General features: G+C 57.5%; 59 protein-coding genes and 7 tRNA genes (1 of these 66 cut by a window edge). 16 read left to right on the top strand and 50 right to left on the bottom strand.

Annotated elements, in window-relative coordinates:
- Positions 1-536 carry the 3' portion of a lipid-A-disaccharide synthase gene (gene lpxB, locus ACUNV4_RS04545; RefSeq protein ID WP_430877302.1) on the top strand. Its footprint begins 622 nt before the window's first position, so the window shows 536 of its 1158 coding nt (coding positions 623-1158); its start codon lies beyond the left edge, outside the window; its stop codon occupies positions 534-536.
- Between the two features lie 117 nt (positions 537-653).
- Here lpxB and lpxA read toward each other — a convergent pair whose 3' ends face one another.
- From lpxA to rpsB, 13 genes are all read right to left on the bottom strand, one after another.
- Positions 654-1424, bottom strand: a complete 771-nt coding sequence (gene lpxA / locus ACUNV4_RS04540; RefSeq protein WP_430877301.1) for an acyl-ACP--UDP-N-acetylglucosamine O-acyltransferase — start codon at positions 1422-1424, stop codon at positions 654-656.
- Positions 1421-1864: a 3-hydroxyacyl-ACP dehydratase FabZ gene (gene fabZ / locus ACUNV4_RS04535; protein ID WP_430877300.1), complete on the bottom strand. Its 444-nt coding sequence runs from the start codon at positions 1862-1864 to the stop codon at positions 1421-1423. The genes lpxA and fabZ overlap by 4 nt, the downstream gene beginning before the upstream one ends.
- A 28-nt stretch (positions 1865-1892) precedes the next feature.
- Positions 1893-2906, bottom strand: a complete 1014-nt coding sequence (gene lpxD, locus ACUNV4_RS04530; RefSeq protein WP_430877299.1) for a UDP-3-O-(3-hydroxymyristoyl)glucosamine N-acyltransferase — start codon at positions 2904-2906, stop codon at positions 1893-1895.
- A gap of 21 nt (positions 2907-2927) precedes the next feature.
- Positions 2928-3512 (bottom strand): OmpH family outer membrane protein, encoded by a 585-nt coding sequence (locus ACUNV4_RS04525; protein ID WP_430877298.1) that lies wholly within the window; start codon positions 3510-3512, stop codon positions 2928-2930.
- Positions 3513-3559: 47 nt separating this feature from the next.
- Positions 3560-5893, bottom strand: a complete 2334-nt coding sequence (gene bamA, locus ACUNV4_RS04520; RefSeq protein ID WP_430877297.1) for an outer membrane protein assembly factor BamA — start codon at positions 5891-5893, stop codon at positions 3560-3562.
- Positions 5890-7260 carry an RIP metalloprotease RseP gene (gene rseP / locus ACUNV4_RS04515; RefSeq protein ID WP_430877296.1) on the bottom strand — a complete coding sequence of 457 codons (1371 nt, stop codon included), beginning with the start codon at positions 7258-7260 and terminating at the stop codon, positions 5890-5892. The genes bamA and rseP overlap by 4 nt, the downstream gene beginning before the upstream one ends.
- Before the next feature lie 33 nt (positions 7261-7293).
- A complete protein-coding gene (gene ispC, locus ACUNV4_RS04510; protein ID WP_430877408.1) occupies positions 7294-8478 on the bottom strand; it encodes a 1-deoxy-D-xylulose-5-phosphate reductoisomerase in 1185 nt (394 codons plus the stop codon).
- Positions 8469-9284: a phosphatidate cytidylyltransferase gene (locus ACUNV4_RS04505; protein WP_430877295.1), complete on the bottom strand. Its 816-nt coding sequence runs from the start codon at positions 9282-9284 to the stop codon at positions 8469-8471. The genes ispC and ACUNV4_RS04505 overlap by 10 nt, the downstream gene beginning before the upstream one ends.
- Entirely contained in the window at positions 9277-10017 is a 741-nt protein-coding gene (gene uppS, locus ACUNV4_RS04500) for a polyprenyl diphosphate synthase (RefSeq protein ID WP_430877294.1), read from the bottom strand. Before uppS ends, ACUNV4_RS04505 begins: the two co-directional genes overlap by 8 nt.
- A gap of 76 nt (positions 10018-10093) precedes the next feature.
- Positions 10094-10651, bottom strand: coding sequence for a ribosome recycling factor (frr, locus tag ACUNV4_RS04495; RefSeq protein WP_430877293.1), 558 nt, complete (start codon positions 10649-10651; stop codon positions 10094-10096).
- Between the two features lie 12 nt (positions 10652-10663).
- Entirely contained in the window at positions 10664-11392 is a 729-nt protein-coding gene (gene pyrH, locus ACUNV4_RS04490) for a UMP kinase (RefSeq protein WP_430877292.1), read from the bottom strand.
- Positions 11393-11612: 220 nt separating this feature from the next.
- Entirely contained in the window at positions 11613-12482 is an 870-nt protein-coding gene (tsf, locus tag ACUNV4_RS04485) for a translation elongation factor Ts (protein ID WP_430877291.1), read from the bottom strand.
- A gap of 154 nt (positions 12483-12636) precedes the next feature.
- Positions 12637-13470 (bottom strand): 30S ribosomal protein S2, encoded by an 834-nt coding sequence (rpsB, locus tag ACUNV4_RS04480; protein WP_430877290.1) that lies wholly within the window; start codon positions 13468-13470, stop codon positions 12637-12639.
- Between the two features lie 207 nt (positions 13471-13677).
- On the opposite strand from rpsB, the gene map reads away from it, so the two are divergent.
- The 4 genes from map to ACUNV4_RS04460 all read left to right on the top strand — a co-directional run bounded on the left by map (position 13678) and on the right by ACUNV4_RS04460 (position 19233).
- Complete coding sequence (gene map / locus ACUNV4_RS04475) at positions 13678-14445, top strand: type I methionyl aminopeptidase (protein WP_430877289.1); 768 nt, start codon at positions 13678-13680, stop codon at positions 14443-14445.
- 106 nt (positions 14446-14551) lie between these two features.
- Positions 14552-17251 carry a [protein-PII] uridylyltransferase gene (glnD, locus tag ACUNV4_RS04470; protein WP_430877288.1) on the top strand — a complete coding sequence of 900 codons (2700 nt, stop codon included), beginning with the start codon at positions 14552-14554 and terminating at the stop codon, positions 17249-17251.
- A 38-nt stretch (positions 17252-17289) separates the two neighbouring features.
- Positions 17290-18429, top strand: coding sequence for a succinyl-diaminopimelate desuccinylase (dapE, locus tag ACUNV4_RS04465; RefSeq protein ID WP_430877287.1), 1140 nt, complete (start codon positions 17290-17292; stop codon positions 18427-18429).
- Positions 18430-18447: 18 nt separating this feature from the next.
- Positions 18448-19233 carry an enoyl-ACP reductase FabI gene (locus tag ACUNV4_RS04460; protein ID WP_430877286.1) on the top strand — a complete coding sequence of 262 codons (786 nt, stop codon included), beginning with the start codon at positions 18448-18450 and terminating at the stop codon, positions 19231-19233.
- Between the two features lie 253 nt (positions 19234-19486).
- On the opposite strand, the gene mscL is transcribed toward ACUNV4_RS04460, so the two are convergent.
- Positions 19487-19876, bottom strand: a complete 390-nt coding sequence (gene mscL / locus ACUNV4_RS04455) for a large-conductance mechanosensitive channel protein MscL (RefSeq protein ID WP_430877285.1) — start codon at positions 19874-19876, stop codon at positions 19487-19489.
- Between the two features lie 213 nt (positions 19877-20089).
- On the opposite strand from mscL, the gene ACUNV4_RS04450 reads away from it, so the two are divergent.
- Positions 20090-20425 (top strand): DUF2470 domain-containing protein, encoded by a 336-nt coding sequence (locus ACUNV4_RS04450; RefSeq protein WP_430877284.1) that lies wholly within the window; start codon positions 20090-20092, stop codon positions 20423-20425.
- A gap of 73 nt (positions 20426-20498) precedes the next feature.
- Here ACUNV4_RS04450 and ACUNV4_RS04445 read toward each other — a convergent pair whose 3' ends face one another.
- The 22 genes from ACUNV4_RS04445 to ACUNV4_RS04340 all read right to left on the bottom strand — a co-directional run bounded on the left by ACUNV4_RS04445 (position 20499) and on the right by ACUNV4_RS04340 (position 38134).
- Positions 20499-22430, bottom strand: a complete 1932-nt coding sequence (locus ACUNV4_RS04445) for a SurA N-terminal domain-containing protein (RefSeq protein WP_430877283.1) — start codon at positions 22428-22430, stop codon at positions 20499-20501.
- Positions 22431-22605: 175 nt separating this feature from the next.
- Positions 22606-22682, bottom strand: a tRNA-Asp gene (locus ACUNV4_RS04440).
- Between the two features lie 5 nt (positions 22683-22687).
- A tRNA-Val gene (locus ACUNV4_RS04435) sits at positions 22688-22763 on the bottom strand.
- A gap of 7 nt (positions 22764-22770) precedes the next feature.
- Entirely contained in the window at positions 22771-23043 is a 273-nt protein-coding gene (locus ACUNV4_RS04430) for an HU family DNA-binding protein (protein ID WP_430877282.1), read from the bottom strand.
- 322 nt (positions 23044-23365) lie between these two features.
- A complete protein-coding gene (gene lon, locus ACUNV4_RS04425) occupies positions 23366-25849 on the bottom strand; it encodes an endopeptidase La (protein WP_430877281.1) in 2484 nt (827 codons plus the stop codon).
- Between the two features lie 306 nt (positions 25850-26155).
- Positions 26156-27451, bottom strand: a complete 1296-nt coding sequence (clpX, locus tag ACUNV4_RS04420; protein ID WP_430877280.1) for an ATP-dependent Clp protease ATP-binding subunit ClpX — start codon at positions 27449-27451, stop codon at positions 26156-26158.
- 151 nt (positions 27452-27602) lie between these two features.
- Positions 27603-28220: an ATP-dependent Clp endopeptidase proteolytic subunit ClpP gene (gene clpP / locus ACUNV4_RS04415; RefSeq protein WP_430877407.1), complete on the bottom strand. Its 618-nt coding sequence runs from the start codon at positions 28218-28220 to the stop codon at positions 27603-27605.
- 101 nt (positions 28221-28321) lie between these two features.
- Complete coding sequence (tig, locus tag ACUNV4_RS04410; protein ID WP_430877279.1) at positions 28322-29656, bottom strand: trigger factor; 1335 nt, start codon at positions 29654-29656, stop codon at positions 28322-28324.
- A 100-nt stretch (positions 29657-29756) separates the two neighbouring features.
- Positions 29757-29840, bottom strand: a tRNA-Leu gene (locus ACUNV4_RS04405).
- 80 nt (positions 29841-29920) lie between these two features.
- A tRNA-His gene (locus ACUNV4_RS04400) sits at positions 29921-29996 on the bottom strand.
- A 68-nt stretch (positions 29997-30064) separates the two neighbouring features.
- Positions 30065-30141 (bottom strand) — tRNA-Arg (locus ACUNV4_RS04395).
- A gap of 40 nt (positions 30142-30181) precedes the next feature.
- Positions 30182-30258: transfer RNA gene (locus ACUNV4_RS04390), tRNA-Pro, on the bottom strand.
- Positions 30259-30423: 165 nt separating this feature from the next.
- A complete protein-coding gene (gene iscX / locus ACUNV4_RS04385) occupies positions 30424-30618 on the bottom strand; it encodes a Fe-S cluster assembly protein IscX (RefSeq protein ID WP_430877278.1) in 195 nt (64 codons plus the stop codon).
- On the bottom strand, positions 30618-30959 hold the full coding sequence (gene fdx, locus ACUNV4_RS04380; RefSeq protein WP_430877277.1) for an ISC system 2Fe-2S type ferredoxin: 342 nt from the start codon (positions 30957-30959) through the stop codon (positions 30618-30620). Before fdx ends, iscX begins: the two co-directional genes overlap by 1 nt.
- Positions 30960-31030: 71 nt before the next feature.
- Positions 31031-32950, bottom strand: coding sequence for a Fe-S protein assembly chaperone HscA (gene hscA / locus ACUNV4_RS04375; RefSeq protein WP_430877276.1), 1920 nt, complete (start codon positions 32948-32950; stop codon positions 31031-31033).
- 33 nt (positions 32951-32983) lie between these two features.
- Positions 32984-33517, bottom strand: coding sequence for a Fe-S protein assembly co-chaperone HscB (hscB, locus tag ACUNV4_RS04370; protein ID WP_430877275.1), 534 nt, complete (start codon positions 33515-33517; stop codon positions 32984-32986).
- 134 nt (positions 33518-33651) lie between these two features.
- Entirely contained in the window at positions 33652-33975 is a 324-nt protein-coding gene (gene iscA, locus ACUNV4_RS04365) for an iron-sulfur cluster assembly protein IscA (protein ID WP_430877274.1), read from the bottom strand.
- A 107-nt stretch (positions 33976-34082) separates the two neighbouring features.
- Positions 34083-34493 (bottom strand): Fe-S cluster assembly scaffold IscU, encoded by a 411-nt coding sequence (gene iscU, locus ACUNV4_RS04360; protein WP_430877273.1) that lies wholly within the window; start codon positions 34491-34493, stop codon positions 34083-34085.
- 115 nt (positions 34494-34608) lie between these two features.
- Positions 34609-35832: an IscS subfamily cysteine desulfurase gene (locus tag ACUNV4_RS04355; protein WP_430877272.1), complete on the bottom strand. Its 1224-nt coding sequence runs from the start codon at positions 35830-35832 to the stop codon at positions 34609-34611.
- A gap of 138 nt (positions 35833-35970) precedes the next feature.
- Positions 35971-36429, bottom strand: a complete 459-nt coding sequence (iscR, locus tag ACUNV4_RS04350; RefSeq protein ID WP_430877271.1) for a Fe-S cluster assembly transcriptional regulator IscR — start codon at positions 36427-36429, stop codon at positions 35971-35973.
- 113 nt (positions 36430-36542) lie between these two features.
- Complete coding sequence (cysE, locus tag ACUNV4_RS04345) at positions 36543-37241, bottom strand: serine O-acetyltransferase (RefSeq protein ID WP_430877270.1); 699 nt, start codon at positions 37239-37241, stop codon at positions 36543-36545.
- A 98-nt stretch (positions 37242-37339) separates the two neighbouring features.
- Positions 37340-38134, bottom strand: coding sequence for an RNA methyltransferase (locus ACUNV4_RS04340; RefSeq protein ID WP_430877269.1), 795 nt, complete (start codon positions 38132-38134; stop codon positions 37340-37342).
- Positions 38135-38229: 95 nt separating this feature from the next.
- Between ACUNV4_RS04340 and ACUNV4_RS04335 the strand changes: the two genes are divergently transcribed.
- Together ACUNV4_RS04335 and ACUNV4_RS04330 are read left to right on the top strand one after the other, a co-directional pair.
- Entirely contained in the window at positions 38230-39045 is an 816-nt protein-coding gene (locus tag ACUNV4_RS04335; RefSeq protein ID WP_430877268.1) for an inositol monophosphatase family protein, read from the top strand.
- Positions 39046-39165: 120 nt separating this feature from the next.
- Positions 39166-40128, top strand: a complete 963-nt coding sequence (locus tag ACUNV4_RS04330) for a 1-acyl-sn-glycerol-3-phosphate acyltransferase (protein WP_430877267.1) — start codon at positions 39166-39168, stop codon at positions 40126-40128.
- Here the strand turns inward: ACUNV4_RS04330 and secF are convergent.
- From secF to aroA, 13 genes are all read right to left on the bottom strand, one after another.
- Positions 40020-40961: a protein translocase subunit SecF gene (secF, locus tag ACUNV4_RS04325; protein ID WP_430877266.1), complete on the bottom strand. Its 942-nt coding sequence runs from the start codon at positions 40959-40961 to the stop codon at positions 40020-40022. The two genes, ACUNV4_RS04330 and secF, sit on opposite strands and share 109 nt — an antisense overlap.
- 105 nt (positions 40962-41066) lie before the next feature.
- Positions 41067-42884 carry a protein translocase subunit SecD gene (gene secD, locus ACUNV4_RS04320; RefSeq protein WP_430877265.1) on the bottom strand — a complete coding sequence of 606 codons (1818 nt, stop codon included), beginning with the start codon at positions 42882-42884 and terminating at the stop codon, positions 41067-41069.
- Positions 42885-42920: 36 nt separating this feature from the next.
- The gene (gene yajC / locus ACUNV4_RS04315; RefSeq protein WP_430877264.1) at positions 42921-43247 is read right to left on the bottom strand and encodes a preprotein translocase subunit YajC; all 327 of its coding nucleotides are present in this window, start codon (positions 43245-43247) and stop codon (positions 42921-42923) included.
- Between the two features lie 87 nt (positions 43248-43334).
- The gene (gene tgt / locus ACUNV4_RS04310) at positions 43335-44450 is read right to left on the bottom strand and encodes a tRNA guanosine(34) transglycosylase Tgt (RefSeq protein ID WP_430877263.1); all 1116 of its coding nucleotides are present in this window, start codon (positions 44448-44450) and stop codon (positions 43335-43337) included.
- Complete coding sequence (gene queA, locus ACUNV4_RS04305) at positions 44447-45730, bottom strand: tRNA preQ1(34) S-adenosylmethionine ribosyltransferase-isomerase QueA (RefSeq protein ID WP_430877262.1); 1284 nt, start codon at positions 45728-45730, stop codon at positions 44447-44449. Before queA ends, tgt begins: the two co-directional genes overlap by 4 nt.
- Before the next feature lie 51 nt (positions 45731-45781).
- Positions 45782-45868, bottom strand: a tRNA-Leu gene (locus ACUNV4_RS04300).
- Between the two features lie 98 nt (positions 45869-45966).
- A complete protein-coding gene (locus ACUNV4_RS04295) occupies positions 45967-46569 on the bottom strand; it encodes a phosphoribosyltransferase (RefSeq protein ID WP_430877261.1) in 603 nt (200 codons plus the stop codon).
- Complete coding sequence (pyrF, locus tag ACUNV4_RS04290; RefSeq protein WP_430877260.1) at positions 46566-47366, bottom strand: orotidine-5'-phosphate decarboxylase; 801 nt, start codon at positions 47364-47366, stop codon at positions 46566-46568. Before pyrF ends, ACUNV4_RS04295 begins: the two co-directional genes overlap by 4 nt.
- Complete coding sequence (locus ACUNV4_RS04285; protein WP_430877259.1) at positions 47363-48532, bottom strand: tetratricopeptide repeat protein; 1170 nt, start codon at positions 48530-48532, stop codon at positions 47363-47365. The genes pyrF and ACUNV4_RS04285 overlap by 4 nt, the downstream gene beginning before the upstream one ends.
- A 113-nt stretch (positions 48533-48645) precedes the next feature.
- Positions 48646-48978 (bottom strand): integration host factor subunit beta, encoded by a 333-nt coding sequence (locus ACUNV4_RS04280; protein WP_430877406.1) that lies wholly within the window; start codon positions 48976-48978, stop codon positions 48646-48648.
- Between the two features lie 196 nt (positions 48979-49174).
- Positions 49175-50854, bottom strand: a complete 1680-nt coding sequence (rpsA, locus tag ACUNV4_RS04275) for a 30S ribosomal protein S1 (protein WP_430877258.1) — start codon at positions 50852-50854, stop codon at positions 49175-49177.
- A 186-nt stretch (positions 50855-51040) separates the two neighbouring features.
- Positions 51041-51721, bottom strand: a complete 681-nt coding sequence (gene cmk, locus ACUNV4_RS04270; protein ID WP_430877257.1) for a (d)CMP kinase — start codon at positions 51719-51721, stop codon at positions 51041-51043.
- Between the two features lie 19 nt (positions 51722-51740).
- A complete protein-coding gene (gene aroA / locus ACUNV4_RS04265; RefSeq protein WP_430877256.1) occupies positions 51741-53090 on the bottom strand; it encodes a 3-phosphoshikimate 1-carboxyvinyltransferase in 1350 nt (449 codons plus the stop codon).
- A gap of 204 nt (positions 53091-53294) precedes the next feature.
- Here aroA and fur point away from each other — a divergent pair, with 204 nt between their 5' ends.
- The gene (gene fur / locus ACUNV4_RS04260; RefSeq protein WP_430877255.1) at positions 53295-53759 is read left to right on the top strand and encodes a ferric iron uptake transcriptional regulator; all 465 of its coding nucleotides are present in this window, start codon (positions 53295-53297) and stop codon (positions 53757-53759) included.
- A gap of 157 nt (positions 53760-53916) precedes the next feature.
- Positions 53917-54231: an antibiotic biosynthesis monooxygenase family protein gene (locus ACUNV4_RS04255; RefSeq protein ID WP_430877254.1), complete on the top strand. Its 315-nt coding sequence runs from the start codon at positions 53917-53919 to the stop codon at positions 54229-54231.
- Between the two features lie 269 nt (positions 54232-54500).
- Here the strand turns inward: ACUNV4_RS04255 and hemP are convergent, their stop codons facing one another.
- Positions 54501-54695 (bottom strand): hemin uptake protein HemP, encoded by a 195-nt coding sequence (gene hemP / locus ACUNV4_RS04250; RefSeq protein ID WP_430877253.1) that lies wholly within the window; start codon positions 54693-54695, stop codon positions 54501-54503.
- 202 nt (positions 54696-54897) lie between these two features.
- Between hemP and ACUNV4_RS04245 the strand changes: the two genes are divergently transcribed.
- The 6 genes from ACUNV4_RS04245 to ACUNV4_RS04220 all read left to right on the top strand — a co-directional run.
- Entirely contained in the window at positions 54898-55071 is a 174-nt protein-coding gene (locus ACUNV4_RS04245; protein WP_430877252.1) for a hypothetical protein, read from the top strand.
- Positions 55072-55275: 204 nt separating this feature from the next.
- The gene (gene bfr, locus ACUNV4_RS04240; RefSeq protein ID WP_430877251.1) at positions 55276-55761 is read left to right on the top strand and encodes a bacterioferritin; all 486 of its coding nucleotides are present in this window, start codon (positions 55276-55278) and stop codon (positions 55759-55761) included.
- A 57-nt stretch (positions 55762-55818) separates the two neighbouring features.
- Positions 55819-56538, top strand: coding sequence for a MotA/TolQ/ExbB proton channel family protein (locus ACUNV4_RS04235; protein WP_430877250.1), 720 nt, complete (start codon positions 55819-55821; stop codon positions 56536-56538).
- Positions 56525-56926 carry an ExbD/TolR family protein gene (locus ACUNV4_RS04230; RefSeq protein ID WP_430877249.1) on the top strand — a complete coding sequence of 134 codons (402 nt, stop codon included), beginning with the start codon at positions 56525-56527 and terminating at the stop codon, positions 56924-56926. Before ACUNV4_RS04235 ends, ACUNV4_RS04230 begins: the two co-directional genes overlap by 14 nt.
- Before the next feature lie 66 nt (positions 56927-56992).
- A complete protein-coding gene (locus ACUNV4_RS04225; RefSeq protein ID WP_430877248.1) occupies positions 56993-57412 on the top strand; it encodes an ExbD/TolR family protein in 420 nt (139 codons plus the stop codon).
- Positions 57413-57422: 10 nt separating this feature from the next.
- Positions 57423-57671, top strand: a 249-nt coding sequence (locus tag ACUNV4_RS04220; RefSeq protein WP_430877247.1) for a hypothetical protein, incomplete at its 3' end; no start/stop codon positions are given.

The following is a 57671-nucleotide window of genomic DNA, read 5'->3' as shown; positions in this document are numbered from 1 at the left end:
ATCTGCCCGCCATGCTGGCCACTGCCCGGCTGGTGGCGCAGCAGCGGCCGGAATGTCAGTTCATTCTGCCGGTTGCCCCCACTCTGGAACAGACCTTCATCAACGACAGCATTGGCGATCAGGCGCCGGATGGCCTGTGTGTGGTCAAGGGAGAGTCGCGCAATGTCATGCGCTCATCCGACGTGGCACTGGTGGCCTCGGGTACGGCAACTCTGGAGACGGCCTTGATGGGGACACCGATGGTGGTGATGTACATCATCAACCGGCTCAACTACGCCATCATGAAGCGCCTGATCAGCATTCCGGACATCTCTCTGGTCAATATCGTGGCCGGACGACGCATCGTGCCTGAATATGTGCAGGATGCCGCCACTCCCGAAGCCATGGCCGACGATGTCCTGTCACTACTGCAGGATGATGCGCGTCGTCAGACCATGTTGAACGACTTGCACACGCTGAAGATCAACATGGGCGACAGCGGTGCCTCCGAGCGAGTGGCCGAGCTGATCCTCAAGCTGGCCGTTCGTACGCCCTGACAATCGCTCGGAGCGAAGGCCCCGAAACCAGCCCCTTGCCCGCCAGGCGGTATTGCGTGGCCAGCTCGGGCGCGTCGACCGCGACCGGCACTCGGGCTTGCGCGCCGGGCAAATGCCCTACCTCACCACGCCTCTTTCGCTCTTTTCGATGAAAGCGATGAGTCTGGCCACTTCCGGAAATTCGGCGGCTTCGGCGGACAGCGCGGCAATGGCCTTGTCGCGTTCTCCATGGTTGCGCAGCAACAGCATGTAGGCACGGTGCAATGCACGAATGGTGGGCTCACTGAAGTCCCGCCGGCGCAGACCGTTCTTGTTGATGCCCTTGCCACTGGCGTAGTTGCCCACCGCCATGGTGAAAGGTGCCACATCCCGGTTTGCCACCGAGTTCAGGCCCACGAAGGCGTGTTCCCCGACTTCGCAGAACTGATGGACACAGGCAAAGCCCGCCAGAATGGCATGATCACCGACAGTGACATGACCGGCCAGGGAGGCACCATTGGCCATGACGATACGGTCTCCGATAATGCAATCATGAGCCACGTGAATGTAGGCCATGAACAGATTATGGTTACCGATGCGGGTGATGCCGCCGCCCCCGACCGTGCCACGGTTGATGGTCGTGAATTCTCGAATGGTATTGCTGTCACCAATCTGCAGCTCTGTCACCTCGCCATCGTATTTGAGATCCTGGGGATCATCACCCACGGAGGCAAACTGGAATATGCGATTGTTGGCACCGATTCGCGTCACACCACGAATGACGACATGCGGTCCGATCGTCGTACCGCTGCCGATACTGACATCCGCACCGATGATGGAATAGGCGCCGATTTCGCAATCATCAGCGATGCTGGCACCCGGATCTATGATGGCAGTGGGATGGATCACTCGTCGATCTCGTTCTTGGCGATGAGAATTTCGGCCGAGCAGGCCAGCTCACCATCGACATGTGCCGTGGCGTCGAACCGCGAAATACCCCGGCGACTCTTGGTGAGCGTTACCTCGAAGTCAAGCCGATCCCCCGGTATGACCTGTCGCTTGAAGCGCGCATTGTCAATGCCCACCAGCAGGTAAAGCGTCCTTTCACTGGGGTAGCCTCCCATGCTCTTGAAAGCCAGCAATGCCGATGCCTGGGCCAGTGCCTCGAGAATCAGAACGCCGGGAAAGATCGGAGATTGCGGAAAATGGCCGGTGAAGATCGGTTCGTTGAAGGTCACGTTCTTCAGTGCCTTGAGCGACTTGTTCTCCTCGAAGTCGGTTACCCGGTCAACCATCAGAAACGGGTAACGGTGTGGCAGGTACTTCAGGATCTCACGAATATCATCCACGGCAGTTGGCATCCCAGAATTGGCAGAGTCAGTCGGTTTCTTGTTGACGTTCCAGTCGGCGAATGCGCCGCACCAGTTGATCAAGTTTCCCTAGAGTAACAAAACTGCGACGCCACGCATGTTCTGGCTGCAAAGGCATGCCGGATCCATAACGCCCGGCGACATCGATCGAGCGCGACACCAGCGCAGCCGCATTGATGATGACCCCATCGGCAATGGCGATATGACCCACGATATTGCAGGCACCACCGATCTGGCAGTTGCGGCCGATGCGAGTGCTGCCGGCAATACCGGTACACCCGGCAATGGCGGTGTTCTCGCCGATATGCACGTTGTGGGCGATCTGTATCTGGTTGTCGAGTATCACACCATCGGCAATGATCGTGGGATCGATGGCACCGCAATCGATGGTGGTATTGGCACCAATGTGCACACGATTGCCGATACAAACTCCACCGGTCTGCTGGATCTGCAACCACCCGGCGGCGGTTGGCGCATAGCCGAATCCCTCGCTGCCAATGACCGTTCCGGACTGCACGCGACATGCCGTCCCCATCTCGACCTTGTCGTACAGAGTGACGTTAGGAAACAGACGGCAGCCCTTGCCGAGTTGAACCCGCGCTCCGATACTGCAATTCGCGCCGACGACCACGTCCTCGCCAATCGTGCTGTCAGCCCCGATCACGACCCCCGGGCCGATATGCGCCGACGCGGCAATCCGCGCACTCGGGTCGATACAGGCACTGGCATGCACCTGGGCCGCCACAGGCTTTTCGGGTGTCAGCAGCCAGGATGCCTGTGCATAACTGGCGTAGGGATTGTCACTGACCAGGCAATTTCCGGGTGCCAGAGAGCGCATCCCATCGGGTACGATGACAGCGCCAGCCTGCGAACCCTGCAATGCCGCCGCATAGCGCGGACTGACCACGAACGCCAACTCTCCCCTGCCGGCCCGGTCGATCGGTGCCAATGCGCTGATGGAACAATCGGGGTCGCCGTACAGCTTGACCTCCAGAGCCTCGGCCAAGTCTTGCAGTTTCATTGGGCTATGTCTGGCTGTGATTCAGTTGGCTGATTTCAGGCGGGCGTTTTCGCGTTCCAGAGACTCGAGAATCCGCTCGGTGACATCGATTCGCTTGTTGGCAAACAGCACGCCATCACTGATGATCAGATCGTAGTCCTGCCGCTTGCCGAAATCGGCAATGGCCTCCAGCACCAGAATACGCACGTTCTTGAATTCATTGTTCTTCTGGATATTGAGCTCTTCCCTGAAATCCTGCTCGCTGCGCTTCACCCGCCGTTCCAGCCCCCGGGTTTCCCTGTCCAGCTGGGCAATCTCGGCTTCGGTCAACTCCAGACTGGTATCGGCCATGCGGGCAGCGAGTTCGGCCAGCTGGGCGCGCTGGACTTCCAGCTCCTTCTGGCGAGGAGCAAACTCGGTTTCCAGACGACGCTCGGCTTCCAGCGCCTGGGGCGCACGATCGATCAGATACGGGATGTCAACGAAACCGATGCGAGAAAGTGCAACACCCTGCTCATCGGCATGAGCAGACGTCAGCGTGCCGGGCAGCCCCGCGCCTCCCATGCTCACCACTGCCAACAACATCAGCCAGACGGCCGTGAGCGGCTTGCTCTGCGAATCGTTCAACGGTTGACCCCTTGAGGTTGACCCTGATGAAAAGTCACGAATCATGGCTAGAAGATCGAGCCAATCGTGAACTGGAATCTCTGCTTCTCGTCCTGCTCCTGATCGTTATAGGGGTTGGCGAGACTGAATGTCAATGGTCCGACAGGTGACAGCCAGACGAAGGCGACCCCGTAAGAGCCTCTGAACTCATCGACATCGAATGCATCCCTGTCCGTGAACACATTACCGAAATCGGTGAACAGACTCAAACGGGTTGCACCCGGCTCCTCCACGAACGGTGGCGGAAAGATGACTTCCACGGTGCCCAGCGTACGGAAATCACCGCCGGATGCGTTGTCACGACTGTCCCGAGGACCCAGGCTACCGGTGTCGTAACCACGAAGAGTTCGCACGCCGCCGGCGAAATAGCGATCGAAGAACGGCAGAGTGTCATACTCATCGTAGCCATAGCCGGAGTCGACGCGCAGCGTGGTGGAGAAGGTGTAACGATCGGTGATGGCCTGATAGAACTCCAGTCCGTATCCGAGCTTGTAGTAGGTGTAGTCACTGCCGGGAACCGACGCTTCCAGAGAGAAACGCTGCACGGACCCATCGGTGGCGAAAACCGTCCGATTACGCGTGTCGTAGGTAAAGCCGAGGTTCAGATTGTAGGTATTGAAGGTATCGCCCTCTTCCTCGATGAAGTCCAGAATCTCGTCGGGCGTCTCACCGGTGGTTCCCAGTTCCGTGCGTTCATAGCCCACGCCGATGCGGAAGGTCGAGAATTCACTGATCGGCACACCGAAGCGCACGCTGGCACCCCGGGTGCTGGCCAGAAAGCGCGAGGTCGAGCTCTGGTTGCTGGTATCGGTCTCGCGAATGAAGGCACCCACCGTTCGACTGATGCCGTCATCGGTGAAGTAGGGATCCTGAAACGTCAGGGACAGCTGCCGTGTCGTGTCCGAGTTGTCAAAGGAGAACTGCAGACTTTCGCCGGTACCGAACAGATTGTCCTGCTGGAAGGCCAGGTTGACGGTTGCTCCGCCATCGCTACCGTAGCCCAGACCTGCACTGAAGGAGCCTGACTGGCCTTCCTGTACGGTGATCTCCAGATCCACCTGGTCATCGGTGCCGGGCACTCTGGGTGTGCGGATGCTCACGCTCTGCATGAAAGCCAGTCGCTGCAGACGGATTCTGGAGCGATTGACCAGCGCCGGCGAGAAACGACTGCCTTCCAATTGCCGCATTTCCCGACGCAGCACTTCATCCCGGGTCTTGTATTGACCGGTGAAGGTGATGCGCCGAACGTACACCCGCTTGCCCGGCACGATGACGAAGGTAAGGCCGACATCGCGCGACTCATCGTTGATATCGGGCAACACGCTGACATCGGCAAACGCATAGCCGTCCTGCCCCAGACGATCGTTGATGGCATTGCTGCTGCTGACGATGTCCTTGCGCGCAAAGATATCGCCCTCCTGTACCTGAATCAGCGAGCGCAGCTCTTCCATGGGAATGTCCACCTCGCCTTCGAGCTTGATGTCCCGCAGCGTGTAGCGCTCACCTTCACGGATATTGATCACGATGAAGATATCGCGCTTGTCCGGGGATATGGACACCTGCGTGGAGTCCACATCGAAGCGGATAAAGCCTCGATCCTGATAGAAGGAGCGCAGTGTCTCGATATCCGCTGCCAGCTTCACCTGGGAGTACTCATCGGCCGAGCTGAAGGGGTTGAGTTTCTTTTCACTCGATTGCAGCAGGTCCAGCAATGTCTCTTCATCGTAGGATTCGTTGCCGACGATGTTGATGTGCTCGATCCGCGCCACCGCGCCTTCCGTGATGGTGATGTCCAGAGCCACACGATTGCGCTCCAGCTCCTCGACCTCGATGTCGATCTCACTGCCGTAGTTGCCGCTGCTGAAGTACACACGACGCAGTTCGCGCTCGACGGTTTCCAGGATCGAACGGTTGTAGACCCGGCCCAGGGCGATATCGGCCTGTCGCAATGACTTGGTCAGCTCCTCGGTATCGATTTTCCGGTTGCCGTCGATATTGATGCTGCCGATGGCCGGACGCTCCACGACACGCACCACCAGGGTATTGCCACCGCGGCGCTTGACCACGATATCGCTGAACAGACCGGTCTCGTACAGAGCACGCAGCACCCGGGCACTATCGTCCCCGACCACGAAACGATCGCGGTTGCGAATCGGCAGATAGTTCAGGATGGTACCCAGATCGATCCGTTCATTGCCCTCGATGACGATATCGGCGACCACGAAACTCTCGCCAGCACTCTGGCTGGAAGTACGCGGTGCGGGTTCCTGCGCACGCACATTGATCGACGCCAATGCCAGCAGGATCAGAAGACTCAGGGAAGACAGCAGAAAACGACTCATTGGAACAGTCGCCATATATCGTTGTAGAAAGCCAGAAACATCAATGCGCCCAGTAAAGCGATGCCAACCTGCTGCCCCAGCAGCTGCGTCCTTTCCGACAGGGGTTTGCCGCGTATGGCTTCGGCTGCAAAATACAGTAGATGCCCACCATCGAGCATGGGTATGGGCAGCAGATTGAGCACCGCCAGACTGATGCTGATCAATGCAATGAAGTTGATGTAGTGATCGATACCTATGCTGGCCGACTGGCCCGCATACTGCGCGATGCTGATCGGTCCACTGATGTTATCCAGCGAAGCCTGTCCAAGCAACAGCTTGCCCATCATTCGCAGCGTCAACGCCGACATGTCCCAGGTACGCTCCAGCGCCTGACCGAATGCGTCCAGTGGTGGGTATTTGACCACGACCTGAGCCTTTCTGGCCAATGAAGCAGACTGGGTTTCCATGACACCGATGCGGCCAACCGTCTCTGTCCCGATCTCGAAAGGCTCCGGGGTCATGGTCAGCGACAGCCGCTCACCGTCGCGCAGCACCATCAGTTCCAGGGCAGTGCCCGCGCTGGGCCGGACATGCTCGACCAGCGAACGCCAGCTGGCCACCGTTTCGCCATCGACAGACAGAACGCGATCACCCGGCAGCAATCCGGCAGCCTCGGCAGCACCGCCGGCAATGACTTCCCCGATGATCGGGTCGACCTCGGGCCACCAGGTACGAAATCCCAGATTGGCAATGGCATCACCATCCGCCTGCAGCATATCGGCCTGCGACACCGGCAGGCTGCGCATGCTCTGCTCTCCACCGACACTTTCCACTTCGATCTGCAGCGGTTCGGACGCATTCAGGGACGACTCCAGCAGCGCAATGCGAGCATCCGCCCAGGTCGGAGTCGGCTGCCCGTTGACCGACACGATGCGATCCTCATACTGGAAACCGGCGCGCGCTGCCGCAGAATCTGCCTGCGGCTCTCCCACCAGCGGCGCCACACCACTGATACCGATCATCATCACGATCCAGTAGGCAACGATGGCCAGCAGAAAGTTGGCCAGAGGCCCGGCGACAACCACGGCACTGCGCGCCCACAGCGGCTGATGATTGAAGGCACGATGACGTTCGCCGGCCGAGACACTGCCCTCGCGCTCGTCCAGCATCTTGACATAGCCGCCCAGCGGGATGGCCGCCACCACGAACTCGGTGTCATCCACTTTCCCGGTTCGACGCCAGAGCGCCTTACCGAAGCCGATGGAAAACCGCAGCACCTTGATACCCACGCGCCGGGCTACCCAGAAGTGACCGTATTCATGAATGGAGATGAGGATCCCCAGCGCCACGAGGAATGCGAGCGCGCTGACGACTACGTTGCTGAACATGTAAAGATCATTGCCGAGAACTTGGATTGAAGGTCAGGCCGCCGCCTGAGCAATCAGACGTTGAGTCGTACCACGCGCGATGGAATCTGCCTCAATGATAGTGCTCAAATCGCTTGCGGGGGATATTTTTAAACACTCCAGTGTTTGCTCCACCAGCGCTGAAAGTTGTAAAAATGCAACATCGCCATTCAGGAACGCCGCCACCGCGACCTCGTTGGCAGCATTGAGAATGGCGGGTGCCGTACCGCCGGCCCGCTGGGCTTCGAAGGCCAGCCGCAGTAGTGGAAAACGCGTTGTATCAGGCTCCTCGAAATGCAAGCCAGACACCTTGAAGAGATCCAGGGCCTCGACTCCCGAATCGATTCTCTCTGGCCAGGCGAGAGCATGCGCGATCGGTGTACGCATGTCTGGCCGTCCCATCTGCGCAATGACCGAACCGTCGGCGTAGCTGACCATGGAATGAATGATGCTCTCCGGATGCACCACGACCTGCACGTCATCCACATCCACCGAGAACAACTGACAGGCTTCGATCACCTCCAGTCCCTTGTTCATCATGGTGGCGGAATCGATGGAAATCTTCGGCCCCATCGACCAGTTCGGATGCTTCAAGGCCTGTTGCGGGCTTACAACAGCGAGCTCTTCAAGCGTAAGATTTCGTAATGGTCCACCTGATGCCGTCAACAGGATTTTTTCGATTCCCGCCGTACTGACACCCGTTTCGGTCGCAGGCAGGCTCTGGAAAATGGCATTGTGCTCGCTGTCCACCGGCATGATGAGCGCGCCTGATTGCCGGGCAGCCTGCATCAGCAACTGCCCGCTCATTACCAGTGCTTCCTTGTTGGCCAGCAACAGGCGCTTGCCGGCCTCGGCGGCAGCCAGTGTCGACAGCAGACCTGCCGCACCGACAATCGCGGCCACCACGGTGTCCACGGCATCATCGGATGCCACTGCATTGAGCGCCTGTGCGCCGTGATGCACCTGCACGGCCAGCCCTTCCCCGCGACACAGCGTCTGCAACTCGGCAGCAGATTCTGCCGAGCCCAGCACCGCATGCACCGGGCGAAACCGACGGCACTGTTCGAACAGATCGTTGACGCTCGAATGTGCCGTCAGCGCATGCACCGAGTAGCGATCCGGATGACGGGCGATGACATCCAGGGTACTGGTCCCTATGGATCCGGTGGACCCCAGAACTGTGACCGCTCTCACAGCCAGACCCAGATGAAGGCGAAGACCGGCAAGGCTGCCACGACACCGTCGAGACGATCGAGAACGCCCCCGTGACCCGGCAGCAACTGACTGCTGTCCTTCAGCGCCGCAGCGCGCTTGATGCGACTTTCGTAGAGGTCGCCGAGAACCGAAATCATGGCCGCCAGCAGCGTTGCCACCAGCAATTTGAAACGGTTGCCATCGGCAAAGTCGGCCACCAGCATGACGATCAGCATCAGCACCACCGTCGCCGCCAGTCCGCCGTACACCCCTTCCCAGGTCTTGCCGGGGCTGATACTCGGGGCCAGTTTGCGGTGCCCGAAGCGGCGGCCGCTGAAATAGGCACCGATATCCATGGTCCAGACAATGCACAGGGCGTACAGCAGCAGCCAGCTGGAGCCCTGCGGCGCAAAACTGCGCAGATACTGGATGGCCACGGCGGCCACCACGAACACCAGCAGTCCGATGGCCAGCAGAATGCGGTCCATCGCCACGATGGGCGGCTGCCGTGGCGACAGATAGAACAGTGCCGGCACCGACAGCCAGAACAGCACACCGACCAGCATCAGCCACTGTATCCAGGCCTCACTGTATGGCAGATACAGTGCAATCAGCGACACCACGCCAACCAGAACGGCATAGGCTGTCTGCGCATCTTCATTGACGAGGCCACTCATCCTGCCCCACTCCCAGGCCCCTGCCGCCACCACGAACCCCAGGCCCAGAGCGAATACATCGACAGAAGTGAGAATCAGGCCGGCGCTGAAAACCAGCAAGAGAACGACAGCCGTCAATACGCGAGTCTTAAGCATTGGATCCAGTCACCTGTTCGCCTGTTTGCCCGAAGCGGCGTTGACGACCGGCATAGAACTCCAGCGCCGTTGCCAGTTCGGTTTCGGAAAAATCCGGCCAGAGTACATCCGTGAAGAACAGCTCGGTATAGGCCAGATGCCACAACAGGTAATTGCTGATGCGCTTCTCCCCACCTGTACGGATGAACAGGTCCGGCTCCGGAATGTCCGCCAGGGACACCTGCCCGGAGAACATGTCGATATCGATGGCATCGGGATCCAGCTGGCCATCACGCGCCTGCCGCGCCAGTGCTCTGGCCGCATTCACGATATCCCAGCGCCCACCGTAGTTCACTGCAATGGCCAGCTGCAAACCGGTATTGTCACGAGTCAGCTGCTCGGCATTGTCCATCTCTTCCTGCAACTTCTGCTGGAAGGCAGAGCGCTCACCGATGAAGCGAATCCGGACATTGTTGTCGCACAGTTTACCCACTTCGCTCTTCAGCGCTCGCAGGAACAGGTCCATCAGCAGACCGACCTCGGTCGGTGGCCGCTTCCAGTTTTCACTGGAGAAGGCGAACAGGGTCAGCGCTTCGATGCGCTGCCTGGCGCAGGCTTCAACGATGTCTCGTGTGGTTCGGAAGCCGGCCTGATGGCCGGATGCGCGCGGTCTCCCGCGCTGCCGCGCCCAGCGACCATTGCCATCCATGATGATGGCGACATGACGGGGACGGGGAGTTTCGGAAGCTGACACGGAAGAATCTCGATGCGGGACGTGGGCTGATGACCTCGCGTCACTGTCGAGGTCACGGGAAGACAGGAAGTGCCTGTCAGACTTCCATCAGATCCGCTTCCTTCTTGCTCAATACCGAATCGATTTCCTTGATGGCGGCGTCGGTCAGTTTCTGCACGGACTCTTCTCCCTTGCGCAGGTCATCCTTGGAAATCTCCTTCTCCTTTTCCAGCTCCTTCAGGTCGCTGTTGGCATCCCGCCGGATGTTGCGAATGGCTACCCGTGAGTTCTCTGCCTCGCCGCGCACCATCTTGACCATGTCACGACGTCGTTCCTCGGTCATCGGTGGAACAGGCACACGAATGACGGTACCAGCAGTGTTGGGGTTCAGGCCCAGGTCGGAATTGATGATGGCCTTTTCGACCGCAGGCACCATGGATTGCTCCCAGGGCGTGACTGTCAGCATGCGGGCATCCTCGATATTGACGTTGGCCACCTGACTCAACGGCGACTCGGCACCGTAGTAGTCGACCTTGACACTTTCCAGCAGACTGGGATGTGCCCGACCGGTACGCATGCGAGACAGTTCGTTCTCGAGCGCTTCGGCGGTCTTGCCCATGCGGATCTTGGCATCTTTGAGAATATCGTCAATCATGGCTGCACCCTGTTAATTCGTTTGCTTGACGGTGGTTCCGACATTCTCGCCCATGATGAGGCGCATCAGGTCACCGTTGTTGTTCATGTTGAAAACCTTGACCGGCAGATTGTTTTCACGACACATGACAATGGCCGTGGTATCCATGACGCCCAGTCGTTTCTGGACGGCCTCATCGAAACTCACCGTGTCGTATTTCACCGCATCGTCGTGTTTCATGGGGTCCTTGTCGTAGATTCCATCCACCTTGGTCCCCTTGATCATGACATCGGCACCGACTTCCACGGCTCGCAGACTGGCAGCGGAATCGGTCGTGAAGAAGGGGTTGCCGGTACCGGCGGCAAACAGCACGATACGCCCCTTCTCCAGGTGGCGTACGGCACGTCGGCGGATGTAATCCTCACACACCGCGTTGATGGGCAGCGCCGACATGACGCGACAGTAGGCACCCTGGTTCTCCAGCGCATCCTGCATGGACAGGCAGTTGATGACCGTTGCCAGCATTCCCATGTGGTCGCCGGTCACCCGGTCCATTCCGGCTTCAGCCAGACCGGCACCGCGGAAGATATTGCCACCGCCGATGACCATGGCCACCTCGACGCCAACGTCGCTGATGGCTTTCACTTCACCGGCCAGACGCCGGATGTAGACCGGATCGATCCCGTAGTCCAAGTCCCCCATCAGCGCTTCACCGCTGAGTTTCAACAGGACTCTATCAAAGGCAGGACGTGCAGTTTCCATGCGAGGAGGACTCTTCTTTTTTTGCACCGGACCGACGCGGGTCCGGACACGTTGATACAAAAAAGCCGGGACAGGCCCGGCGTCGTCGCTACGATTCTAATGCGTAAGGATCATAGCGCACAAAATAATTCCCGGAATTCACTGACCGTTACCATTCACGGTCCGGAATACGAGCCGATCCGGCTGGGCGCAAACCCGCCGGACCGGCACACGGAACGAATTACTCGCCGCGAACCTGTGCCATGACTTCTTCGGCAAAGTTCTCTTCCTTCTTCTCGATGCCCTCGCCCACTTCCAGACGATGGAAGCTGACAACCGATGCGCCTTTTTCCTTGAGCAGCTGAGCAACAGTCTGATCAGGGTTCTTGACGAAAGGCTGACCGACCAGTGTGATCTCCGCCAGGTATTTGCGAATACGGCCAGATACCATCTTTTCGATGATTTCGGCCGGCTTGCCGCTTTCCGCTGCCTCTGCAGAGAAAATGGCCTTTTCCTTTTCCAGCAGCTCGGCCGGAACACCGGACTCGTCCACACAGACTGGCTTGCTGGCTGCGATGTGCATGGCGATATCACGTGCCAGCTCGGCGTCACCGCCACTGACTTCGCAAACCACACCAATGCGGCCACCGTGAGAGTACTCACCGTACTGACCACCGGCACTCTTGCCGGCAGCACAACGACGAACCTGGATGTTCTCGCCAATCTTGGCAACCAGTGCCTTGCGGGCTTCTTCCACAGGCTGGCCATCGATGACCAGTGAATCAACGCTCTCGGGCTGCTGCTCGAGAACCGCGTTGACAACCTTGTCGGTAAAGGCGACGAAATCTTCTGCCTTGGCAGCGAAATCGGTCTGGCTGTTGATCTCGACCATGCCGAAACTGCTGCCATCGTCGCTCAGCTTGATGGCGACGGTGCCTTCAGCGGCTGTATTGCCTGACTTCTTGTCGGCCTTGGCCAGACCTGAAATCCGCATGGCTTCCACTGCAGCGTCCATATCGCCGCCAGCTTCCGTCAGTGCTTTCTTGCATTCCATCATGCCGGCGCCGGTGCGCTCACGCAGCTCCTTAACCATGCTTGCCGAAATGGCCATGTACATTCCCCTTAGAAATCTGTTGCCGGACAGCGTTGATCGGGTCCGGACTTGCTATTGAAAGTTGGCGGTGCAACCCGGCCGGACGGCCAGGTCACGAACCTACACATGTTTTATGAACGGCTCCTTACGGAGCCGTCAGTCAGCCGTTGCTTCAGGCTGCAGGAGCGGTGTCGTCACCAGCAGCAGCCGCTTCGGCAACGGGCGCTGCTTCAGGTGCTGCAGCCGCTTCCGGTGCTGCTTCGGCTTCTGGTGCAGCCTGCTGCGCATCAGCAGCAGCGGCTTCTTCGACATCCATCTGGCCAGAAGAACGCTTGCCGTCCTGAATGGCACTGGCCATGGCTTCCACGTACAGCTGAATGGCACGGATGGCGTCGTCATTGCCGGGAATGACGTAGTCGATGCCGTCAGGCGAGTTGTTGGTATCCACGACACCAATGACCGGAATGCCCAGCTTCCTGGCTTCGGTGATCGCAATGCGCTCATGACCGACGTCGATGACGAACAGGGCATCCGGCAGTCGTTCCATGTGCTTGATACCACCCATGCCACGATCCAGCTTTTCGTGTTCGCGGGTCAGGCCCAGTGCTTCCTTCTTGCTCAGTCGCTCGAAGCTGCCGTCTTCCTGCATGGATTCGAGTTCCAGCAGACGCTTGACGGACTGCTTGACTGTCTTGAAGTTGGTCATCATGCCGCCAGACCAGCGACGGTTGACGAAAGGCATGTTGCAGCTTTCTGCCGCTTCACGCACAGGATCGCGAGCCGCACGCTTGGTGCCGACAAACAGGATGCGACCATTCTTGGAGGCAATCTTGCCTGCATAATTGGTGGCTTCGATCAGGGCCGGCAGGCTCTTTTCGAGATTGAAGATGTGAATGTTGTTTCGCTCACCATAGATGTACGGAGCCATCTTGGGAGCCCAGTAACGAGTCTGGTGTCCGAAATGCACGCCTGCTTCAAGCATCTGGCGCATGGTTACTTCAGCCATGGGATATCCTCTGGTTGGGTTTGGCCTCCGCAAGTCAACCGCGACAGACCCCTCAGAATTGTCTGAAAAGGCACCCGGTCGGGTTTGGACGACTTGCGTGTGAAATCCGGACGCAGAAAATCCTGCTCCGGTCAGCCCGTCTTTATAACACGATCGGGGCCAGCGTTGTACACTATCGGCCCCGAATCAGTTACCGCGACCAAAACTATGTCCATCACCCTCAAAACGCCAGAGCAAATCGCCAAAATGCGAATCGCTGGACGTCTCGCGGCCGAGGTTCTGGACATGATCACGGAATATGTCGTACCGGGCGTCACGACAGACGAACTGAACACCCTGTGTCACAACCATATCGTCAATGTGCAGAAAGGCATTCCGGCAACACTGGGCTACAAGGGGTTCACAAAATCGATCTGCACCTCCATCAATCAGCAGATCTGCCATGGCATCCCCGGCGATCGGGTTCTGAAGAAAGGCGACATCGTCAATATCGACGTCACGGTCATCAAGGATGGCTGGTTCGGTGACACCAGTCGCATGTACTACGTCGGCGCCGTCCCGCCCCACGCCCGGCGCCTGAGCGAATGCGCCTACGAGAGCATGGTCCGCGGCATACGCGTGGTCCGACCCGGGGCCACTCTGGGCGATATCGGTCACGCCATTCAGGAATATGTGGAGGGTCAGCACTATTCGGTGGTGCAGGAATACTGCGGCCACGGGATCGGCTCCAGCTTCCATGAAGACCCCCAGGTGCTGCACTATGGAAAACCCGGAACCGGTGTCGAACTCAGACCCGGCATGACCTTCACCATCGAACCCATGGTCAATCAGGGCAAACGACACGCCAAGGTCCTTGCCGACGGCTGGACGGTCGTCACCCGGGACCGCTCCCTGTCGGCGCAGTGGGAACATACGGTGCTGGTCACCGAGGACGGCTTCGAACTGCTGACGCTCAGCGACGGGCAGACACTCTAGTGACCTGCCACCCCGGATGCGTGCTTGCCGGCGTTCCCTGCCCGTGCACTGGAGCCGCACACGCAGGCTTCCGGCCTGCGCTGCCCCAACCCGATAGCCGTCACCCATGATCGCACTGGCAGACACCCGACTTCCGGATTCCGCACCCTGGGTACAGATCGACCTGCCCACGGTCAGCTCCCGCATCATCAGCGACATCGACCGGCTGCTGACCGAAGGCGAGCACTCTCCGGGCACCCTGAGGCAGGCCCTGCAGACGGGCAGCGAGGCCATTCATCAGCAATTTCAGGAAGGCGCCAGAGCATCCTGCCTGCTGGCCCTGCGCACAGCCGTCATCGATCATATCCTGAAGCACCTGTGGCAACGCAAGGCAGACAGCCTGAACGGGCTGGCGCTGGTCGCCGTAGGTGGTTATGGTCGGGGCGAATTGCACCCCTGCTCGGATATCGACATTGCCATCCTGCTGCCCGAGCCCGGCAGCCAGAACGCCGACTCGACCCTCGACGCCGACCTGAGTGAATGGATCACGGCCTTGTGGGATCTGAATCTGGATATCGGTCACAGCGTGCGCACCGTTGCCGATTGCGAACGCGAAGCGGGCAATGACATCACCATCATCACCAATCTGATGGAAGCCCGATTGCTGTGCGGTAGCGAAACCCTGTTCCAGCAGATGCAGCAGATCATCCAGCCGATGCACATGTGGAATTCCGCCGAATTCTTCGCCGCCAAGGTCGCCGAACAGGACGACCGGCACCGCCGCTTTCAGACCAATGCCTATCGTCTGGAACCGAATATCAAGGAGAGCCAGGGCGGCTTGCGCGACTTCCAGACCATTGCCTGGGTCTGTCAGCGCCAGTTCGGCACGGCCGGATTGAGCGCCCTGGTCACGCACAACCTGCTCGAACCGCAGGAGTTGGTGTCCCTGCGTGAAGGACTGGAACTGCTGTGGCGCATCCGTTATCTGCTGCACCACGTTACCGGCCGCCGCGAGGATCGCCTGCTGTTCGACTACCAGAAGGATATCGCCCATGCCTTCGGCTATACCGATGACACGGACAATCGCTCCATCGAACAGCTGATGCAGCGCTTCTACCGCTCGGTCATGTCGTTGCAGCGGCTCAATGAAATCCTGTTGCAGGGCATCGGCGGCATCATCAGCGGCGTGACCGCGGCCTCGGAGATCCAGCCGATCAACTCGCGCTTCCAGTTGCGCAACGGCTTTCTGGAAGTCACCAATGATGATGTCTTCATGCATTATCCGCCAGCGCTGCTTGAACTGTTCCTGGTATTCAGCAACACGCCGGATGCCGTCAATGTGCGTTCCAACACGGTTCGACTCATCCGTGCCAATCTGCCACTGATCAACCATCGCTTCCGCAGCGATCCGGCGGTGCGCAATCTGTTTCTGCAGATCTTCTGCAATCCCCACAAACTCACGCGCACCGTCAGGCTGATGAATCGCTACGGTGTGATGGCAGCCTACCTGCCCGCTTTCGACCAGATCGTTGGCAGAATGCAATATGACCTCTTCCACATCTATACCGTGGATGAGCACACCATCGGCGTGATACGCAATCTGCGCAGAATGATGCTGCCGCAATTTGCCGACGAACTGCCACACGGCAGCAGCGTGGCCAGCAATATCACCAAGCCGCACATCCTGTATCTCTCAGGCCTGTTTCACGACATCGCCAAGGGACGCGGGGGCGATCACAGCATCCTGGGCGCCGAGGATGCCCGTGAATTTGGTCGCAACCACGGACTGCCCAAGGCCGATGTCGAGCTGCTCGACTGGACCGTCAGAAATCACCTGCTGATGTCCATGACGGCCCAACGCCGTGACATCGACGACCCCAACGAACAACTGGAGTTTGCCCGCAGCTGCGGCAGTATCGAGCGACTCAACCACCTGTACCTGCTGACCATTTCGGACATCCGTGCCACCAATCCCGAGCTGTGGAACTCCTTCAAGCAGAGTCTGCTGCAATCCCTGTATCGCCATGCCTTGCTGATTCTGCAGCGTGGTCTGGATAATCCGCTCGATGTCGAGGATGTCATCAACCGGCGCCAGGGGCACACCCGCACCCTGCTCGACGAATCGCTGGAGAACGACCCCCGTGTCGACAAGCTGTGGTCCACCCTGGGAGACGACTACTTTCGCCAGTACCAGGCAGTGGAAATCGCCCGACACACGGAAATCCTGCTGGCCAATGAAGACACCCCCGGCCCGCTGGTGTCGCTGCGCTATTCCGTCTCGCGCGGCTCGACCGAGATTCTCATCTACACACCCGATGACAAGGCGCTGTTTGCCCTGATCACGGCAGTCATGGAACGCCTGCAACTGAACATCCTGTCAGCCACCATCAACACGACGGCTGGTGGCTTCGCCCTCGACACCTTTCATGTACTCGATTCCAACCATATGCCGATCGAGGACATGAACCGCATCGACGAAATTCGCCAGACACTGACCTACGAACTGGGCGTGCCCAGGGACCTGCCCTCGCTCAGCGAACAACGCCCCGCCAGACGGCTGCGCTATTTTTCCATTTCCACCCAGGTGGAGTTCTCCAACGACGAAGCAGGCTTTACCGAAGTACACATCACTGCCGCTGACCGACCGGGCATTCTGTCGGGTATCGGCAAGGTGCTGCTGGGAGCTCATTTCAATGTACATGCCGCGCGCATTGCAACGCTGGGCGAGCGCATTGACGATGTCTTCCTGCTGTCCAATCAGGCAGGCCTGCCGCTGAGCGAGCGTGAACAGGAGACGGTTCGCGAGCTGCTCAAGCAGGAACTGTAGCGGCGCAGTCCGCCACCCTCAAACAAGGAAACCCTCGAGTGACAACCACGTACAGCGATACCATCGAGCTACTTGTCAATCTGGTGCAACGAGACTCCGTCACACCGGAGGACAAGGGCTGCCAGAGCATGCTGGGAGAACGCCTCGAACGCATCGGCTTCACGCTCGAATCCATACCCTCCGGTGGGGTAAGCAATCTGTGGGCACGCCTGGGCACGGAGGCTCCCCTGTTTGCCTTTGCCGGTCATACGGATGTGGTACCCACGGGTGAAGTGCAAGACTGGTCGTCGCCACCCTTTGCAGCACATATTGTCGACGATCATCTGATCGGGCGTGGCGCGGCAGACATGAAAGGCGGCGTGGCTGCCATGATCACAGCAATCGAACGCTTCGTTGGCGCTGGCGCGCTGAAGAACGGCTCCATTGCCGTTCTACTCACCAGCGACGAGGAAGGCCCAGCCACCGATGGCACCTGCAAGGTCATCGAGGCTCTGGAGGCGCGCCAGGAAAAAATCGATTACTGCATTGTCGGTGAGCCCACCAGCGACCAGCAACTTGGCGACATCATCCGCCATGGCAGACGCGGATCACTGGGCGCGACCCTGCTGATTCGTGGCAAGCAGGGACACGTCGCCTACCCTCAACTGGCGGACAATCCGGTGCATCGAGCATTGCCTGCTCTGGCAGAACTCACGGCCATCGAATGGGATCAGGGAAACGCCCATTTTCCGCCAACGACACTGCAGATCTCGAACATCCATGCCGGTACCGGTGCCACCAATGTGATTCCCGGCCAACTTGTCGTGGAGTTCAATCTGCGCTACAGCCCGGAAACCAGCATTGCGACAATCCAGCAGACAGTCGATGAACTATGCAGCCGGCATCAGCTGCAGTCGGAGCTGACATGGAAAGACAGCGCCAGACCGTTCATCACCTCGCCGGGCACACTGACCGATGCCGTACAGAAAGCCATCAGCGATGAAGCCGGTATCAGTGCAACTCTGGATACCGGCGGTGGAACCTCGGACGGTCGCTTCATTGCACCCACGGGAGCGCAAGTGATCGAGTTCGGACCAATCAATGCGACCATCCACCAGGTGGATGAGCGTGTATCCTGCAGTGACATCGACGCCTTGTCGCGTATCTACGAGTCAACGCTGCAACAACTACTGGGTTAACGGAAAAGGAGTGACACTATGGGCATGCTAGACGGCAAGCGATTCATCATTTTCGGGGTGGCCAGCAAACGCTCCATCGCATGGGGTATCGCCGAAGCGATGCATCGGGAAGGTGCGGAGCTGGCGTTCACCTACCAGAACGACAGGCTCAAGGATCGGGTCGTCGATATGGCGGCAGCCTGTGATTCCAAGCTCGTGTTTCCCTGTGATGTAGCAGAAGACGAGCAGATCGACGGCTTGATGGACTCAGTCAAGAACGAATGGGCGGACGGATTCGATGGTCTGGTACATGCCGTGGCCTTTGCACCACGAGAAGCACTGGATGGCGACTTTCTGGAATCCGTGACCAGAGAATCCTTCCGCATTGCACACGATGTCAGCTCGTACAGCTTTGCCGCAGTTGCCAAGGCGGCCAGACCCCACTTGCGTAAAGGTGGCTCACTGATCACCCTGTCCTATCTGGGTGCGGTCAGAGCCATGCCGAACTACAACGTCATGGGATTGGCCAAGGCGTCACTGGAAGCCAATACCCGCTTCATGGCCTCCTCACTCGGACCGGAAGGCATTCGCGTCAATGCCATCTCGGCAGGTCCCATCAAGACACTGGCAGCGGCCGGCATCGGTGACTTCAAGAAACTGCTCGGCCACGTCTCCTCGGTTTCACCCATGCGTGAGAACACCACCATCGAACAGGTAGGTGACACCGCCGCGTTTCTGGCGTCCTCCATGGCAGGCGGCATTACCGGCCAGGTCATCTATGTGGACGGTGGCTTCAACATCGTGTCAATGCCCGACCTGAGCTAGGTTCGGAAAAGCAGCACGTCTCTGCCGTCGCTACGCATCCGGCGTTCGGGTTCAACGCGCAGAGACCTGCAGGCAGACGTGGCCGGCTTCGGCCTGTGCAGCTTCATCTGAAGCTGCATCAAGCGGCCGGCCCTACCTCGGCAAAGCCCTACCTCGGCAAAGCCCTACCTCGCGAAGCCCTACCTCGGCAAAGCCCTACCTCGCGCCCCCCCTCACCAGCCCTGAAGTCACCGGATCCGACCTTGCCGGTATTTCAGGTGCGCTGTTGTTTCAGCAAATCGCGGATTTCAGTCAGCAGCTGCACGTCGACAGGTGCTTCTTTCGGCTCGTCCACCTTTTCTTCTTCGACACTCCTTTTCATCCTGTTGATTGTCTTGAGGATCATGAAGATCACGAAGGCAATGATGAGAAAGTCGATCAAGGCCTGAATAAAGGCCCCATAAGCGATGGCCGCATCTCCTACGGTAATCGAGAGCTGACTGAAATCGACTCCACCCATGAAAATGCCGATGATCGGCATCAAAATGCTCTCCACGAGCGTGCCCACCATTTCGCTGACCGCAGCCCCGATGATGATACCGACCGCCATGTCGATGAGACTGCCTTTCATGGCAAATTCCCTGAATTCCCGAATAATGCTCACGCCTGTGCCTCCTGGAGTATGCTGTAACAGTAACTGACGACCATTGAATCATGGAGTAACAATGGCCGATATATCTTGTGTTCCTGCATCGGATAACATCCGAAGAAGCCGTTGCAATGGCAGGAAAACATGCCACTGCAGTACTGCTCATGGAACTGACCTATCAACGACTACACGTTATCATTCGGCTGCCACCGACACTCGGACATCATGATGAACACACGAGATGAGTTGGATCCCGAATTCGTAAGATCCGTTGTTTCTCACATGAACAAGGATCATGCGGACTCCTGCCTGTTCATGGTCAAGGCTTTTTCCGACCAGACGTCGGCTCAACGCGCCAAGCTGACCAACCTGGACCGAAACAGTCTGTATTTTTCCGTGGAGAATCCGGCGACAGACGACGCACGAGAGCCTTCTGCACCCGTGGATGTCAGAATCGATTTCTCCACACCCCTGCGCAATGAATTGCAGATACGCGGCGCGCTGATCAGCATGGCCAGCCATGCCCGCCAGATACTGTCAGCTGAATTACGCAAGAAAGACTGAATCTGAAAAGCAGAACGGGCTCACCTGCCAAGGCAGGTGAGCCCGTCGCTGCACCACTATTCAGCTTGCGCTATCAGGGAGAGGCCGTCGAATTGATTTCGACATCTGCGGACTCCCGCAGGCTCTCCAGCAACGCTTCGAATTCAGTACCACCCAGCTGCGGATTGGCACCTGCGGAGACTGCGGCAGGGTCTGCGCTGGCAGGATCTGTCGATTCAGTGACCTCAGCTTCCGAAACATCGATGGCAGCGAGACGCAGAGCCAGCAGATCACCGTTGTTCATCTGCACCTTCTCTGTCACTACCGTCTCGCCATCGGGGTGTGGCAAGGCAAACACACGAGTCACGACACGAGCGTCCAGTTCGGTAGATTGACGCTCCAGCACGACACCTTCCAGAGCCGACGCAAACTCATCCCCTTCGGCAATGGCCGCTGGAGCTTCACCGGCTGCCAGTTTCTCGAGCGCAGACTCCTGACGCGACGTCAGCATTTCGTTGGCGCGTTCGTTCTTGAGTTCCTCGGTGACCTGATCACGCACATCTTCCAGGGTCTTGTCTCGCTCCCCTTCATGTTCCAGTACACGCAGTACCACCACATGCCTGTCGCCGACTTCGATGATCTCCGAGTTCAGCTGCTCGTCCAGCAATTCCGGACCGAAAGCGGCAGACATGACACGGGGGTTGGAAAGCACAGGCCCGGAATCGGTTTCGCTATCGAGCCAGTCGGATGTCTTGAGCTCCAGGCCAGATACCTCACTGGCAGGCTCCAGAGAATCCGGATTGTCAAACGCCTGCTCCGACACGATCTCGCGGAGATCGAAGAATTCACGATCAGCCTCGTCCTGCTGCATGTCGGCAATGATCTCGTCCTTGACCTCCTCGAATGACTTGCCGGACTCCGGCGTCACATCATCCAGACGAATCAGGTGTACACCGAACTGACTGACCACGGGCTCTGACAGATCGCCTGCTTCATTCAAGGCGAAAACGGCTTCTTCAAACGCGGGATCCATACCGCCGGGAGCAATGACCCCCAGACTGCCGCCAAGCTCTGCAGTACCGATATCATCCGAGAACTCCCGGGCCAGATCGGCAAATGACTCTCCAGCTTCAACGCGCTGCCTGATGTCCGACAGCCTGGCAATCAATTCGTCTTCGTCACCTTGATCATTACTGAGCAGGATGTGCGATACCTCACGCTGCTCCGCCCGAATGAAATTGCCTCGATTGTCGTTATAGAAGGTCTCTGCCTGCTCTTCACTGATCTCGATATTGGCAGCGATGGTAGAGCTTTCGATCTCGATATAGCGAACCTTGACTCGCTCCGGAAACTTGTAGTTGTCCTTGTTTTCATCGAAGTAGGCAACGATCTCGTCTTCTGTCACGTCCACCGTCTCGGCAGCCTTGGCTGCATCGAATCTGACCGCATCGATGGTACGGGTCTGACGCGCCAGGGCAGACAGGCGTTCGGCTTCGGAGGGCAAGGTGAAACTGGTATCGCTGATGCCAGTTCTGAATTGATTCATGGCGGTATCGTCGCGAAAACTCTGCTCGAAAGCGGCTACCGACATGCCTGAAGCCCTCAACTGGTTCTGGTAGGTTTCACTATCGAATTGTCCATCGACCTGAAATGCCGGCAGATTCCGTATCGCCCTGCCCAGTGTGGAATCACCCACCGCAAACTTCTGTCTGGCCACTTCACTTTCGAGAACCTGCTGCGTAATCAGCTGTTGCAGAGCCTGCTCTCGAAGCAGCGACTCATTGGCAAAGGCTTCCGGCAACTGCCCACCGAACATTCTCGCCAGCTGCTGACGCTGTTGCTGATAGGCCCTTTCCAGTTGCAGCTGATCGATGGCCTGACCGTTGACTTCAGCTACGGGTGGTACAGATCCGCCACTGAGATAGGAACCGATTCCGACCAGAGCAAACGGGATGATGATGATCGTGATCAAGGTGTACTTGATGGGCTTGGAGTTTCTGACCGTCTCTCGGAGATCCAATAACATGATGAATGCAGTGCCTTGTTGATCAATAACCTGTCTTGCCCGTGCGTATCGATCTTCGATTCGCATGGCCCAAAAAAAAAGGGTGCCGAAGCACCCTTTTTAGTCTCTATCCGAAAATCCCGGTAGAGGATCGTTACTGTCAGCTCATCGCTGGCTCTGACAGTAACTCTGGTGTTGGCGGAGCGGACGGGACTCGAACCCGCGACCCCCGGCGTGACAGGCCGGTATTCTAACCAACTGAACTACCGCTCCAAAAATGGTGGGTGCTGACGGGATCGAACCGCCGACCCTCGCCTTGTAAGGGCGATGCTCTACCAGCTGAGCTAAGCACCCAAGCGTCTTAGTTTACAGCATCTTTCAAAGCTTTGCCAGCTTTAAAACTAGGAACATTTGATGCTGCAATCTGAAGAGGCTCACCTGTACGTGGGTTACGGCCAGTGCGAGCTTCACGTTTACGAACAAGGAATGTGCCAAAACCAACGAGAGTAACTGCGTCTCCTTGCTTCATGGCATCGGTTACTGCGTCCAATACTGCGTCGACCGCATTGGCTGCATCTGCCTTTGACATATCGCCCTTTGCGGCAACCGCATCAACAAACTCACCTTTATTCATAAACCGACTTCCCCGTTTGTACTGTTATTTGAACGCCAGTTTCTCATGACGCTGGTGAATACCCAAAAGCAATGTGCGAATCATACGCGAAAATAACTGAAAAACCCACCAACCACGCGGGTTTCAGCATAATCAAATAACTCTTGAAGAATCGCAACTCACCGGATCAGAGAATCTTTGTCCGTGGCCGTTCAACAAGGAGAATAGTATCCGAATTAATCGGGAAAGTGTGCAGGAACAATTGTGAAATAAATGACACACAATTAGTGAAACCGACCTGTTTACAAACAGGTCGGTTTCAGACTTGTAAAAAGCCCTTCGATCAGTGAGTCCTGACCTCTCCTGCAGCACCGCCCTGAAGCTCATCCTTGCCGGACACCGGGTCGGCAAGCTTCTCACCATCGGGCCCGGGTGAACTGGCCAATGCAACAGCCAGCACTTCATCAATCCACTGCACGGGGCGTATATCCAGACCAGATTTTATCTCGTCCGGAATCTCGGACAGATCCTTCTCGTTCTCGATCGGAATCAGGACCGTATCGATTCCACCACGTTGTGCGGCCAGCAGTTTTTCCTTCAGACCGCCAATCGGAAGCACTTCACCCCGCAGGGTGATCTCACCGGTCATTGCAACATTGGCACGCACCGGTACATCCGTCAGGCAGGATACGATAGCGGTACACATGCCAACACCGGCACTTGGACCATCTTTGGGAGTCGCCCCCTCAGGCACGTGCAGATGTATGTCCAGCTTTTCATGAAAATCCGCATCGATACCCAGTGACTGGGCCCGACTGCGAACCACCATCATGGCCGCCTGGATGGACTCCTGCATGACATCGCCCAACTGCCCTGTCGAACTCAGTTTGCCCTTGCCCGGCACCACCGTGGACTCGATCGTCAGTAGCTCGCCGCCGACAGAGGTCCAGGCCAGACCGGTCACCTGACCCACCTGATTCTCCTTCTCTGCCCGGCCATGACGAAAACGGGGAACACCCAGGTAATCACCAATGTTGTCGGCGGTGACTGCCACAGGCTCGTGACTGCTCGCTTCCTCACCCTTCTCCTTCAGCTCGAGTTCCAGTTCCATGACTTCTCTGACGACCTTGCGACAGATCTTGGCCACTTCACGCTCGAGATTACGGACACCGGCTTCGCGGGTATAGCTGCGAATGATTGCCATGATGGCATCATCACTGACGGACAGCTCGGACACCTTCAAGCCGTTGTCTTCCATCTTGCGTGGCAGCAGATAGCGCTCGGCAATGTTGGCCTTCTCCATTTCCGTATAACCGGGAATGCGAATGACCTCCATACGATCGAGCAGTGGCTCAGGAATGTTCATCGTATTGGCCGTTGCCACGAACATCACATCCGACAGGTCGTATTCCACTTCGAGGTAATGATCGGTAAAGGTATGGTTCTGCTCCGGATCCAGCACTTCCAGCAAGGCAGATGATGGATCACCACGAAAGTCCGTCGACATCTTGTCGATCTCATCCAGAAGAATGAGCGGGTTGCGACGCTTCACCTTCGCCAGGTTCTGCACGATCTTGCCCGGCATGGAACCGATATAGGTACGTCGATGACCGCGGATCTCCGCCTCGTCCCTGACCCCACCCAAAGCCATGCGGCTGAATCGACGACCCGTGGCACGAGCGATCGATTTCCCCAGTGAGGTCTTGCCCACACCAGGAGGTCCGACCAGACACAGAATGGGACCCTTGGCATGCCCGACTCTTTGCTGGACCGCCAGGTATTCCAGGATGCGTTCCTTGACCTTCTCCAGGCCATAGTGATCGTGCTCGAGCGTCTGCTCTGCCTGCTTGAGCGTATTCTTGAGCTTCGATTTCTTCTTCCAGGGCAGGCTTACCAGCGTATCGATGTAGTTACGCACTACAGTCGCTTCAGCCGACATCGGCGACATCATCTTCAGCTTGTTGAGTTCTGCCGTTGCCTTCTTGCGCGCCTCTTTCGACAAACCGCCTTCGGCAATCTTGCGCGTCAGTTCATCCGTCTCATTGGGCACATCATCCATCTCGCCCAGTTCCTTCTGGATGGCTTTCATCTGCTCGTTGAGATAGTACTCGCGCTGGCTCTTTTCCATCTGCTGCTTGACGCGACCGCGAATGCGCTTCTCGACCTGCAACATGTCCAACTCCGACTCCATGAGCTTCAACAGATGTTCCAGTCGTTCAGCCGGAGAAAACAGTTCCAGAATGGCCTGCTTTTCCTCGACTCGCAGAGACATCTGCGCTGCAATCATGTCGGCCAGCCGATCGGCATCGTTGACACCGGACAGCGAACTGAGTATTTCCGGAGGCACTTTCTTGTTCATCTTGACGTACTGATCGAACATGTTCGTGACCGAACGAACCAGTACATCGAGTTCCTTCTCATCGGCCTCGCTACCAGCCTCCGCTTCAGGTGCCGGAGGGAAGCTGTAATCGGCGGTGAAATAGCCTTTTTCTGCCGTGCTGACGTGATCGATCAGCGCACGCTGAACACCTTCCACCAGCACCTTGATGGTACCGTCGGGCAATTTCAGCAATTGCAGAATGGTGGCAATCGTGCCCACGCGGTGAATGTCGTCGTCAGTGGGCTCATCCACCGCTGCACTGGTCTGGGCAGCAAGCATGATGCGCTTGTCGGCCGACATGGCCGCATCCAGCGCATCAATGGACTTTTCACGTCCGACGAACAGAGGGATGACCATATGCGGATAGACCACGACATCACGCAATGGCAGGACCGGCAGCTGTGCAGGCTCGGTCGGTACTTCTTCAATGATTTCGGTATCAGTCACGGGGCTGAGCTCTCCTGTGTGAGGCTGACTTGTATAAGTCGAGCATACACGACAAGGTGAGACCCGCTTCGGAAAAATCAAGCGTGGAAACCCCGTGTAATCAGCCCTGTCGGGGAGTTTGCCGATAATTCGACTACCGGGGAATGACCCGGAGAAACGGCACCCTCAGATGTGCGAAAAGCCCCTTGCGGGGCTTTTCTTGAAGCAATATTGCCAGGCTTTCAGTCTCGCCTGCTCAGACAAGCGGACGTGAGCGGCTGACCGCCATCGACATCGATCCGCGATGTCGACAGCCCTGCCTGCCCGTCAGTCGTCAGAGGCTGCGCGCTTGTATTTCTCTTCTTCCATGACCTTTTCCTGCCCTTCGAGCAACAGATAGGGTTTGGCTTCGCCACGAACCACGGCAGCATCGAGAATGACCTTCTTGACGTTCTCGATACGTGGCAGCTCGTACATGGTATCGAGCAATACATTCTCCAGAATCGTTCTCAGACCACGAGCGCCGGTCTTGCGCTCCAGGGAGTTGCGGGCCACTTCGTACAGGGCATCCTTGCGGAATTCGATATCCACCTCTTCCATGGCCAGAAGCTTCTGGTACTGCTTGGTGATGGCATTCTTCGGCTCGACCAGGATACGCACCAGAGCTTCTTCGTCGAGTTCTTCCAGAGTGGCAACAACCGGCAGACGACCCACGAATTCCGGAATCAATCCGAAGCTGATCAGATCCTGAGCTTCGCAATCCATCAGCAGCTTGCCGATGTGATCATGACTTTCCTTGGATTTGACCTCGGCAGCGAAGCCGATTCCACCCTTGTCACTGCGCTTCTGGATGATCTTTTCCAGACCGGCAAATGCACCACCGCAGATGAACAGGATGTTGGACGTATCAACCTGCAGGAATTCCTGCTGCGGATGCTTGCGACCGCCTTGTGGCGGTACTGACGCAATCGTGCCCTCGATCAGTTTCAGCAGTGCCTGCTGCACACCTTCACCCGATACATCACGGGTAATGGAAGGGTTATCCGACTTGCGGGAGATCTTGTCGATCTCATCGATGTAGACAATGCCCGTCTGCGCCTTCTCGACATCGTAGTCGCATTTCTGCAGCAGTTTCTGAATGATGTTCTCGACATCCTCACCCACGTAACCGGCTTCGGTCAGTGTGGTGGCGTCGGCTATCGTGAACGGCACGTTCAATGTTCTTGCCAGCGTTTCTGCCAAGAGGGTCTTGCCCGAACCGGTTGGACCAATCAGCAGAATGTTGCTTTTCGCAAGCTCGACATCGCCCTTCTTGTCCTTGTACTCGAGACGCTTGTAGTGGTTGTACACCGCTACGGACAGGATTCGCTTGGCCTTGGCCTGGCCGATCACATACTGATCCAGCAGCTCGTTGATCTCATGCGGCTTGGGCAGTGAACTTTCCTCGTCACTTGCCTGCTCCTGCATCTCTTCGGTAATGATGTCATTACACAGATCGACGCATTCGTCGCAGATGAAGACCGACGGGCCCGCAATCAGCTTGCGAACTTCATGCTGGCTCTTACCGCAAAAAGAGCAGTACAGCAGTTTGCCGTCGTCTTTCTTGTCTTCCTGATCACTCATGTTTTTACAAACCTCTGGCTTTGCACCACATTGCCGTGTTTCCCGCGAACATTCAAGCACTCTTCCGGCACTTGAATCAGGGTTGTTGTGCAGATCACAGTCGCGATCAGGGAGGATCGCGACATGAGATCTAGCTCAAGTTTACGCCGGTCTAGCTCTCAGGAGTAGAAGAGTCTCCACTTGAGGCTACATTGACTTCTTCATCACGCGTCTGAACGATTCGATCCACCAATCCGTACGCTACGGCGTCTTCGGCTGTCAAGAAATTGTCACGCTCGGTATCGTCTTTCACTTTCTCGACGGTCTGTCCGGTGTGCTTGGCCATCAATTTGTTCATTCTGTCCTTTATCGACAGAATCTCTCTCGCATGAATATCAATATCCGTGGCCTGCCCCTGAAAACCTGCCGAAGGCTGGTGAATCATGACACGTGAGTTGGGCAGTACGAACCGCTTGCCCTTCTGCCCGGCTGTCAGCAGAAAGGCTCCCATACTGGCTGCCTGGCCGATGCACAGTGTGCTGACGTTCGGCTTGATGAACTGCATGGTGTCATAGATGGCCATGCCAGCAGTCACGGAGCCGCCGGGCGAATTGATATACAGAGAGATGTCCTTGTCAGGGTTATCCGACTCGAGGAACAACAGCTGAGCGACGATCAGATTGGCCATGTAGTCTTCTACCTGACCAACCATGAAGATCACGCGCTCCTTGAGCAGACGGGAGTAGATGTCGTACGCACGCTCACCGCGCGACGACTGCTCCACAACCATCGGTACAAGACCGCCGGCAGCATTCGGGCTGGCCGGAGCCGAAAACCCGTGATTACCGGACAGTGAGCTGTTGAAACCCCAAGTAGGACCTGAATTCATCGTTAGCTGTTCTCGCTATCAGCCGGAGCTTCTGGCTCCGACGGGTTCATGATGTCTTTGAATGTAGTTGGTTCATCGACAACTGTTGCAGCTTCAAGGACAGCGGATGTTACAGCTTCCTCAAGTACCAGGCCTTCGATGTTCTTCAACATCTCCTGGTTGCCGTAATAGTAGTCTATGACTTGTTGGGGATCCTGATAGGAAGATGCAAGTTCCTCGATCTGTTTTCGTACCGCTGCCGCATCGGCCTTGATTTCCTTCTGCTGGATGATTTCACCAACCACCAGTCCCAGTTGAACCCGGCGAGTCGCCTGCTCGGAGAACAGCTCGTCGGCCAGCATGGAAGAATCGGAATCCGCTGGCATCTGTTGCATGAGTTGTTCCCGCTGGCGTTTGATTTCTTCCGCGACCAGCGCACCCGGGACATCAATGGGGTTGAGCTTGACCAGTCCATCCATGACCTGTGTCTTCACCTGAGACTCGACACGCTGCTTCAGTTCGCGCTCCATGTTCTTGCGAATATCCGCGCGCAGACTCTCCAGAGTGCCATCCTCGATACCGAAGCTCTTGATCATTTCTTCGTCAAATTCGGGCAGTTTCGATTCCTTGACTTCGTGCACCTTGATATCGAATTCGGTTTCCTTGCCTGCCAGGTGCTCTGCCTGATATTCCTCTGGAAACGTGACTGTAATGGTTTTCTCGTCGCCGGCCTTCAAGCCCAGAAGCTGCGATTCGAAACCGGGAATCATGGCATTGCTACCCAGAACCAGAGGTGCTTTCTCGGCTTTGCCGCCATCGAATTCCTCACCGTCCATGCGGCCGACGAAATCGATCACGATCTGGTCGTCGTTGGCTGACTCACGCTCTACGGCAACGTATTCGGTGCGCTGCTTGCGCAGGTTTTCCAGCATCTCATCGACATCGCTTTCCTCGATGGTTACAAGCGGACGCGTTACGGTAATGCTGTCATCGAAAACCGGTTCGAATTCCGGATAGACCTCGAAGGTGGCCACAAACCGGAAACCGGCATCATCGTCATCTTCCGAAGCCGGAGCAGGCACGATATCCGGCTGACCGGCCGGACGCAGGTTTTCCTGTTGCACTGCATCGAAATAGGAGCGATTGATCATCGACCCCAGCACTTCGCCACGAACTTGTGGTTCGTAGCGCTTCTTGACGACTTTGAACGGTACCTTGCCCGGGCGAAAACCATTCATGCGTGTGGTTTTGCTCAGACTCTGGAGACGTTCCAGTACAGCGCTGTCGATGTCCTCGGAAGGCAGCGCTACGGTCATGCGGCGCTCAAGGCCTTGGGTGGTTTCAACGGATACTTGCATGCTTGCCTCTAGTGACCACGATGAGTGCCGCGGCCGCTCAGGAGCCGAACAGGGCCTGTCATCCGACGGTCAGGTGATGTGTCGCGCACGACACGAAAACTGGTGCGAAAGGGGAGACTCGAACTCCCACGTCAAAGACACTGGTACCTAAAACCAGCGCGTCTACCAATTCCGCCACTCTCGCAGAGTATTACTGTCAGCCGTCAATTATAACGAAAAATTCGGCAAGGATGCCGATACGTTACGCATGGATGAGGGATAAGGTGGGGTGAACGACGGGATTCGAACCCGCGACCACAGGAATCACAATCCTGCGCTCTACCAACTGAGCTACGCTCACCACAAGTACTGCCCGTCAAATTGCCAAAGCAAGGCTGGTTCAGCTTTACGGACCCTACGGCAAAGAAATGGTGCGCCCGGCAGGATTCGAACCTGCTACCCTCGGCTTAGAAGGCCGATGCTCTATCCACATGAGCTACGGGCGCTCTGCCGATAACCGGGCCGATAAACTGAATAAAGAAAAAGTGGTCGGGGTAGCAGGATTCGAACCTACGACCCTCTGCTCCCAAAGCAGATGCGCTACCAGGCTGCGCTATACCCCGAACTTCGTCTCTGTCAGCCGCACAATAATAACTACTGCATTTACAGGAGTCAACCGGTACGGAACGATTTCATGACAACTTTTTTGCGTGGTCGATCAATTTGCCGGTGTTGTTCCGAGTCGGTCGTGTGCGGAACTGCCACACGACCGGAGTACGGAATCGTATTCAGTCGACTTCATCCAGCCAGGTCATCTGGATGGCTTCCAGAATGCCTTCACTGGATTTCTCCGGATCATCATCGAACCCGTCGAGTGCCAGCACCCAGGCGTGCAGATCGGTGAATCGCACGTATTGCGGATCGACATCGGGGTGAGCTTCGCACAGCTCGATGGCAATTTCTCTGGTGTCAGACCATTTCATCAGTGAGGTGCCTCGGAAACCATGTTGATGGTGTACTTCGGAATCTCGATGACCAGGTCATCATCGGCAACGATGGCCTGGCAGCTGAGACGTGAATCGGGGTCGAGACCCCAGGCCTTGTCGAGATAATCCTCTTCCAGCTCATCCGCCTCTTCCAGACTTTCACTGCCGGTGCGCACATGCACATGGCATGTCGTGCAGGCACAGGATTTCTCGCAGGCATGCTCGATCGGCACACCGTTCTTCAGCATGGCATCGCAAATGGAAATACCCGGATCCACTTCGAATTCTGCACCCTCTGGACAGATTTCCGGATGCGGTTTGATCGTTACGGTTGGCATGACGCCTTGAACTCCTGTCTGATGTTTGTAGTTGGTTTCGTTCGACCCGCTGGCGAGCGTGCGAAGCGGCCTCAGGAATCCGAAGCGCAAGCCTCGTGCTTTGCCTTGCCGACGGCCGAGTCGATGTCATCCAGCCCCTGCCCTGACATCATCTGTCGGACACTGGCATTCATGCGTCTTTCGACATACTCGGCGCTGCCTTGTTCCAGCGCCAGGACTGCCTGCTTGATGACTTCGCGCTCTGTGCTGCTGTCGACAACCTGCTTCAGGCTGCTGATCAGCGCGCCAATGGCAGCACGCTCACCCGCATCCAGGTGCTCGTCACCGTCGGATTGCAACGCAGCCTCGATGGCTTCCAGTACACGAGCAGCCTCGACCTTCTGTTCCTGCAAGGCACGCTTCTGCATGTCTTCACTGGCATGATCCATGGACTCTCGCAACATGGTTTCGATCTCACCGTCCGACAGTCCATAGGAAGGCTTGACGTCGACGCTGGCCACCACGCCACTTTCGCGCTCCAGGGCACTGACCGTCAGCAGCCCATCGGCGTCCACCTGAAACAGCACCTGAATGCGCGCGGCACCGGCCACCCGAGACGGGATACCATTGAGCTCGAAGCGGGCCAGTGACCGGCAATCATCGACCAGCTCGCGCTCACCCTGCACCACATGCAGTGCCATCGCGGTCTGACCGTCCTTGTATGTGGTGAACTCCTGTCCCCGGGCAATCGGGATGGTGGTATTGCGCGGAATCACCTTTTCCACCAGACCGCCCATGATCTCGAGACCGAGTGACAGTGGCGTCACGTCCAGCAGCAGCAGATCACTGTCCGGCTTGTTGCCTGCCAGCACATCGGCCTGAATGGCGGCGCCAATGGCCACGACTTCATCCGGGTCGATGGATGTCAGCACCGGTCTGCCGAAGAATTCGCTGACCTTGTCGCGCACCAGGGGCACCCTTGTCGAGCCTCCGACCATGACCACGGCCGTTACCTGATCACGTTCGACATCGGCATCGCGCAGCACCTGACGGCAAGGCTTCAGAGTGGCGGCCACCAGCGGCATCACCAGCTCGTCGAAGCTCTCTCTTGTCAGCTCGGTTCGCACCTCATGGCCGGCGCGATCACCCCATTCGACCGACACCGACGCGGATGCAGACAGGGCCTCCTTCAGGCCACGTGCATAACGCTTGGTATCGGATTCCAGTTGCGAATCGGCCAGTGAATCGATACCGGCCTGATCCATCAGCCACTGAACCAGGGCGTTGTCGATGTCGTCTCCGCCCAATGCCGTGTTGCCAGCCGTGGCAAGCACTTCGAAAATCCCCTGCTGCATCTTCAGCAGAGAAATATCAAAGGTGCCACCACCCAGATCGTAGATGGCGACGATGCCGCCCTCTTCGTTATCCAGACCGTAGGCGACTGCCGCCGCAGTCGGCTCATTGAGCAGGCGCAATACCTGCAGACCCGCCAGCGACGCTGCATCCTTGGTGGCCTGACGCTGAGCATCATCAAAATAGGCCGGCACGGTCACCACAGCGCCGGCCAGCTCGCCACCGAGTGTCTGCTCGGCGGTCTGCTTCAATTCATGCAGGATTGCCGCGGACACGTCGATGGATGTCTTGTTGCCATCATGAGTCACGAAGGCTGGCAGAGAACCGCTTTCTGTGTCGAATTCATAGTGCTTGCTGAGCCAGGAATCGGCCAGATCGGCAGCCCCCTTGCCCATCAGACGCTTCGCCGAGCGAATGGTACTGCGAGAATCGCCGGACGATGCTTCTGCGGCATGCCCCACACGAGGTGTCTCGCCTTGCACATACTGCACGACCGACGGCACGGAACGGTGACCGTCGCTGTCCGGCAGCACATCGGCACTGCCACTTCTGACCGCCGCTACCAGCGAGTTGGTCGTTCCCAGGTCGATGCCGACAGCCAGACGCCGCTGGTGCGGTGCGTCCGATTGTCCGGGTTCGGCTATTTGCAGCAGGGCCACTTCAATACTCCATTGTGTTCGTGTTGATTCGACTCATGCGTCCAGACGTTCTTCCATGCTCTTCACTTCACGAGCCAGCTTGTCCAGGAACTGCCACTGCCGCACCGTGGTTCGGGCTTCGTCCCAGTTGCCAGCACCGGCCGCCTGATCGAAATTCTGCATCTGCTCGCGAACACCTGCTTTCAACTGCCCGCGCACAGCGTCCAGCTTTTCAAGCGGATCCGCCGCGGCTTCTGCAGCTTCGAGCGCCTCGCGATATTCCATCTGCTCCATCAGAAACATGGGCGACATCTGGGTATCGGTCTCTTCGTCAACGGATACTCCATTGAGTGTCAGCAGGTAGATCGCTCGCTTGAGATCATGCTTCAGTGTCTGGTATCCCTCGTTGACATGGCTCGCTGCCTGCATTGACCAGCGTCTCTCGGCCGCCGGCTTGGAGGCAAAGCGGTCCGGGTGCAGCTGCCGTTGCAAGTCCTGGAAACGAGCGATCAGGGTCGATTCATCGATGGCGAATTGCACTGGCAAACCGAACAAATCGAAGAAACTGCTGGACAGGTCAACCTGCATGACTAAGCGATCTCATACCGTGGTAACAACACTGCCCGGGCTATCGAACACCCGGGCAGTGCAGTGTGGCCGCTCGGCGACCGGAATCAGGAAGAGGCAGTCCCCTGGCAATCAGGTATCTGCCGCCAATACAGTCAGATGGTAAAGGACTCGCCGCAACCACACTCATCCTTGACATTCGGGTTGTTGAACTTGAACCCCTCGTTCAGGCCTTCCTTCGTGAAGTCGAGCTCGGTTCCGTCCAGATACACCAGGCTCTTCTTGTCGATGACGACCGTGACGTCGTTGTCCTTGAACACTTCGTCGTTGGCAGCCACCTCATCGGCGAATTCCAGCACGTAAGCCAATCCCGAGCAGCCGGTTGTGCGAACGGCCAGCCTCAGACCGATGCCCTTGCCGCGCTTTTCCAGAAAGCTCTTGATATGCCTGGCGGCACTATCTGTAAATGTCACGCCCATCTGAGAGAAAACCTCCGGACTCGGAGTGAGAGCGAATGCACGACGGGTCTCACCGTCATCGCTCTCACACCCTTGCCGTATTCTTGACCTATCGGAGAACCAGCGACTCAGCTGGCCAATGCTTCTGAATCGTCCTTCTTTTCACGCTTTGCCTTGATGTCGGCAATGGCCGCCGCAATGGCATCTTCAGCCAGCACGGAACAGTGGATCTTCACCGGTGGCAGAGCCAGCTCATCAGCAATGTGCTTGTTACGGATCTCGCCCACTTCTTCCAGCGTCTTGCCCTTGACCATTTCGGTCACCAGGGACGACGAGGCAATGGCGGAACCACAACCATACGTCTTGAACTTTGCATCTTCAATGATGCCTTCGTCATTGACCTTGATCTGCAGGCGCATGACGTCTCCGCAGGCCGGCGCTCCGACCATGCCGGTACCGACATTGGGGTCGTCCTTGTCGAGCACGCCTACGTTGCGCGGGTTTTCATAATGGTCGAGTACTTTGTCACTGTAAGCCATGGTTTTCTCCAGTTTCGGCAACCCGCCGGGTCACCGTTCGGTCTTCTGTTGTAAAAGGTCGATCTTTCAATCGCACATTCGTTTGGATGAGTTCCTGCCGGATCGCCTCGGCGACTCAGTGAGAAGCCCACTCGACAGAGTCGAGGTCGATGCCTTCCTTGTGCATGTCCCACAACGGTGACAGATCACGCAGTTTCTCTACTGCATCCCGTGTCTTCCTGATCGTGAAATCGACTTCCTCTTCGGTTGTAAAACGCCCGATGGTGAAACGAATCGAGCTGTGCGCCAATTCGTCATTACGGCCAATGGCTCGCAGCACATAGGACGGCTCGAGGCTGGCACTGGTGCAGGCCGAACCACTGGATACCGCAATGTCCTTCATCGACATGATCAGGCTTTCACCTTCCACGAAGTTGAAGCTGACATTCAGATTACCCGGAATACGCTGTTCGAGATCGCCATTGATGTAGATCTCTTCCATGTCGGACAGTCCATCCCACAAACGGTCACGCAATTTCTTCAGGCGCTTGTTCTCTTCTTCCATCTCCTCACCGGCGATACGGAAGGCGTCACCCATGCCCACGATCTGATGAGTGGGCAAGGTTCCTGAACGCATGCCGCGTTCGTGACCACCGCCATGAATCTGCGCTTCCAGACGCACGCGCGGCTTGCGACGCACATACAGAGCTCCGATGCCCTTTGGTCCGTAGACCTTGTGAGCACACAGCGACAGGAGATCCACGTTCATCTCGTTGACGTCGATAGCCACCTTGCCGGGGCTTTGCGCCGCGTCGACGTGAAAGATGATTCCACGCTCGCGAGTGATCTTGCCGATGGCGGCGATGTCCTGAATGACGCCGATTTCGTTGTTGACATGCATGATTGACACGACGGTGGTGTCGTCACGCAGTGCTGCCTTGAACGCGTCCATGTCCAGCAGACCGTTCTCCAGAGGATCCAGATAGGTCACTTCGAAGCCTTCACGCTCCAGCTGCCTGCAGGTATCCAGTACAGCCTTGTGTTCGGTTTTCAGGGTGACAATGTGCTTGCCCTTCTTGGCATTGAAATGCGCGGCACCCTTGATGGCCAGATTGTCCGACTCGGTGGCACCCGAAGTCCAGACGATTTCCTTGCTGTTTGCGCCAATGAGATTGGCAACATTGTCACGCGCCTGCTCGACCAGCTCATCGGCATTCCAGCCGAATGGGTGCGACCGTGAAGCCGGGTTACCAAAATGTCCCTGGATGGTCAGACATTTGGCCATGCTGGCAGCCACTCGCTCGTCCACGGGTGTCGTGGCCGAATAGTCCATGTAAATTGGTACGTTTAAAGAACTCACTGTGTCTGCCTCAAAAAGATAATGTCGTTGAATAGCCGGCTGCTGCCGCGCTGTGTAGCCAGCAATCCGGAAACTGCTGACTGTTGCCTACCGTCGAACGGGGTGAGCGGATCAGCCGCGCACACGCCATTCACCAAATCATGCATAGGGTCGCTGCACCATGACCTTGTCCTGCCGCAGTGACGCGTTCTGTACTCGCTGCCGATCGATCATGTCCTGCAAGGACACACTGCTGAGAAATTCCTCGATCTGCGCACTGAGCCCTTCCCACAGATCGTGAGTCAGGCATCGTCCATGACCGTGACAATTTTCCTTGCCACCGCACTGTGTCGCATCAACCGACTCATTGACGGCGCCAATGATTTCGGACACCGCAACCAGGTGCAGTTCACGGGCAACGGAATAGCCGCCACCCGGACCTCGGGTACTGATCACCAGTCCATTGCGACGCAATTTCGAGAACAACTGCTCAAGATAGGAAAGCGAGATTTCCTGACGAACCGAGATCTCCGCCAGAGAGACAGGACCGGACTCGCCATGCAGTGCCAGATCGAGCATGGCAGTAACCGCATATCGTCCCTTTGTTGTCAGCTTCATGGCATTGGTAACCGAAAGTCTTCCATACCGGGAGCATCACATAACCCAGCATTTCAGTCAAGTATTAGGGCCAGTCTGGAAAATTCAAGTGCCGCCCTCGCCGATCCCCGGAATCACCCTGCCCGCTTGTTGAGTCGATCCAACTCGGCGCGCAATTCCGCAACCTGCTCCTGCAATTGCTCGACGGCCGTTTCGATCGGATCGTCGGTCTCGCCAGCAACCCCATAGGCATCGAACATCGGCTGTGGGGCGCTCCTGACATGCCCCTGAACCAGCTCCAGGCAGTTGGCGTTCTGATTCTTGCAACGGACAATGCGACCGGGAACACCCACGACCGTGGCCCCGGAAGGCACGGCTTCGAGCACCACCGCGTTGGAGCCGACACGCGCATCATCACCCACCAGAAACGGCCCCAGAATCTTGGCGCCGGCCCCTACCACCACATTGTTGCCCAGGGTCGGGTGGCGTTTTCCCTCGTCAAGCGTACGACCGCCGAGAGTCACTCCCTGATACAGGGTAACGTCGTTGCCGATTTCAGCCGTCTCACCGATGACCACCCCCGTACCGTGGTCGACGAAGAATCGTCGGCCGATCCGGGCTCCCGGATGGATCTCGATACCGGTCAGCCACCGGGCAATATTGCCCAGGAAACGCGCCGGCCAGCGTAAACCATGCCCCCACATCCAGTGATTGAGGCGATGAAACAGGATGGCATGCACACCGGAATAGCAGGTGAGCACATCGAACAGATTGCGCGCGGCAGGGTCGCGCTCGAACACACAGGTGACGTCCTCTTTCAACAATTGCCACATGCAAGCGCCCTTCCCTAATTCCTACCAGATCAGTAGGACATCATACCGTGTAAAGCCGAGATGCAAAACTTACGGAGATTTGAAGAAACCTTTACCGGCTATTTTCGCTTGCGCGGATTCTCCACCGCAGACAGGATTCCCCGGAAAATGGCCAGCTCGCTGCCCGTGGGACGGTTGGCCTCGAAGTAGCGGCGAACCCGGCGTCGCAGCAGACGGGGATTGTCCGGATCGAGAAATCCGGTCGACACCATCACCCGGTCAAGGTGTTCGAAGAAATGCTCCATGCCTTCGCTGGTTGCCGGCAGATCGTCCGGATCGGTTGACAGCGGTGCAGCCGCTTCACCATCACTCCCCTTCCATTTGCCCGGCTGAGGCACAGGAGCCCCCTGTGGCACCGACACCAGCGCCTGTGACAGCTCGTAGGCTACCACCTGCACCGCACTGCCCAGGTTCAGCGATGAAAAATCCGGATTACAGGGAATGCGCAGCAGGCGCGTACACAGGTCCAGTGACTCGTTACTCAGACCCGAGCGCTCCTGACCAAACACCATGGCAACCTTCTGCCCGGCCAGGCTGGATCTGGAGGCCGAACCCAGCTCTTCAGCGATCTCGCGACAGGACAACAGCGGTACTGCCAGCTGCCTGGCTCTGGCGCTGGTTCCGACCACCACCCGACAATCGGCAATGGCCGCCTGCAGGGTATCGAAGGTCTGCGCCTCTTTCAGCACATCGTTGGCGCCCGATGAACGCGCCAGTGCCTCGGCCGACAGATGCGAACAGGCATCCACCAGCCTCATTTGGCTGAACCCCATGGTTTTCATGGCTCTTGCCGCCGCACCCAGGTTCCCGGTGTGGGTCGTGCCCACCATTACGAATACGATTTCTACACTCATGTAGCGAATGATGTCACAACTGGTCCCGGAAGCCACGGATCGAGGGGCGTTTGGCACTACACTATGCACCTCAGCCCAGACAAGTGAAGCCAGACATGCACCCGATGCTCAACATCGGCATTCGCGCTGCCCGCGCAGCCGGAAAAGTCATTACACAGAATGTTGACCGATTCGATGCCAAGAGCATCGAAAAGAAGCAACGCAACGACTTCGTGACCGAGATCGATCGAGCGGCCGAAGCAGAGATCGTCAATACCCTCCGCCGCTCCTACTCCGACCACAGCTTCCTGTGTGAAGAGAGCGGTCTGATCGGCGACGAGAATGCCGAGTATCAGTGGATCATCGACCCGCTGGACGGCACGACCAACTTCATCCATGGGCTACCGCATTTCAGTGTGTCGATTGCCTTGCTGCAGAACAAGCGACTGTTTCAGGCGATCATCTACGACCCGATGCGCCAGGAACTGTTCACTGCCGGCAAGGGAGAAGGGGCCTTTCTTGACAGCAAGCGATTGCGCGTCACCAACACCAACCATCTCGAAAACGCCCTGTTGAGCACCGGCTTCCCCTACCGTGACGGACAGGACCTGGACTTCTACCAGCGTACAACTCGGCATTACACGGAGCGCTCCGGCGGTATTCGTCGTCTGGGTTCGGCGGCACTTGATCTGGCCTATGTCGCTGCCGGACGCATCGATGGTTGCTGGCTGACCGGCCTGCAGAGCTGGGATGTCGCCGCTGGCGGCCTGATCGTCAGAGAGGCCGGTGGCCTGCTCAACGATTTTGACGGCGGCGACGACTGGATGAGCAAAGGCGAGGTCATCGCAGCCTCGCCACGGATTCATCATCAGATGCTGGAGGTCATGAAACCTCTGTCAGCAGCACGCAACAAGACAGCAGCGCGCAAATAGGACCCCACCCCACTCTCTGCAATCAATCAGGGAGTCCCGGGCGTACATGTATCGCCCGGCTTCTTGCGTCACCCAGACGTCATGCAATGGCACTAACCTGAGATTTTTCAGGTTCTTTCCATGCATCTCAGCTACGCAGGTCCCGATCTGTCAGCTCGCCAGAAGCGACTGGTGAAAGCCATCGAATGGCTCAGCCGCGGTCGCGGCATCAGCGCGGTACGGCAGCGCTTCGTCGATAATGCCAATGACGAAACCTTCTTCAGGCGGGCGGCAGCAGCATTCGATCTGAAACCGACCGTGTGGTTTGCACCTCGTGCCTACATTCCTGCCCAGGGGCCCCTGCTGGTCGTGGCCAACCACCCCTATGGTGTCGTTGACGGCCTGGCCATCAGCGCGATGCTGGAATCCGTGCGACCCGACATTCGCATCATTGTCTGGAACGCCATTGGCCTGCCACCCTCTGCCAGTCATTTCATGCCTCTTGACCTGTCCGAACACAACGGCTCGGTGGCCAGACGGCAGAATGTCGACATTCGCCGCAAGGCGACTGCGCATTTACGCAATGGAGGATGTGTGGTTCTCTTTCCGAGCGGTTCTGCCGAGATCACGGCCCACCCGCTGGCCAGGCCCGCAGAAGCTCCCTGGACACCGCTGGCCTGCAAACTGGCTCTGAAAAGCGGGGCAACCATTCTTCCCGTCTTCGTGCATGGCCACAACAGCCGCCTGTTCCATGCCGCCAGCCACATGGGCGATCTGGTCAGACGCTCCCTGTTTCTCACCGAAACACGGCGCAAGATCGGTGCTCGCATACCGTGCCGGATTGGCGAGCCATTGTTGAATGCTCGACTACAACAGATGCATGCCGAAGAGGCCTGCTCAACCAGACAGATGGCAGCGCGGCTGCGGGAAATGACCTTGCAACTGGGAAAACTGACGGCACCTGCCCATCAGTGGACCCGAGCCCTCACTTTCCGTCAGGGCATCGCGTCCAGATCGGCCCCTTCCTTCTCGACCGGCATCAGATCTTCCTTGGTGACACCCATCTGCAATACGATTTCACTGGCCACGAAAATGGAAGAATAGGTGCCGATGAAGATACCGATGATCAGCGCCAGTGCAAATCCGCTGATGATCTGCCCGCCGAAGGCATACAGACAGACCAGCACCATGAGCGTCGTGCCCGAGGTGATGACCGTCCTGGACAGGGTCTGATTGATCGATTCGTTCATGATCTCGGTCGGTGTACCGGTACGCAGGGTCACGAAGTTCTCGCGAATGCGGTCGAATACGACAATGGTGTCATTCAGTGAATAACCGATGACCGCCAGCAAGGCGGCCAGAATGGTCAGATCGAACTCGATCTGGAACAAGGCAAACACACCCACGGTGATGATGACATCGTGCACCAGCGCCAGCACCGAGCCTACTGCAAACTTCTTCTCGAAGCGGAACCAGATGTAGACGATGATGCCGAACAGGGCAGACAGCATGGCCAGTCCACCCTTTTCTCGCAGCTCTTCACCCACCTGCGGCCCCACGAATTCCACTCGGCGCATGGACACAGTCGAGTCGCTGTTGTCGGACAGCACCTGCAGCACTTCATCGCTGACCGTGGCACTGTCAGCCCCTTCTTCGGGAGGGGCCATCCGAATCAGCACATCGGTACTGGTGCCGAAGGTCTGCACCTGAGAGTCCGGAAATTCCGCTTCCGCCAGAGTCGCCCGAATCTCGTTGAGATCCGGCGCCTGCTCGTAGCCCACCTCGATGGTGTAACCACCGGTGAAGTCGACACCCAGGCTCAAGCCACGAATGGCAATGGCAAGAATCGCCACAACCAGCATGACACCCGACACGATAAGGGACAGCCGATAGCGGCCCATGAAATCGAAGTTGGTGTCTCTTATCAGACTACGCATGAAGAAATCCCGGGGACAATCGCAAGCCGTGATCAACGATCAGGACTGGAGAACAAGCTGACAGCACCGGACCGCCAGTGCTGGAGAGAAGCTGATGGTTCATCGTCAGATGGGCAAGGAGGTCAGACGTCGGCCACCGTACAGGGCATTGACCAGTACACGAGTGCCGAAGATGGCAGTGAACATGGAGGTCAGGATGCCGATACACAGCGTGACGGCAAACCCCTTGATGGGGCCGGTGCCCAGACTGAACAGCACCACGGCAGCGATGAGCGTCGTGATATTGGCATCGGCGATGGTCGAAAAGGCCTTGTCATAACCGGAAGAAATGGCTGCCTGAATGGCCCGCCCTGCCTTGAGTTCCTCTCGTATACGTTCGAAGATCAGCACATTGGCATCTACCGCCATGCCCACGGTCAGCACGATCCCGGCTATGCCCGGCAACGTCAGCGTCGCGGTCAGTGCGCCGAGTACGGCAACAATCAGCACGACATTGGTCACCAGAGCCAGGCCGGCAATCATGCCGAAAACCCGGTAATAGACGGCCATGAAGACCACGACCACGGCAAGGCCGACCGCTGCGGACATGAAGCCCTGACGAATGTTGTCCTTGCCCAGGCTGGGGCCTACCGTGCGCTCTTCAACGATCTGTACGGGCGCCTTCAAGGCACCTGAGCGCAACAGCAGCGCCAGGTCAGCCGCTTCCTGAGCGCCCAGACCAGTCGTCTGGAAGCGATGACTCAGAACATCACGGATGGTTGCGACGCTGATGACCTCTTCAACCTTGGAGACGCGTTTGACGTCCTCGCCATTGACCTTGATGTTCTCGATGCGGTTCTCGATGTAGACCACCGCCATGGGGTTGCCGACATTATCCTGCGTGACTTCCTGCATGCGTCTCGCCCCTGAATTGTCCAGGTTGACGAACACGGCCGGTGTTCCCGACTGTTGATCGATGCCGGAAGAGGCGTCCTTGATCTGGTCACCGGTGACAATGATGTCCCGGTCCAGCATGATGGTGGAACCATCGTCCCGACGGGTGTAAGGCCGGGCATCGGAACGACTGGAAACCAGTCGGTATTCCAGCGTGGCTGTGGCGCCCAGAATGTCCTTGGCGCGTGCCGTGTCCTGCACCCCTGGCAGCTGCACGACGATGCGGTCCAGCCCCTGCTGCTGAATGACTGGCTCGGAGACACCAAGCTCATTGATTCGGTTGCGCAGCGTAACGATGTTCTGCTGCAAGGCACTGCGTTGTTCGGCCTCCGTGGCGACCTCGGTCAGATTGGCCGTGATGTAGGCGTATTCACCGTCTTCGGAGGTCTCGAAATCGAGATCGACGCCGTCTTCACGAAAGACGTCCAGCATCTGATCGCGTTCGGCCACGTCCCTGAAGCGTGCACTCAGGACGCCCTTGGAATGTTGTATGGAAGTGCCCCGAATCTTTGCTTCACGCACTTCGCGTTTCCAGGCGGGAATGAAGCGTTCTTCTGCCGTGTTGATGGCAGCGTCCATGTCCACTTCCATCAGGAAGTGCACTCCACCTCGCAGATCCAGTCCCAGGAACATGGGCTGTGCAATGCTGCGCAGCCATTCGGGACTGGCATCCACCAGATTCAGCGCGGTGATGTAATTGTTGCTGTTCAGCTTCTCTGCCAGTTCATCGCGCGCCCGAATCTGATCGTCTTCACTCTTGAACAGCGCCAGGTATCGCCCCTCTTCCTGGCGAACTTCCACATCGGTGAAGCCGGCATCGGCAAGGATTCGGTCGAACTGACTGACATCGGCACTGGTCAGCTCTGCAGAGCGTGCCGACACCTGTACGGCAGGGTCACTGCCAAACAGGTTCGGCAGCGCAAACAGCACGCCAATAATCATGACAACTGCCAGAAGCAGCGTTTTCCAGAGAGGATTGGTATTGGTCATGCTGTTGCGGCTGGTCTTTACGTAAGGGGGTGGAACTCAGATATTCTTCAGGGTACCGGAGGGCAACAGAGCGGCAATGGCATGCTTCTGCACATTGACCTCGACACCTTCAGCGACCCGAATGGACATGTAGGCATCACCCACTTTCGTAACGGTGCCACCCAGACCACCATTGGTAACGACTTCGTCACCCTTTTTCAAGGCTGCGACCATGGCCTTGTGTTCCTTCATGCGCTTTTGCTGTGGGCGGATCATGAGGAAGTAGAACACCGGCAGCATGAGCAGCAGCGGCAGAATGCCCATCAGGGACCCACCCGGAGCGCCAGCGCCCTGGGCATATGCATTACTGATAAAGAAATCCATGTAAACGACTCTTGAAGTGACGGCGGAAAGTAACGCGCAATTATGCCATAGACCACAGCATCAACCGGTGGTTTCCGCGACCGGTATTCAGGCGCCGCTGGCTCGCAGGGCTTCGAATTCCCTGACAAATGCATCCAGACGTTCTTCGTCCAGTGCCTTGCGGATACCCTGCATGAGCTCCTGGTAGTAGTAAAGATTGTGGATCGTGTTGAGTCGTGAACCCAGTATCTCGCCACACTTTGACAGGTGGTACAGGTACGCTCGTGAATAATTCCGGCAGGTATAGCAGCCGCAGTTTTCATCGATCGGACCGGTATCGGTGCGAAACCGGGCGTTGCGCAATCGCAGGTCGCCGCGGTGGGTATAGATATAGTCATTACGGGCGTTGCGAGTTGGCAACACGCAATCGAACATGTCGATACCGCGCAAGACGGACGACACGATGTCCTCAGGCTTGCCCACCCCCATCAGGTAGCGCGGTCGATTGGCAGGTAAATGCGGCACGGTGGTGTCCAGCATGGCGTCACGCAGGGACTTCTCCTCGCCCACTGCCAGTCCGCCCACGGCATAGCCAGGGAAGTCCAGTTCAACCAGCGCCTCGCAGGATTGCTTGCGAAGATCCTCGTACATGCCACCCTGCACGATACCGAACAGGGCATTCGGATTCTGCAGTTCACCAAACGCCTGCTGGCAACGCCTTGCCCAGCGCATGGACAGTTCCATGGACTCCGCAGCCTGCTCGTATGTCGCCGGATACGGCGTGCACTCGTCAAAGGCCATGACGATATTGGAGCCCAGATCTGTCTGGATTCTCATGGATTCTTCCGGACTGAGAAAGACCTCCGAGCCATCGACCGGAGAGCGAAAGCGCACACCGCTTTCGTCGATCTTGCGCAGCTTGGCTAGACTGAACACCTGGAAACCACCGGAATCGGTGAGAATCGGGCCGGACCAATGCATGAAATCGTGCAGATCACCGTGCATCTTGATGATATCCGTGCCCGGTCGCAGCCACAGGTGGAAAGTGTTGCCCAGGACGATCTCGGCACCTATTTCGCGGATCTCCTCGGGCGTGACCGACTTGACCGTGCCATAGGTCCCTACCGGCATGAAGGCTGGCGTTTCCACGGTTCCGCGGTCGAAATGCAGGCGTCCACGCCTGGCCGCACCGTCGCTTCCGAGCAGATCAAAACTGAAATTCACGCACGCACTCCAGACTGTGGCCACACCAGCATGGCGTCGCCGTAACTGAAAAACCGGTAGCGCTCCTGCACTGCCTGTCGATAGGCCTGGAGGGTGGTGTCCAGACCGGCAAAGCTGGCCACCAGCATCAGCAGAGTGGATTCGGGCAGGTGGAAATTGGTGACCATGCCATCGATGACATGGAACCGCGAGCCCGGCACCAGAAACAGACGGGTTTCACCGCTGAAAGGCGCCAGCTCACCGGTTTCGGCGGCCGCAGCCTCCAGCGCCCTGACCGATGTCGTACCGACGGCCACGATCCGCCCGCCCGCAGCTCTCGCTCTGGCAATGGCCTCGACAGTGTCGCTGTCCACACTGACGCGTTCGGCATGCATGACGTGCCGTGAAGGGTCTTCCACCCGTACCGGCTGGAATGTCCCTGCCCCGACATGCAGTGTGATGAAACTGTGACTGATGCCAGCCTGTGCCAGAGCCTGCAGCAGCGACTCGTCGAAGTGCAGACCGGCCGTCGGCGCTGCCACTGCTCCGGGCGAGTGCGCGAAGACCGTCTGATAGCGCTCGGCATCGTGCTGATCCGGCGCTCGTTCGATATAGGGCGGCAAAGGGATATCACCGTGCCTGGCAATGAAATCGGTCAGCGCTTCGTTACCTTCATGAGCCGCTTCCAGCTCGAAAAGATCGTCCTGCCTGCCAACCACCCGCGCTTCAAAGCGACTGGCTGCACCGGCTTCATCCGTTCTGCCAGTCAGCGTGATGAGCGTGCCCGGCCTGGGCGACTTGCTGGCCCGGATCTTCGCCAGCACCCGACCGTCTGCACCGACTCGTTCGAGCATCATCTCCAGCTTGCCACCGGATGCCTTGCTGCCATACAGCCGAGCCGGAATGACCCGTGTGTTGTTGAAGACCAGGTGGTCCCCGGCCCTGAGCAGTCCGGGCAGATCGCGCACGCTGGCATGAAGGACGGCAGCTGTCGCAGACCCGGAAGGTTGCCCCACTCCTGATTCGGTGCTGGTGCTGGTGCTGGTGCTGGTGCTGGTGCTGGTGCTGGTGCTGGTGCTGGTGCTGGTGCTGGTGCTGGCGTCGGCGTCGGCGTCGGCGTCGGCAAGGTTCGCATTCAGCACCATCAGGCGGCTGTCACTGCGATTCGGCAGCGGCACCTGCGCAATCAGTTCGGCTGGCAGCTCGTAGTGGAAATCACTGAGGCGGAATGCAGACTCGGCCGCATCACGATTGGCGGAGGAGTCAGGATCGGAAGATGAGGATTTGGCAGCCTTGTCCACGGATGGTCTTTCTTGGGGGGATAAGGTGGAATAAGGCCGGAGCCGAGCGCTTGGTGCCGGAGGCGAGACTTGAACTCGCACTCTGTTTCCAGAACCGGATTTTGAATCCGGCGTGTCTACCAATTCCACCACTCCGGCAGCGCATGCGAAGTGTAGGCAGTTTATGCCTCCACGACAAGCTTCGGACGAATTTTTTTAATCATCCTTCAACACCATGATGGATGCAACGATCGCGGTCAATCGCCCTTGCGCAACTTGACCGGTTCCATGATGCCCTCCAGCGATTTCATGACCGGCAACAGATGCGGCTTGTTGGCCTTGATTTCATCCAGCGACAGGCCATCCATCTCGTGGGGAAAGATCAGCCAGTCTTCAGTCTTGTGGGCGCAGAAGTCCGGTTCGAAGTCCGTCCTGTTCTTGCCCGGCTTGAAGTACGCAGTAGCCACACGAATGTCATGCGGCAGGTTCTTGCGCGACCGCACTCGCATCTTGTCGAGAATACTCTTGACGCTCAGACCGGTATCGAACACATCATCGACGATCAGCAGAGAATCTTCGGCATTCATCTTCTGGGTCAGATAGCTCAAACCATGCACACGAACCTTGCTGTCGCGCTTGTTGATTCCCGCATAACTGGAGGTGCGAATGGAGATATGGTCGGTATGCACCCCATAGAAATCCAGCAGTTCCTGCACCATGATGCCAACAGGTGTACCACCTCGCCAGACACCCACGATGAAGTTCGGCCGGAAGTCACTGGCCAGAATCTGCCGTCCCAGCTCCAGTGAGTCTTCCAGCAACTGCTGGGCAGAAATATAGACTTTTTGATCAGTACTCATGCATCGATGTCTGCCGTGCTTGGCGGCGTTGTGGCTGTCAGTTGTGAAGCGGCGATCTGCACTTCTGCATTCAAGGCGTGTAACACATCCACCGGCGACTTCGCCTGAGTGATCGGTCTGCCAATCACCAGATAGTCACTGCCGCCGAGAATGGCGTCAAACGGAGTGAGCGTGCGTCGCTGGTCATCGGGTCGTCCACCGTGACTGGAGATATTGCCGACAGGGGCACTGGAGGCCTGATCGGGCCGCACCCCGGGTGTCACGGTCAGAAAGTTGTTCCTGGCAATCGCCCGAATCTGCGCGACCTCGTGAGGCGAACAGACAACGCCATCCAGACCGGCCTGACGCGCCAGTGTTGCCAGCCGACTGACCTGATCGACGGGCTCGACATCCAGCCCGACACTGGCCAGTTCGCCGCGGTCCAGACTGGTCAGCACCGTGACGGCAATCAGGCGAGTCCCGCCACCCTGCTCGGCACTGCGATCGAATTGCCTGACCGCATTGCGCGCCGCCTCCAGCATCGCCGGGCCGCCACTGGCGTGCACATTGACCATCCAGACACCCATGCCGGCTGCCGCTTCAACGGCACTGGCGACCGTATTCGGAATGTCGTGGTATTTCAGGTCCAGGAACACATCGAATCCGGCCTTCTGGCACTCTTCCACCAAGGCAGGCCCTGCCAGCGTATAGAGCTGATTGCCGATCTTGAGACGCGTCAGCGAAGGGTCCAGTCGCTCCACGAGTGCGCGCGCCTTGCCCGGTTCATTGAAATCCAGTGCCGTGATTATTCTGTTCATTCGCCTTCCACGCCGATGATGGTTGATACGCTGTCCCAACGTCCACAACCGGGGCAACGCCAGTGCATCACGTTACCCTGAAATCCGCAGGAATTGCAGCGATAAACCGGTTTATCTTCAATCACCTGATCCAGCAAGTTACATATCACCCGGACCTTGTCTCGCTCACCGGGCTTGCTCAGCTCGACCTGATCGTGCGCCCAGTCGCGCAATCCCTTCAATGAAGGGCGTCGCAGAATCTGCTCCTTGAAGAAGCGATCCGCCAGTGCATCGCTGTGCAATTCGGCAATGATCTGGCGCGTGCTTCTGATGACCGAATAGGCATTCCGCTGTTCGCGAATGCGCTTGACGAAACTCAGCAGTCGCTCCTGATCACCGGCCGCCTTGAATGCCTGAAAGCGCGAGTCGATGATCTCGGGCATCAACTCGGAACGCAACGATTCCACCTGATCGTAAAGCTCCAAAGACCGATCATAGTCACCGCTTGCCAACGCCAGCGAAGCCTGCATCATCAGCGCACGTGCGCAACCGGGATGATGACGGACCGCCTGCAACAGGCGCTCCGTGGCCTCGTCGCGCTCACCCAGCTTTTCAGACTGCGCGGCCAGTTCACAGTAGTAGTGCGCAATTCTCGGCCCCAGCTTGCGTTCGGTAGAGCGATCGAACTCGATGGCCACCGTTATCGCCTGCTGCCAGTCCGCCTCCTGCTCATGCAACTGCAACAGGCTTTCGTAGGCATCGTCTCGTCGGTGCTCGGACTCGAGCAATTCGTGCAGCACCTGTTCGGAACGATCCAGCAGGCCGGCCGATCGATAGTCTCGAGCCAGCTCGACACGCGCCGTATCCCGAATATCGGCGTGCAGTTCCACCTTGTCGATGACACTCTGGTGCAGCAATACGGCTCGCTCCATATCGCCACGCCGGCGATAATGATTTCCCAGCGCAATATGGGTTTCGGCCGTATCCCGACTGGTGCCCGAGAGGGCTTCGAACAATTCGGGGGTCTTGTCCGGTTGCTCCGAGAGCAACACGTTCAGATCCTGGTGAAAGTGCTTGGTGTAATCCCAGAAGGCGTCGGGTCTGCGAGCGTCATTGCGTTTGGCGGCAAACCAGCCAGCCATCGCTGCAACGGGCAGCAGTAGCCACAACAGATCAGGAATGAACACGGTATGTCAGCCGACTCTCAGTATCGCCCGGACGATGTTGCCATGGTTGGCCGTGCAACAGAATCAGGACATGACTTGCGGGAGGTCGCTTGCACTTGCAGCGACTGTCACCTTCAGTCGTGTTCATCATCCTGGCAGGACTCGGACGTCTCGTTGACGCCACCCGTGCCGTTATTGACACGCTCTCGCAATTCCTTGCCGGGCTTGAAGTGAGGCACATGCTTGCCTCGTAGTGCCACGGCATCCCCTGACTTGGGGTTGCGTCCCATTCTGGCTTCACGAAAGTGCAGTGAAAAACTGCCAAAGCCACGAATCTCGATACGTTCGCCGCTGGCCAGCTCCTGACTCATCTTCTCGAGAAGACTCTTCACGGCAAGCTCGACGTCCTTTGGCGCGAGATGACCCTGATTGCGCGCCAGGGATTCGATGAGATCCGATTTGGTCAAACTGTTATCAGTGCGGGAACGTTCGCTCATTTCTCACCTGTTGTCACGTCCGTTCTCAGCGTTCTTGTATGCAATGACGATGCAATGAAATGCGGTTTCCACTGTTCCAAACGAAGAGTGCCCGCCCCGAACAGCTCCGTCAAGGGAGCTGTCCGGAACAGGCGACTTCAGAACAAAGGGTATAGGCCTGTCAGAACTACTTGTCCAGGTTGCCCAGCTGCTCTTTCAACAGATCGCCCAGCGTCGTGCCGGCAGGCTCTGAAGCAGACTCATTGTAGTCGCTCATGGCCTCTGCTTCATCGGCATAGTCCTTCGCCTTGATGGACAGGCTCAGCATGCGTGACTTGCGATCGGTACCGATGAACTTCGCTTCGATTTCCTCACCTTCCTTCAGGTGCTGGCGAACATCTTCGACACGTTCACGAGAGATCTCGGAAGCACGCAGTACACCTTCAACACCGTCACCCAGATCGATGATGGCATGCTTGGTATCCACTTCCTTGACCGTACCCTTGACGATACTGCCCTTCGGGCTATCAGCGACGAACTGACCGAATGGGTCACGATCGATCTGCTTCACACCCAGTGAGATGCGCTCACGCTCGGGATCAACGGCCAGTACAACCGCTTCGATCTCGTCACCCTTCTTGTAGTTGTGAACGGCTTCTTCGCCAGTCTCGTTCCAGGAAAGATCGGACAGGTGAATGAGGCCATCAATGCCACCTTCCAGACCGATGAAGATACCGAAGTCAGTGATCGACTTGATGGTACCGGCAACCTTGTCACCCTTGTTGAATGACTCGGAGAAGTCTTCCCATGGGTTCGGCTTGCATTGCTTGATACCCAGAGAGATACGACGACGCTCCTGATCGATGTCGAGAATCATGACTTCGACTTCGTCACCCAGTGCAACGACCTTGTTCGGGTTGACGTTGCGGTTGGTCCAATCCATTTCGGAGACGTGAACCAGACCTTCAACGCCTTCCTCGATCTCTACAAAGCAACCGTAGTCAGCGATGTTGGTGACCTTGCCGAACAGGCGTGAGCCTTCCGGATAACGACGCGTCAGATCGACCCATGGATCTTCACCCAGTTGCTTCAGACCGAGAGATACGCGGTTGCGCTCACGGTCGAACTTGAGGACCTTGACTTGCATTTCCTGACCGACTTCCACAACCTCGGAAGGATGCTTGACGCGCTTCCACGCCATGTCGGTGATGTGCAGCAGACCATCGATACCACCCAGGTCAAGGAACGCACCGTAGTCGGTGAGGTTCTTGACGATACCCATGATTTCCTGACCTTCCTGCAGATTCTCGAGCAGTTGCTCGCGCTCTGCGCTGTACTCCGACTCAACGACAGCACGTCGTGAAACGACGACGTTGTTGCGACGCTGGTCCAGCTTGATGACCTTGAATTCGAGTTCCTTGCCTTCGAGGTAGCTGGTGTCACGTACCGGACGTACGTCTACCAGTGAACCCGGCAGGAATGCGCGGATGTCGCAGACTTCAACGGTAAAGCCGCCCTTGACCTTCCCAGTGATGTTGCCCTTGATGATTTCGTCGTTTTCCTGAGCTCTTTCGAGTACGGTCCAGGAGCGAGCACGACGTGCCTTTTCGCGAGAAAGCTTGGTTTCTCCGAAACCGTCTTCGACGGAATCGAGTGCAACTTCAACGCTGTCACCGATCTTGACATCGGTTTCGCCATTTTCGTCTTCGAACTCTTCAATAGGCACTGCGCCTTCGGATTTGAGTCCGGCATTGACGATGACGTAATCGCCCGTGATGTCGACAACTGTTCCAGTGAGAATGGAACCGACTTTCATCTGGGCGTTGGAGATACTCTCTTCGAAGAGCTCCGCAAAAGATTCTGACATTAAGTAGTAAACCTGTTAGGTGAATGACGCAGTGTCTTCGTGACAAGGCGATGTGTTGGTTGTAAAAAACCGGACCCTCATGGTCTGGCGGTACGTTGTTGCAGGTTGATCAATGCATGCCGTGCATGCGTAAACGATGTATTGAACGAGCCCACGCTACTGATGCAAGGGACAAACCAGCTGAATTCACCCGACCGTATCGGCAGCAGACAGCGCGGACCTGATCTGCGCTACCACCTCGTTGATGGATAAATCACTGGAATCGATGATGAGCGCGTCGTGGGCAGCAACCAACGGCGAATGCTCGCGGGAACTGTCACGTTCGTCGCGCGCACCTATCTCTTGCAGCAAGCTCCCCATTGTAACGTTGATTCCCTTTTCTTTCAACTGCTTAGAGCGTCGCTCCGCTCTCACTTGCTGCGATGCCGACAGAAACACCTTCAAGGTGGCATCCGGAAACACCACAGTGCCCATGTCTCGCCCATCGGCAATGAGGCCGGGAGCCTTGCGAAAACTGCGCTGTTCATCAAGAACCGACTCTCTGACACCGGCCATGACGGCCACGCGAGACGCGGCGTTACCGGTTGTCTCCAGCCTCAAATCGGACGTTACATTTCGGTCATCAAGCCACACCTGCACCCCTTCGGGGTGAGGTTTGAAGGTCGCCTTCATGCTTTGCAGAGCCACCAGAACCGATGCCTCATCATCCAGATCGGCGCCGCGATCAAGCGCGTGCAGAGCGGCAGCGCGATAGACCGCACCACTATCGAGCAGATGAAAGCTCAATTCGGTGGCCAGCTGCCGGGCTATCGTGCCCTTGCCGGCCCCTGATGGCCCATCGATGGTGATGACAGGAATATCGCTCATGAATCAGTGCGCCCGGAAATCATGCGCCCGCAGCACCACGGGACTCCGTGATGTGCAATCCGGCATCGCCCGCAATCTGCACGAAGCCCGGAAACGAGGTATTCACGTTGTCGCAATCGAGCACCGTGATGGGGCCGTCGCAGATCAGAGAGGCCATGGAAAACGACATGGCGGTGCGGTGGTCACCACAGCTGTCTGCCGTTCCGCCAGTCAGTCGCTTGCCACGGATGATTGCCCCATCTGGCGTATCGCTGATGTCACCGCCCAGGGCTCGCAGCCCATCGGCCATGACCTGGATGCGGTCAGTTTCCTTGACCCGCAATTCTTCGGCTCCGGTGACTATCGTTTCACCTTCGGCCGCGGCGGCCGCGACAAACAAGGCCGGAAATTCATCGATGGCCAGTGATACCAGCTCTTCGGGCACGTGAATACCTTTCAGGCGGGTTCCTTCCACCTCGAGATCGGCAACGGGCTCGCCACCAGTCAGCCGTTCATTGCTGATGCGGATATTGGCACCCATCAGGCGCAGGATATCGATGACACCGGTACGGCTGGGGTTCATGCCGACGCCCGTCAGCACAAGCTTCGAACCGGGCGTCATGCTCGCACCGACGAGAAAGAAGGCTGAAGAGGAAATATCGCCCGGCACTGTCAGCGATGTGGCTGTCAAAGACTGCCCGCCACGAATGGAGGCAGTCAGACCGTCGACTTCAACCTCGACACCAAAGCCGCGCAGCATGCGTTCGGTGTGATCACGAGTGATGGCAGGCTCATGAACCGTGGTGGTGCCACTGGCATGCAGCCCCGCCAGCAGCACGGCCGATTTTACCTGGGCACTGGCCATGGGGCAGGTGTACTCGATGCCGTTCAGCGACCCTGCCTTCTGGATGATCAACGGTGGCGTGCCATTGTCAGCAGTGAGAATACTGGCCCCCATCCGACTCAGTGGGTCGACGATGCGACGCATGGGCCGCCCCGTCAGGGAGTCATCGCCGGTAAGCGTGGCCGGAATATTCATGCCCGCCAGCAGACCGGTCAGCAAACGCATGCCCGTACCGGAATTCCCCAGGTAGATGGGGGCAGTCGGCGCAGACAGCGCTTCAACGCCCTGACCATACAGTGTCACCTCACCTGCACCACCGCGCTCGATGCGCACACCCATGGCCTGAAACGCCTCCAGGGTATGCAGGCTGTCTTCGCCCTCCAGAAATCCCTGCACCTCGGTAACACCGTGTGCAATGCCACCGAACATGATGGAACGATGAGACATCGATTTATCACCGGGTACACGCACCGTGCCGCTCAGCGCAGTCGCAGGCTCCAGCAGAAAGGTCCTGCCGGTGGAAGTTGAAGAAGCTGTCTGAGTCACGAGAGGTCCTGAAGGTTATTGCCAAAATGGTAACACTGCCACCGCCGACTTTCGCGTTGCGCAATCAGAAGAAGATCACACCGGTAGACAATGCTTCGAGTCCGCGCACCACGGTAGTGGCTGGCGCGCGTTATTCTATCCCTCCATAGACTTGTGTACACTTCGGAGTTGAACAGGAATACCCACCAGAATGATGTGGATACCATGAAAAAAAATACCGCAAACAGCGATTTACGCAAGGCCGGGCTGAAGGTCACCCTGCCACGCATCAGCATTCTGGAAATTCTCGAAGAAGCCGAACAACATCACATGAGTGCCGAGGATGTCTACAAGACATTGCTCAATAACGGTAACGAGGTGGGACTGGCTACGGTGTACCGAGTGCTGACCCAGTTCGAAGCGGCCGGACTGGTCACCCGCCACCACTTTGATGGCGGTCAGGCGATCTTCGAACTTGATACCGGCGACAACCATGATCACATCGTTTGTCTGAAAACCGGCAAGGTTGCCGAATTCAAGGATGAAATCATCGAGAACCGCTTGGAGGAAATTGCCACGGAACTGGGTTACACCCTGAGTGACTACAAGATTGTCCTGTATGGCGAAGTGGTTGACCCACAACCGGAAAAACCCCGTCTGAAAGTGCACAACCCCAGCGACTCGAACTGAGAGAAAAACTGGCTTGCCTCCCGGGTTGACTCTTCCTGACGGTAGAAGGCGAAGAATTCGTCCTTGATTGTCACGCCGACTTGAGATGATAATAAGAATCGTTATCATTTAATGCTGCGCATGAAAGCGCACTCAGGAGCCCGTGATGTTCATCGCCATGAATCGATTCAAGGTCAGACTCGGCCAGGAAGCCTCATTCGAACAGGTCTGGAAGTCCAGAGATTCGCAACTCTCCACCCTGCCCGGCTTCGAGGAATTCCACCTGTTGCGCGGCCCTGAGACCGAGGAGTACACACTCTATTCCTCCCATACCGTGTGGCGTTCGAAGGCGGACTTCGAGGCATGGACCCGTTCGGAAGCATTCCGCAACGCCCACAAGGGTGCCGGTAGTCATGGTGATCTCTATCTGGAACATCCGAAATTCGAAGGCTTCGAGGTCGTGCAGACGCTGACTGCCGCTGCAAGCGCCTGACCAGAGAGTACAGATTTCCAGCGGCAGGCGACTCGGCACTACCGGCACAATCGTCCGGGACCGTCGGTCGCCTGCTGCCCTTCTAGTGCATCAGACTGGTATCTGAGGCGGGATCTGGCTCTGCAGGCTCGAACTTTACGCCGTTTCCTGCCTTGGCCCGAACAAGGTTCGGATTGTCTCAGGCCCGGCTTGAGCCCGGCTTTGACTCGGGCTTGGCTCGGGCTTGGCTGGGTCAACCGGGTCAACCGGGTCAACCGGGTCAACCGGGTTTATTTTGTCAGCAACAGCTTGTTGTTTTTGGTGACACGCAATACATAATCTTCACCATTGTGCTCGATGAGCAACAAACGCAGATCACCCAACAGCTCAGGGGCATGGATGCGACCGGATTTCACGATAACCGTTCGTTCTTCTACCTCGATTTCTCCGGTCGGTGAACTTGCATTGGACACGGGGTCTGACATGACGTGACGTTGTTGAAGGATGTGTTCAGATGGTCACAAGAATACAGGTAAAAAGCAATGATTCTCATTTGTCTTTCTACTATTATCAAGTTATGCTACAACCCAGCCGCCAATCGGTGAAGTAAACACGCGAGATCTCCAGATGATCGTCTGCCATTGCAACCGCCTCACAGCCAGCGATATCGGTGATGCTGTCGAATGCATGAAGTCCAACTGCAGCAACCCTGACCTCTGTCCGGACAATGTCTACGGTGAGCTGGGCGCCTGTCCACGCTGCTGCAACTGCTTTCCTCTGGCAGAAGCCACGATACGAGAAGCCGAGATGCGGTTTGTTTCCAAAAGCGAGCTGACGGGCTCCAATCCGGTAGCAGCCTGATCCCACCGTTCTCGGGCGGGGCCACGGTGGCTTTCGCCCGCATGCCATCCCGGATCGCGAGGGTGTGCAGACCGTTATTCAGCTACGGGGCAAGGCGATACCATTCCGCGCCTCATGTATCATGTGTGATCGAATCGTTGCAGTGATCGAACTTTCCGATCCTGCTGGCAATTACGGTCAATCACCCAAGGGTTTGCATCAATCATGAAAGGTAGCGACAAGGTCATCGAACGCCTCAACGAGGCGCTGTTTCTCGAATTGGGTGCAGTCAATCAGTACTGGTTGCATTTTCGCCTGCTTGAAGACTGGGGTCTGACCAAGCTGGCCAAGAAGGAACGTGAAGAATCCATTGAAGAAATGCAACACGCTGACAAACTGGTCGCTCGCATCATCTTCCTCGGCGGACACCCCAATCTGCAAACGCTGTCCAGCCTGAGAATCGGCCAGGATGTGAAGGAAGTACTGGAATGCGACCTTGCCGGCGAGCACGAGGCGCTGAAGTCGTACATCGAATCACGGGATATCTGCGAAGCGGAAAAGGATTTTGTCTCCAAGAATCTGTTCGAGGAGCTGATTGCAGACGAAGAGTCTCACGTCGACTTTCTGGAAACCCAGCTGGAGCTGCTCGACCGAATCGGTGTGCAGAACTACCAGCATCTGCAGGCTGACAGCGCCGACTCGGCCGAATAAGCCCCCCTCGAACAGTCAGGCCCGCAGCTCTCTGGCTGCGGGCCAGGCAAAGAGAGCATGCAGATGCAGCAAGACTTGTCGGCAGTGCTGCTGCAACAGGTTCCCGGTTCATTCGGACAGATCATTTCTCTGGGCGGACCAGTAACCCTTGTGCTTCTGCTTCTGTCGGTGGCAGCCCTGAGCATCGTCCTGGTGAAGGCCGTGCAGCTGTTCGCTGAACGTAGCCGCAACCGCGATGCAATACACCAGGCGCTACTGCACTGGCAGAACGGCAAACAGAAGGACGCCATCGCCGGGATTGTCCATGCAGAGCGAGGTGTCGCCAGCTTGCTGCGGGTAGCCATGCAAGGCAGCCTGGCCAGTGCTGTTTCGGAAGCCCAGCTGCGCGAAGAGCTGCAACGCCTCGCCAGCGCCGACATGCAGCGACTCAGAAGCCACTTGCGTACCCTGGAAGTCATCGCCACCATCAGCCCGTTGCTGGGATTGTTCGGCACCGTTCTCGGCATGATCGAAGCGTTCAGACAGATGGAGCAGGCCGGCTCCCGGATAGACCCTTCGATTCTGTCCGGTGGCATCTGGCAGGCATTGCTGACCACAGGAGTGGGCCTTGCCGTTGCCATACCAGCCACCCTCGCCCATCAATGGCTGGATCGCCGGGCCGAACATCATGCTCACCGGATGGAGGATACGGTAACGCAGGTGTTTACCGCCACCGTACGACAGCGTACACAACCCGCCCCCATGGCCGGCACGGATACCCTCGATGCGGCTGGTTGAGTCTCCAGCCAGATCGCTCAGAATCAGTCTCACACCACTGATTGATGTGGTATTCATTCTGCTGCTGTTCTTCATGTTGAGCACGCAATTTTCCCGGCAACAGGTCATCGAACTGGCCGTCGTTGCGGACCTTGGCGCTCAGGATCAGGCCGAGCAGCACTGGCTGCGTCTGCACCTGTCGGCAGACGGCAGCATCAGTATCAACGAAACACGTGCAGGGACCATCGATACCTTGCCAACACATCCACTGGTCGTGGCAGCCATCGCGGAATCCACCCCGATTCGACTTGATGCCGGTGACGACGTAGCGCTGCAAGAATTGATCGCAGCCAGTGACACGCTTCATCTGGCAGGTGCGACCTTGCTCAGCCTGTCCGCACTGCACTGATCGACGGACGTGAAGCTGCGAGCCTCTACAATCCGCCCAGTTCCTTCGGATGACAATCTCATTCCGATGATCAATATCGTGTTCCTGCTGCTGATCTTCTTCATGGTAGCCGGCACCATCCGTCAGCCGGATCCCTTGCCCGTCGATGCACCAATGAGCAGGTCCGGCGCTGAACAGACGGCGCGACCTGTGCTCTACCTGGATGCAACTGGCGCCATGATGCTGAATGAGACTGCCGTGCCGCAAGGCCGACTGACTGACGAACTGCGCGCAATGCAGGCCACCTCCCCTCGCGGGATTGTCAATGAAGACAAGTTGAATCTGTCGGCAGCGGATTCGGCTGTCGCCTCGGCTGATCCGGTGCTGGCCATCAAGGCGGACGCTGCAACCCCTGTGGTGCTGCTTCGTCAGGTGCTGACGGATGCCAGACTTGCCGGCATCCATTCGATCGAACTGATCACCTTGCAGGACCTTGAGTCCCCTTGACGGTGGGTGCTTGAAGACCCTTGCGCTGTGGTTCCCGGCAATCGTGCTGTCGGTTCTGTTTCATCTGCAGCTTTTGCACTGGGTCGACCATCAGGCGGATGAGAAGCCCCCTGCTCTGCCCGGGAATGGTGGCGGCCTGGCATTGCAATTGATGCTGCCACAGCAGGCTTCCAGTGCAGAACCAGAGCCAGAGCCAGAGCCAGAGCCAGAGCCAGAGCCAGAGCCAGAGCCAGAGCCAGAGCCAGAGCCAGAGCCAGAA

This window comes from Granulosicoccus sp. 3-233 (assembly GCF_052681095.1).
The sequence above is the reverse complement of the archived record's forward strand: the minus strand, read 5'-3'. Positions and strand labels throughout refer to the sequence as shown.

Excerpts from the sequence above, each read along its gene's own strand:
- lpxD (WP_430877299.1), bottom strand. The coding sequence starts at position 2,906 with ATGAAACTGCAAGACTTGGCCGAGGCTCTGGAGGTCAAGCTGTACGGC.
- fur (WP_430877255.1), top strand. The coding sequence starts at position 53,295 with ATGAAAAAAAATACCGCAAACAGCGATTTACGCAAGGCCGGGCTGAAG.
- ACUNV4_RS04245 (WP_430877252.1), top strand. The coding sequence starts at position 54,898 with ATGAAGTCCAACTGCAGCAACCCTGACCTCTGTCCGGACAATGTCTAC.
- glnD (WP_430877288.1), top strand. The coding sequence starts at position 14,552 with ATGATCGCACTGGCAGACACCCGACTTCCGGATTCCGCACCCTGGGTA.
- yajC (WP_430877264.1), bottom strand. The coding sequence starts at position 43,247 with ATGGATTTCTTTATCAGTAATGCATATGCCCAGGGCGCTGGCGCTCCG.
- ACUNV4_RS04445 (WP_430877283.1), bottom strand. The coding sequence starts at position 22,430 with ATGTTATTGGATCTCCGAGAGACGGTCAGAAACTCCAAGCCCATCAAG.
- map (WP_430877289.1), top strand. The coding sequence starts at position 13,678 with ATGTCCATCACCCTCAAAACGCCAGAGCAAATCGCCAAAATGCGAATC.
- ACUNV4_RS04460 (WP_430877286.1), top strand. The coding sequence starts at position 18,448 with ATGGGCATGCTAGACGGCAAGCGATTCATCATTTTCGGGGTGGCCAGC.
- iscR (WP_430877271.1), bottom strand. The coding sequence starts at position 36,429 with ATGAAGCTGACAACAAAGGGACGATATGCGGTTACTGCCATGCTCGAT.
- ACUNV4_RS04295 (WP_430877261.1), bottom strand. The coding sequence starts at position 46,569 with ATGAGTACTGATCAAAAAGTCTATATTTCTGCCCAGCAGTTGCTGGAA.
- tsf (WP_430877291.1), bottom strand. The coding sequence starts at position 12,482 with ATGGCCATTTCGGCAAGCATGGTTAAGGAGCTGCGTGAGCGCACCGGC.
- fdx (WP_430877277.1), bottom strand. The coding sequence starts at position 30,959 with ATGCCAACCGTAACGATCAAACCGCATCCGGAAATCTGTCCAGAGGGT.
- iscX (WP_430877278.1), bottom strand. The coding sequence starts at position 30,618 with ATGAAATGGTCTGACACCAGAGAAATTGCCATCGAGCTGTGCGAAGCT.
- clpX (WP_430877280.1), bottom strand. The coding sequence starts at position 27,451 with ATGAGTGATCAGGAAGACAAGAAAGACGACGGCAAACTGCTGTACTGC.
- bamA (WP_430877297.1), bottom strand. The coding sequence starts at position 5,893 with ATGAGTCGTTTTCTGCTGTCTTCCCTGAGTCTTCTGATCCTGCTGGCA.
- cysE (WP_430877270.1), bottom strand. The coding sequence starts at position 37,241 with ATGTGGCAATTGTTGAAAGAGGACGTCACCTGTGTGTTCGAGCGCGAC.
- bfr (WP_430877251.1), top strand. The coding sequence starts at position 55,276 with ATGAAAGGTAGCGACAAGGTCATCGAACGCCTCAACGAGGCGCTGTTT.
- iscA (WP_430877274.1), bottom strand. The coding sequence starts at position 33,975 with ATGGGCGTGACATTTACAGATAGTGCCGCCAGGCATATCAAGAGCTTT.
- secD (WP_430877265.1), bottom strand. The coding sequence starts at position 42,884 with ATGACCAATACCAATCCTCTCTGGAAAACGCTGCTTCTGGCAGTTGTC.
- ACUNV4_RS04255 (WP_430877254.1), top strand. The coding sequence starts at position 53,917 with ATGAATCGATTCAAGGTCAGACTCGGCCAGGAAGCCTCATTCGAACAG.
- ACUNV4_RS04330 (WP_430877267.1), top strand. The coding sequence starts at position 39,166 with ATGCATCTCAGCTACGCAGGTCCCGATCTGTCAGCTCGCCAGAAGCGA.
- secF (WP_430877266.1), bottom strand. The coding sequence starts at position 40,961 with ATGCGTAGTCTGATAAGAGACACCAACTTCGATTTCATGGGCCGCTAT.
- pyrH (WP_430877292.1), bottom strand. The coding sequence starts at position 11,392 with ATGGAAACTGCACGTCCTGCCTTTGATAGAGTCCTGTTGAAACTCAGC.
- rpsA (WP_430877258.1), bottom strand. The coding sequence starts at position 50,854 with ATGTCAGAATCTTTTGCGGAGCTCTTCGAAGAGAGTATCTCCAACGCC.
- frr (WP_430877293.1), bottom strand. The coding sequence starts at position 10,651 with ATGATTGACGATATTCTCAAAGATGCCAAGATCCGCATGGGCAAGACC.
- clpP (WP_430877407.1), bottom strand. The coding sequence starts at position 28,220 with ATGGTTGTGGAGCAGTCGTCGCGCGGTGAGCGTGCGTACGACATCTAC.
- ACUNV4_RS04235 (WP_430877250.1), top strand. The coding sequence starts at position 55,819 with ATGCAGATGCAGCAAGACTTGTCGGCAGTGCTGCTGCAACAGGTTCCC.
- ACUNV4_RS04335 (WP_430877268.1), top strand. The coding sequence starts at position 38,230 with ATGCACCCGATGCTCAACATCGGCATTCGCGCTGCCCGCGCAGCCGGA.
- hemP (WP_430877253.1), bottom strand. The coding sequence starts at position 54,695 with ATGTCAGACCCCGTGTCCAATGCAAGTTCACCGACCGGAGAAATCGAG.
- tig (WP_430877279.1), bottom strand. The coding sequence starts at position 29,656 with ATGCAAGTATCCGTTGAAACCACCCAAGGCCTTGAGCGCCGCATGACC.
- hscB (WP_430877275.1), bottom strand. The coding sequence starts at position 33,517 with ATGCAGGTTGACCTGTCCAGCAGTTTCTTCGATTTGTTCGGTTTGCCA.
- ACUNV4_RS04430 (WP_430877282.1), bottom strand. The coding sequence starts at position 23,043 with ATGAATAAAGGTGAGTTTGTTGATGCGGTTGCCGCAAAGGGCGATATG.
- iscU (WP_430877273.1), bottom strand. The coding sequence starts at position 34,493 with ATGGCTTACAGTGACAAAGTACTCGACCATTATGAAAACCCGCGCAAC.
- rseP (WP_430877296.1), bottom strand. The coding sequence starts at position 7,260 with ATGTTCAGCAACGTAGTCGTCAGCGCGCTCGCATTCCTCGTGGCGCTG.
- ACUNV4_RS04230 (WP_430877249.1), top strand. The coding sequence starts at position 56,525 with ATGCGGCTGGTTGAGTCTCCAGCCAGATCGCTCAGAATCAGTCTCACA.
- cmk (WP_430877257.1), bottom strand. The coding sequence starts at position 51,721 with ATGAGCGATATTCCTGTCATCACCATCGATGGGCCATCAGGGGCCGGC.
- rpsB (WP_430877290.1), bottom strand. The coding sequence starts at position 13,470 with ATGGCTGAAGTAACCATGCGCCAGATGCTTGAAGCAGGCGTGCATTTC.
- ACUNV4_RS04225 (WP_430877248.1), top strand. The coding sequence starts at position 56,993 with ATGATCAATATCGTGTTCCTGCTGCTGATCTTCTTCATGGTAGCCGGC.
- pyrF (WP_430877260.1), bottom strand. The coding sequence starts at position 47,366 with ATGAACAGAATAATCACGGCACTGGATTTCAATGAACCGGGCAAGGCG.
- ACUNV4_RS04505 (WP_430877295.1), bottom strand. The coding sequence starts at position 9,284 with ATGCTTAAGACTCGCGTATTGACGGCTGTCGTTCTCTTGCTGGTTTTC.
- ACUNV4_RS04450 (WP_430877284.1), top strand. The coding sequence starts at position 20,090 with ATGAACACACGAGATGAGTTGGATCCCGAATTCGTAAGATCCGTTGTT.
- ACUNV4_RS04340 (WP_430877269.1), bottom strand. The coding sequence starts at position 38,134 with ATGAGTGTAGAAATCGTATTCGTAATGGTGGGCACGACCCACACCGGG.